This window comes from Streptomyces sp. NPDC004539, assembly GCF_040610055.1.
GTDB lineage: Bacteria > Actinomycetota > Actinomycetes > Streptomycetales > Streptomycetaceae > Streptomyces.
The window spans coordinates 283137-339265 of the sequence record NZ_JBEXLS010000008.1; the positions used below are offsets into that span (position 1 = coordinate 283137).

General features: G+C 72.9%; 49 protein-coding genes, 1 pseudogene and 1 riboswitch (2 of these 51 cut by a window edge). Of the genes and pseudogenes, 29 read left to right on the forward strand and 21 right to left on the reverse strand.

All coding sequences use genetic code 11. From position 1 onward, the window contains the following. Both ABZX85_RS19390 and ABZX85_RS19395 read right to left on the reverse strand, forming a co-directional pair. Positions 1-1444, reverse strand: partial view of a DUF5691 domain-containing protein gene (locus ABZX85_RS19390; RefSeq protein ID WP_355869623.1) — the 5' portion only. The gene continues 188 nt to the left of window position 1, outside the view; the window shows 1444 of its 1632 coding nt (coding positions 1-1444); the start codon lies at positions 1442-1444; its stop codon lies beyond the left edge, outside the window. Next, complete coding sequence (locus ABZX85_RS19395; RefSeq protein WP_355869626.1) at positions 1441-2814, reverse strand: SWIM zinc finger family protein; 1374 nt, start codon at positions 2812-2814, stop codon at positions 1441-1443. Before ABZX85_RS19395 ends, ABZX85_RS19390 begins: the two co-directional genes overlap by 4 nt. 132 nt (positions 2815-2946) lie before the next feature. Here ABZX85_RS19395 and ABZX85_RS19400 point away from each other — a divergent pair, with 132 nt between their 5' ends. The 5 genes from ABZX85_RS19400 to sucD all read left to right on the forward strand — a co-directional run bounded on the left by ABZX85_RS19400 (position 2947) and on the right by sucD (position 10079). Continuing rightward, entirely contained in the window at positions 2947-4080 is a 1134-nt protein-coding gene (locus ABZX85_RS19400) for an AAA family ATPase (RefSeq protein ID WP_355869629.1), read from the forward strand. Then, positions 4077-6335: a DUF5682 family protein gene (locus ABZX85_RS19405; RefSeq protein ID WP_355869632.1), complete on the forward strand. Its 2259-nt coding sequence runs from the start codon at positions 4077-4079 to the stop codon at positions 6333-6335. The genes ABZX85_RS19400 and ABZX85_RS19405 overlap by 4 nt, the downstream gene beginning before the upstream one ends. 217 nt (positions 6336-6552) lie before the next feature. Further along, entirely contained in the window at positions 6553-7683 is a 1131-nt protein-coding gene (locus ABZX85_RS19410; RefSeq protein WP_355869635.1) for a VWA domain-containing protein, read from the forward strand. A gap of 289 nt (positions 7684-7972) precedes the next feature. Further along, entirely contained in the window at positions 7973-9166 is a 1194-nt protein-coding gene (gene sucC / locus ABZX85_RS19415; RefSeq protein WP_355869638.1) for an ADP-forming succinate--CoA ligase subunit beta, read from the forward strand. Between the two features lie 28 nt (positions 9167-9194). Further along, positions 9195-10079, forward strand: a complete 885-nt coding sequence (gene sucD, locus ABZX85_RS19420; protein WP_355869641.1) for a succinate--CoA ligase subunit alpha — start codon at positions 9195-9197, stop codon at positions 10077-10079. A 92-nt stretch (positions 10080-10171) separates the two neighbouring features. Here the strand turns inward: sucD and ABZX85_RS19425 are convergent, their stop codons facing one another. Continuing rightward, positions 10172-11362 carry a helix-turn-helix domain-containing protein gene (locus ABZX85_RS19425; RefSeq protein ID WP_355869644.1) on the reverse strand — a complete coding sequence of 397 codons (1191 nt, stop codon included), beginning with the start codon at positions 11360-11362 and terminating at the stop codon, positions 10172-10174. 96 nt (positions 11363-11458) lie between these two features. Here ABZX85_RS19425 and ABZX85_RS19430 point away from each other — a divergent pair, with 96 nt between their 5' ends. Then, positions 11459-13414: a DUF6350 family protein gene (locus tag ABZX85_RS19430; RefSeq protein WP_355869647.1), complete on the forward strand. Its 1956-nt coding sequence runs from the start codon at positions 11459-11461 to the stop codon at positions 13412-13414. 145 nt (positions 13415-13559) lie between these two features. Here the strand turns inward: ABZX85_RS19430 and ABZX85_RS19435 are convergent, their stop codons facing one another. Beyond that, a complete protein-coding gene (locus ABZX85_RS19435; RefSeq protein WP_355869650.1) occupies positions 13560-14504 on the reverse strand; it encodes a hypothetical protein in 945 nt (314 codons plus the stop codon). Positions 14505-14819: 315 nt separating this feature from the next. Between ABZX85_RS19435 and purN the strand changes: the two genes are divergently transcribed. Then, positions 14820-15452: a phosphoribosylglycinamide formyltransferase gene (gene purN, locus ABZX85_RS19440; protein ID WP_355869653.1), complete on the forward strand. Its 633-nt coding sequence runs from the start codon at positions 14820-14822 to the stop codon at positions 15450-15452. Then, positions 15449-17026, forward strand: coding sequence for a bifunctional phosphoribosylaminoimidazolecarboxamide formyltransferase/IMP cyclohydrolase (gene purH / locus ABZX85_RS19445; RefSeq protein WP_355869656.1), 1578 nt, complete (start codon positions 15449-15451; stop codon positions 17024-17026). The genes purN and purH overlap by 4 nt, the downstream gene beginning before the upstream one ends. Positions 17027-17093: 67 nt before the next feature. Here purH and ABZX85_RS19450 read toward each other — a convergent pair whose 3' ends face one another. From ABZX85_RS19450 to ABZX85_RS19465, 4 genes are all read right to left on the reverse strand, one after another. Continuing rightward, the gene (locus ABZX85_RS19450) at positions 17094-17660 is read right to left on the reverse strand and encodes a peptidoglycan-binding domain-containing protein (RefSeq protein WP_355869659.1); all 567 of its coding nucleotides are present in this window, start codon (positions 17658-17660) and stop codon (positions 17094-17096) included. 109 nt (positions 17661-17769) lie between these two features. Next, positions 17770-19182, reverse strand: coding sequence for a protein kinase (locus tag ABZX85_RS19455; RefSeq protein ID WP_355869662.1), 1413 nt, complete (start codon positions 19180-19182; stop codon positions 17770-17772). Continuing rightward, a complete protein-coding gene (locus ABZX85_RS19460) occupies positions 19179-19910 on the reverse strand; it encodes an FHA domain-containing protein (protein ID WP_355869665.1) in 732 nt (243 codons plus the stop codon). Before ABZX85_RS19460 ends, ABZX85_RS19455 begins: the two co-directional genes overlap by 4 nt. Before the next feature lie 212 nt (positions 19911-20122). Further along, a complete protein-coding gene (locus ABZX85_RS19465) occupies positions 20123-20857 on the reverse strand; it encodes an RDD family protein (protein WP_355869668.1) in 735 nt (244 codons plus the stop codon). Between the two features lie 227 nt (positions 20858-21084). On the opposite strand from ABZX85_RS19465, the gene ABZX85_RS19470 reads away from it, so the two are divergent. The 5 genes from ABZX85_RS19470 to ABZX85_RS19490 all read left to right on the forward strand — a co-directional run bounded on the left by ABZX85_RS19470 (position 21085) and on the right by ABZX85_RS19490 (position 26918). Then, positions 21085-21939 (forward strand): bifunctional methylenetetrahydrofolate dehydrogenase/methenyltetrahydrofolate cyclohydrolase, encoded by an 855-nt coding sequence (locus ABZX85_RS19470; protein WP_355869670.1) that lies wholly within the window; start codon positions 21085-21087, stop codon positions 21937-21939. 94 nt (positions 21940-22033) lie between these two features. Further along, complete coding sequence (locus ABZX85_RS19475; RefSeq protein WP_355869672.1) at positions 22034-22444, forward strand: DUF3017 domain-containing protein; 411 nt, start codon at positions 22034-22036, stop codon at positions 22442-22444. A 197-nt stretch (positions 22445-22641) separates the two neighbouring features. Then, entirely contained in the window at positions 22642-23910 is a 1269-nt protein-coding gene (locus ABZX85_RS19480) for a DUF2690 domain-containing protein (protein WP_355869675.1), read from the forward strand. 737 nt (positions 23911-24647) lie between these two features. After that, positions 24648-25637: a malate dehydrogenase gene (locus ABZX85_RS19485; protein WP_355869678.1), complete on the forward strand. Its 990-nt coding sequence runs from the start codon at positions 24648-24650 to the stop codon at positions 25635-25637. Between the two features lie 135 nt (positions 25638-25772). After that, positions 25773-26918, forward strand: coding sequence for a DUF5954 family protein (locus tag ABZX85_RS19490; protein WP_355869681.1), 1146 nt, complete (start codon positions 25773-25775; stop codon positions 26916-26918). Positions 26919-27071: 153 nt separating this feature from the next. Here ABZX85_RS19490 and ABZX85_RS19495 read toward each other — a convergent pair whose 3' ends face one another. Further along, positions 27072-28511: an MFS transporter gene (locus ABZX85_RS19495; RefSeq protein ID WP_355869974.1), complete on the reverse strand. Its 1440-nt coding sequence runs from the start codon at positions 28509-28511 to the stop codon at positions 27072-27074. Between the two features lie 130 nt (positions 28512-28641). Here ABZX85_RS19495 and ABZX85_RS19500 point away from each other — a divergent pair, with 130 nt between their 5' ends. Next, positions 28642-29565 carry a LysR family transcriptional regulator gene (locus tag ABZX85_RS19500; protein ID WP_355869684.1) on the forward strand — a complete coding sequence of 308 codons (924 nt, stop codon included), beginning with the start codon at positions 28642-28644 and terminating at the stop codon, positions 29563-29565. Between the two features lie 274 nt (positions 29566-29839). Here the strand turns inward: ABZX85_RS19500 and ABZX85_RS19505 are convergent, their stop codons facing one another. Together ABZX85_RS19505 and ABZX85_RS19510 are read right to left on the reverse strand one after the other, a co-directional pair. Continuing rightward, the gene (locus ABZX85_RS19505) at positions 29840-30559 is read right to left on the reverse strand and encodes an isocitrate lyase/phosphoenolpyruvate mutase family protein (RefSeq protein WP_355869686.1); all 720 of its coding nucleotides are present in this window, start codon (positions 30557-30559) and stop codon (positions 29840-29842) included. Continuing rightward, positions 30559-31071, reverse strand: coding sequence for a carboxymuconolactone decarboxylase family protein (locus ABZX85_RS19510; RefSeq protein WP_355869688.1), 513 nt, complete (start codon positions 31069-31071; stop codon positions 30559-30561). The genes ABZX85_RS19505 and ABZX85_RS19510 overlap by 1 nt, the downstream gene beginning before the upstream one ends. Before the next feature lie 102 nt (positions 31072-31173). Between ABZX85_RS19510 and ABZX85_RS19515 the strand changes: the two genes are divergently transcribed. Then, on the forward strand, positions 31174-32748 hold the full coding sequence (locus ABZX85_RS19515; RefSeq protein ID WP_355869691.1) for a PLP-dependent aminotransferase family protein: 1575 nt from the start codon (positions 31174-31176) through the stop codon (positions 32746-32748). Positions 32749-32764: 16 nt separating this feature from the next. Here the strand turns inward: ABZX85_RS19515 and ABZX85_RS19520 are convergent, their stop codons facing one another. The 3 genes from ABZX85_RS19520 to ABZX85_RS19530 are packed head-to-tail and all read right to left on the reverse strand — an operon-like array spanning position 32765 to position 34898. Further along, positions 32765-33244 carry a dihydrofolate reductase gene (locus tag ABZX85_RS19520; protein ID WP_355869694.1) on the reverse strand — a complete coding sequence of 160 codons (480 nt, stop codon included), beginning with the start codon at positions 33242-33244 and terminating at the stop codon, positions 32765-32767. Further along, positions 33241-34038, reverse strand: coding sequence for a thymidylate synthase (locus ABZX85_RS19525; protein WP_355869697.1), 798 nt, complete (start codon positions 34036-34038; stop codon positions 33241-33243). The genes ABZX85_RS19520 and ABZX85_RS19525 overlap by 4 nt, the downstream gene beginning before the upstream one ends. An 11-nt stretch (positions 34039-34049) precedes the next feature. Further along, positions 34050-34898, reverse strand: a complete 849-nt coding sequence (locus ABZX85_RS19530) for a hypothetical protein (RefSeq protein ID WP_355869977.1) — start codon at positions 34896-34898, stop codon at positions 34050-34052. A 136-nt stretch (positions 34899-35034) separates the two neighbouring features. Between ABZX85_RS19530 and ABZX85_RS19535 the strand changes: the two genes are divergently transcribed. Together ABZX85_RS19535 and ABZX85_RS19540 are read left to right on the forward strand one after the other, a co-directional pair. Continuing rightward, positions 35035-35397: a hypothetical protein gene (locus ABZX85_RS19535; RefSeq protein ID WP_355869700.1), complete on the forward strand. Its 363-nt coding sequence runs from the start codon at positions 35035-35037 to the stop codon at positions 35395-35397. Positions 35398-35409: 12 nt separating this feature from the next. Continuing rightward, positions 35410-36594 (forward strand): glutathionylspermidine synthase family protein, encoded by a 1185-nt coding sequence (locus ABZX85_RS19540; RefSeq protein ID WP_355869702.1) that lies wholly within the window; start codon positions 35410-35412, stop codon positions 36592-36594. Here ABZX85_RS19540 and ABZX85_RS19545 read toward each other — a convergent pair. Further along, on the reverse strand, positions 36584-37303 hold the full coding sequence (locus tag ABZX85_RS19545; RefSeq protein ID WP_355869705.1) for a MerR family transcriptional regulator: 720 nt from the start codon (positions 37301-37303) through the stop codon (positions 36584-36586). The two genes, ABZX85_RS19540 and ABZX85_RS19545, sit on opposite strands and share 11 nt — an antisense overlap. Positions 37304-37407: 104 nt before the next feature. On the opposite strand from ABZX85_RS19545, the gene ABZX85_RS19550 reads away from it, so the two are divergent. Both ABZX85_RS19550 and ABZX85_RS19555 read left to right on the forward strand, forming a co-directional pair. Next, entirely contained in the window at positions 37408-37587 is a 180-nt protein-coding gene (locus ABZX85_RS19550) for a hypothetical protein (protein WP_355869708.1), read from the forward strand. Positions 37588-37591: 4 nt separating this feature from the next. Next, positions 37592-37681, forward strand: a riboswitch (ZMP/ZTP riboswitch). Between the two features lie 37 nt (positions 37682-37718). Next, entirely contained in the window at positions 37719-39164 is a 1446-nt protein-coding gene (locus ABZX85_RS19555; RefSeq protein WP_355869711.1) for a glycine hydroxymethyltransferase, read from the forward strand. A gap of 19 nt (positions 39165-39183) precedes the next feature. On the opposite strand, the gene ABZX85_RS19560 is transcribed toward ABZX85_RS19555, so the two are convergent. Beyond that, complete coding sequence (locus tag ABZX85_RS19560; protein WP_355869714.1) at positions 39184-39837, reverse strand: hypothetical protein; 654 nt, start codon at positions 39835-39837, stop codon at positions 39184-39186. Positions 39838-39936: 99 nt separating this feature from the next. Between ABZX85_RS19560 and trpS the strand changes: the two genes are divergently transcribed. Next, positions 39937-40950 carry a tryptophan--tRNA ligase gene (gene trpS, locus ABZX85_RS19565; protein WP_355869717.1) on the forward strand — a complete coding sequence of 338 codons (1014 nt, stop codon included), beginning with the start codon at positions 39937-39939 and terminating at the stop codon, positions 40948-40950. 139 nt (positions 40951-41089) lie between these two features. Next, entirely contained in the window at positions 41090-41665 is a 576-nt protein-coding gene (locus ABZX85_RS19570; protein WP_355869720.1) for a 2'-5' RNA ligase family protein, read from the forward strand. On the opposite strand, the gene ABZX85_RS19575 is transcribed toward ABZX85_RS19570, so the two are convergent. Beyond that, a complete protein-coding gene (locus ABZX85_RS19575; protein WP_355869723.1) occupies positions 41662-42417 on the reverse strand; it encodes a decaprenylphospho-beta-D-erythro-pentofuranosid-2-ulose 2-reductase in 756 nt (251 codons plus the stop codon). The two genes, ABZX85_RS19570 and ABZX85_RS19575, sit on opposite strands and share 4 nt — an antisense overlap. 38 nt (positions 42418-42455) lie before the next feature. Next, positions 42456-43805, reverse strand: a complete 1350-nt coding sequence (locus tag ABZX85_RS19580; protein ID WP_355869726.1) for an FAD-binding oxidoreductase — start codon at positions 43803-43805, stop codon at positions 42456-42458. Between the two features lie 143 nt (positions 43806-43948). On the opposite strand from ABZX85_RS19580, the gene ABZX85_RS19585 reads away from it, so the two are divergent. The 4 genes and pseudogenes from ABZX85_RS19585 to ABZX85_RS19600 all read left to right on the forward strand — a co-directional run bounded on the left by ABZX85_RS19585 (position 43949) and on the right by ABZX85_RS19600 (position 46719). Further along, on the forward strand, positions 43949-44473 hold the full coding sequence (locus ABZX85_RS19585) for a phosphatase PAP2 family protein (RefSeq protein ID WP_355869729.1): 525 nt from the start codon (positions 43949-43951) through the stop codon (positions 44471-44473). Beyond that, entirely contained in the window at positions 44470-45420 is a 951-nt protein-coding gene (locus tag ABZX85_RS19590) for a decaprenyl-phosphate phosphoribosyltransferase (RefSeq protein ID WP_355869732.1), read from the forward strand. The genes ABZX85_RS19585 and ABZX85_RS19590 overlap by 4 nt, the downstream gene beginning before the upstream one ends. Beyond that, positions 45381-45815: pseudogene (locus ABZX85_RS19595) on the forward strand (GtrA family protein); the annotation flags it as partial. The gene ABZX85_RS19590 and the pseudogene ABZX85_RS19595, both read left to right, overlap by 40 nt. Before the next feature lie 25 nt (positions 45816-45840). Further along, entirely contained in the window at positions 45841-46719 is an 879-nt protein-coding gene (locus ABZX85_RS19600; RefSeq protein ID WP_355869735.1) for a YihY/virulence factor BrkB family protein, read from the forward strand. Positions 46720-46724: 5 nt separating this feature from the next. Here the strand turns inward: ABZX85_RS19600 and ABZX85_RS19605 are convergent, their stop codons facing one another. Further along, complete coding sequence (locus ABZX85_RS19605) at positions 46725-48080, reverse strand: D-alanyl-D-alanine carboxypeptidase (RefSeq protein WP_355869738.1); 1356 nt, start codon at positions 48078-48080, stop codon at positions 46725-46727. 91 nt (positions 48081-48171) lie between these two features. On the opposite strand from ABZX85_RS19605, the gene ABZX85_RS19610 reads away from it, so the two are divergent. The 3 genes from ABZX85_RS19610 (at position 48172) to ABZX85_RS19620 (ending at position 51507) form a co-directional block, all read left to right on the forward strand. After that, positions 48172-48411: a hypothetical protein gene (locus tag ABZX85_RS19610; protein ID WP_355869741.1), complete on the forward strand. Its 240-nt coding sequence runs from the start codon at positions 48172-48174 to the stop codon at positions 48409-48411. A 49-nt stretch (positions 48412-48460) separates the two neighbouring features. After that, positions 48461-49759 carry a metallophosphoesterase gene (locus ABZX85_RS19615; RefSeq protein WP_355869744.1) on the forward strand — a complete coding sequence of 433 codons (1299 nt, stop codon included), beginning with the start codon at positions 48461-48463 and terminating at the stop codon, positions 49757-49759. A gap of 197 nt (positions 49760-49956) precedes the next feature. After that, positions 49957-51507: an ABC transporter substrate-binding protein gene (locus ABZX85_RS19620; protein ID WP_355869746.1), complete on the forward strand. Its 1551-nt coding sequence runs from the start codon at positions 49957-49959 to the stop codon at positions 51505-51507. Here ABZX85_RS19620 and ABZX85_RS19625 read toward each other — a convergent pair. Then, positions 51504-52949, reverse strand: a complete 1446-nt coding sequence (locus ABZX85_RS19625; protein WP_355869749.1) for a HAMP domain-containing sensor histidine kinase — start codon at positions 52947-52949, stop codon at positions 51504-51506. The two genes, ABZX85_RS19620 and ABZX85_RS19625, sit on opposite strands and share 4 nt — an antisense overlap. Further along, a complete protein-coding gene (locus ABZX85_RS19630) occupies positions 52949-53638 on the reverse strand; it encodes a response regulator transcription factor (protein WP_355869752.1) in 690 nt (229 codons plus the stop codon). Before ABZX85_RS19630 ends, ABZX85_RS19625 begins: the two co-directional genes overlap by 1 nt. A gap of 172 nt (positions 53639-53810) precedes the next feature. On the opposite strand from ABZX85_RS19630, the gene ABZX85_RS19635 reads away from it, so the two are divergent. Further along, positions 53811-56129: the 5' portion of an MMPL family transporter gene (locus ABZX85_RS19635; protein WP_355869980.1), read on the forward strand. Its footprint extends 84 nt past the window's final position; only the first 2319 of its 2403 coding nucleotides appear in the window; it begins with the start codon at positions 53811-53813; the stop codon falls past the right edge of the window.

Below are 56129 nucleotides of genomic sequence, written 5' to 3' on the forward strand. Positions count from 1 at the left end.
CGCCGCTGAAGCTCCACGGGTAGCTGCCCGCGTCACGGGCGATGTCGAGGGCGTCGACGACGGCTCGCCCCAGCGAGGGCGCCCAGGGGACCGCGCAGACGCCGAGCAGCTGGAACGCCTCCGACAGCCCGTGCGTCGCGATGAACCCGGCGACCCAGTCGGCCCGCCGAGACGCGGGCAGCGTCCCGAGGAGCCGTGCGCGCTCGGCCAGCGACACCGCGCCGGGCCCGCCCGCCCCCGGCGCGGACGGGGCGCCGAGCAGCGCACGGGACCACTCCGCGTCCCCCTGCCGGACAGCCGCCCGGCACCACGCGGCGTGCAGCTCGCCCAGCCAGCCGTCCGTCACCGGCAGGGCGACGATCTCCTGCGGCGTCCGGCCGCCCAGCCGCGCCGGCCAGGCACCGAGCGGTGCCGCCTCCACCAACTGGCCCAGCCACCAGGACCGTTCGCCCCGGCCCGTCGGAGCCGTCCTGATCACGCCGTCGCGCTCCATGCCCGCGTCGCATTCGTGCGGTGCCTCCACGACGATCGACGGGACCTCGGCCAGGCGGTCGAGGGCGACGCACGTACTCGCGCGGGCCGCCATCCGCCCGGCCAGCGCCGAACCGGGGAGCGCGGAGAGCAGCTCGGCCGCCGTCGACCGGACGTTGCGGCTGCGGTCCGAGAGCGCCTGTTCGAGGAACGGCTCGTCGCCGGGGTACAGCCCCGCGCGCAGGGAGTCCAGGAACATCAGGCGGTCCTCGGCGCGTTCGGTCGGCCAGGTCGCCGCGAGCATCTCGCGCGCCGCGTCGGCGTCGCGCGAGCGCAGGGCGATGAGGAGCGTCACCCGCTCGGCGAACAGCCCCTCCTCCCACAGTTGCCGGACCCGCTCGGTCTCCTCGGGGCCCGGCAGCGCCACCCCGTCCCCGGCCGTCGCCCGCAGCGCGAACCGCCAGTCGGGGTTGAGGCGCGCCAGCCACAGCGCCCTCGGGCCCGCGAACTCCAGTGCCGCCGGCCGCAGATCGGTCCGGCCCCGGGCCGCGTCCAGGAGCGGGGGGAGGGACTGCGGGGGCGGGGCGTACCCGTGGGCGTTCGCCGCCGCCAGCCACTGGGGGAGCAGCTCCATGAGGTCCGGGGCGGCTCCCCTGCGACCGCCCGGCTGGGTGCGGTCGGAGAGGAGGAGGGTGAGGCGGCGGGCCGCCGGGGCGGGGAGGGGCGGGCGGGGGTCCTGCGGGGAGAGGGGGAGCGCGGGCGCGGCGGGGGCGGGGAGGAGGCCGGCCCGCAGCCGGAGGGTTTCGGTGGCGGCGGCGTCCAGCAGGGTCGTCGGGGCGTCCTTCGGCGGGGGTGGTGAACCCCTGGTTCCCTCGCGGGCTGCCGTACGCGAGTCTGCGGGGGCGCGGCGGTTGGTGCCCAGGAGCGCCGTGGAGACCAGGTCGTCCCAGAGGGGTGGTGGGGTGCTGTTCATGGTCCGTCCTTTCCGTTCCGTTGCTGAGTGATCGCTTCGTACAGGCCGATCGGTTCACCCCGAACGGGTGACCATGCCGTCAGCGGGGTGAAGCCTCGGTGCCCGCACTCCCCGAAGACCTGGACGGGGGCGCCGCCCGAGAGGGCGATCAGGCGCCAGAGGCCGGAGCGGGACAGGACGGCCGGGGTGAGAGGGAGGGCCGTCTTCCCTTCCAGGTCGGTGAGTTGCCAGCCGTCCCCGACCGGGGTCGGTACGACGTCCGCCAGCGTCACCGGGACGGACTCCAGCCAGGGGTCGGCCCGGAGCGCGGTGCCGTAGAGGGCGGTGGCCTCGGCCGGGGTGACGCCCGGCGGGCGTACGGAGGTCGGGGCCGGGGTGGTGCGGCGGTCGCCCAGGGCCACTCGGGGGCCGGACGGGTACGGGGTGACCTCCGCGCGTACGCAGAGGCCGACGGGCAGGGTGAGTTCGGGGGCGCGGCCGGCGGGGCCGTAGGAGAGCACCAGGGCCGTACGGGCGGTCGTCGTGCCGTGGAGCCAGATGCGGCGGGTCGTCAGTCTGCCGTCGGAGGTGTCGTACCGGGCCAGGACCAGCCAGTCGTCCAGGACCGGCGGGCCGGTCGGGGCGGCGGGCAGGCCGACACGGGTGCGGACCACCGCGGCCAGCTCCTCGGGGAGGGCGGCGCGATGCAGCCAGGCCCGGGTCAGCAGATGCAGGAGGGCGCACTCCTCCAGCAGCCGGGACGGCCAGCCGGGGCCGGACGCCGGTATCGCGCCCAGCTCGCGCACGCGCGCGGCGAGACCGGGAGCCTGCGCGTCGACCATGCGGGCCGCCGTCTCCTCCCACAGCCCGTACCCCTCGCGCTCCGCCGACGCCAGCCCCGACCGCACCAGATCGCCCAGCCGCTGCTCCAGCTCGACCACCCCCGCCGTGATCCGCGCGGCCCGCCGCTCCGCCCGCCGCCGGGCCGCCTCGGGATCGGCCGGCGCCCCCTTCTCCCGCCCGGTCCCGCCCCCCTCGCGCGCCCCCGCCTCCTCCGTCAGCTCCCGGACCCACTCCGGCGCCGCCCCCTCCCGCACCACCGCGTTCCCCTCCGCCCACAGCAGCAGCAACCCCACCCCGTGCTCGCACGGCGGCCTCCCGTTCGGGCACGCGCACGCGTACGCCGGACCCTCCGCCCCCGAGAGGTCCGCGACCGTCCGCAACGGCGCCCCGCCGCCCTCGTACACCCCCCACACCACCCCCTCCTCGGAGCAGCCCGCGCCCGACCACCGCCCCGCCTCCGCGAGTTCGCTTCCCGCTTCGCGCGACGCGTCGTCAGGCGCCAGTGACAGCACCTGGTCCGCGCTGCGGCGCACCCCCTGCTGAGTCATGACAACGACGGTAGAACCCACCACTGACAATCGCCCTCGAATGCGCGTTTGTGCAGGTCAGAGCGATTGTCAGTGGGGTGGTGCATGGTGGGGACAGCTTCAGGAACGGCCGAGCTGGAGGGGGCCTCAGCCATGTCTTTCACCGCTGGACCGACGTCCGCAGAACCGAGCCGGGACGACACCGGAACACCCGTGCTGCGACCGCACGCGGAGGTCGCCTTCGCGTCCGAACTCACCGCGCTGGCCGCGCAGGACGACCGCCCGCGCCCCGCGAACTGGAAGCTGTCGCCGTGGGCCGTGGCGACGTACCTGCTGGGCGGCACCCTGCCCGACGGCTCGGTGATCTCCCCGAAGTACGTCGGCCCGCGCCGCATCGTCGAGGTCGCCGTCTCCACGCTCGCGACGGACCGCGCCCTGCTCCTGCTCGGCGTCCCCGGCACCGCCAAGACCTGGGTGTCGGAGCATCTCGCGGCGGCCGTCAGCGGCGACTCGACACTCCTCGTGCAGGGCACGGCGGGCACCCCGGAGGAGGCGATCCGCTACGGCTGGAACTACGCGCGGCTCCTCGCGCAGGGCCCGAGCCGCGCCGCCCTCGTCCCGAGCCCGGTGCTGCGGGCGATGACCGAAGGGATGACGGCCCGCGTCGAGGAGCTGACGCGCATCCCGGCGGACGTCCAGGACTCGCTGATCACGATCCTGTCGGAGAAGACCCTCCCCGTCCCGGAACTCGGCCAGGAAGTACAGGCCGTCCGGGGGTTCAACGTCATCGCGACGGCCAACGACCGCGACCGCGGGGTCAACGAACTGTCCAGCGCGCTGCGCCGCCGCTTCAACACGGTCGTACTGCCCCTCCCGGAGAGCGCCGAGGCGGAGGTCGACATCGTCTCCCGGCGCGTCGAACAGATCGGCCGCTCCCTGGACCTGCCGTCGGTGCCGGACGGCATCACCGAGATACGGCGGATCGTCACGGTCTTCCGGGAACTGCGCGACGGGATCACGGCGGACGGCCGGACGAAACTCAAGTCCCCCAGCGGCACGCTCTCCACGGCGGAGGCCATCTCGGTCGTCACGAACGGGCTCGCCCTCGCCGCCCACTTCGGCGACGGAGTGCTGCGCCCGGCCGACGTCGCCGCCGGCATCCTCGGCGCGGTGGTCCGCGACCCGGCGTCCGACCGGGGCGTGTGGCAGGAGTACCTGGAAGCGGTCGTCCGCGAACGCGAGGGGTGGACGGACTTCTACCGCGCCTGCCGGGAGGTGAGCGCGTGACCGGCACCACCGCGCGCCTGCTGGGCGTCCGGCATCACGGACCGGGTTCGGCCCGCGCCGTCCTCAGGGCGCTCGACGAGACGCGGCCCCGGGCCGTGCTGATCGAGGGCCCCGCCGACGCGGACGCGCTGGTGCCCCTCGTCGCCGACGCGCGCATGCGTGCGCCGGTCGCCCTGCTGGCCCACGTCGTGGACGAACCCGGGAGGTCCGCGTTCTGGCCCTTCGCCGAGTTCTCCCCCGAATGGGTGGCGATGAGGTGGGCGCTGACGCACGGCGCCCAGGTCCGCTTCATCGACCTCCCGGCCGCGCACACCCTCGCCCTGCCCCCCGACACCGGCCCCGCCGCCGTCCACGTCGACCCCCTGCGCGCCCTCGCCGAGGCCGCCGGGTACGACGACCCGGAGCGCTGGTGGGAGGACGTGATCGAACACCGGGGCACCGGCGACCCGTTCGCCGCCGTCGAGGAGGCCATGGGCGCGGTCCGCGAGGCGTACGACGGACAGGAGAGCCCGCGCGAAGCCGTCCGCGAAGCCCATATGCGGCTGCGGCTGCGGGCGGCCGTCAAGGAGACCGGGACGGACGGCGTGGCCGTCGTCTGCGGCGCGTGGCACGTCCCGGCGCTGCGCCGCCGCACGACCGCCACCGCCGACCGGGCGCTCCTGAAAGGGCTCCCGAAGGCCAGGGCCGAGCTGACCTGGGTGCCGTGGACGCACCGCAGGCTCGCGCGCGCCGGAGGCTACGGCGCGGGGATCGAGTCGCCCGGCTGGTACGGGCACCTGTACGGCGCGGCGGACCGGCCGGTCGAGCGGTGGATGACGAAGGTCGCGCGGCTGCTCAGGGAGGAGGATCGGATCGTCTCCCCGGCGCACGTCATCGAGGCCGTACGCCTCGCCGAGACGCTCGCGGCGGTCCGGGGGCGACCGCTGGCGGGGCTCGGGGAGGCGACCGACGCGGTGCGGGCCGTGCTGTGCGACGGGTCGGACGTACCGCTGGCGCTCGTGTGGGACCGGCTCGTCGTCGGGGACGTCCTGGGGGAGGTCCCCGAGGGGGCGCCCGCCGTGCCGCTGCGCCGGGACCTGGAGCGCGAGCAGCGCCGGCTGCGGCTTCGCCCCGAGGCGGCCGAGCGGGAGATCGGCCTGGACCTGCGGGGCGACACCGACGCCGCGCGCAGCCGCCTCCTGCACCGGCTGCGCCTGCTCGGCGTCGACTGGGGCACCGCCGCGCGCACGTACGGCGGCACCGGCACCTTCCGGGAGACCTGGCGGCTGCGCTGGGAACCCGAACTGGCCGTCAGGGTCGCCGAGGCGGGCGGCTGGGGGACGACGGTGCCGGCCGCCGCGACCGCGAAGGCCGAGGCCGACGCCGGTGCCGCGCGGACCCTCGCCGAGGTCACCGCCCTCGCCGAGCACTGCCTCCTGGCCGGCCTGACCGACGCCCTCCCGGCGGTGATGCGGGCCCTCGCCGACCGCGCGGCCCTCGACAGGGACGTCGGCCACCTCGCCCAGGCACTCCCCGCCCTCGTCCGCTCCCTGCGCTACGGCGACGTCCGGGGCACCGACACCGGAGCCCTCGCCGAGGTCGCCGCCGGCCTCGCCCTGCGGATCTGCGTCGGCCTGCCCACCGCCTGCACCGGCCTCGACACCGACGCGGCGGCCGGGATGCGCGCGCATGTGGACGCCGTCCACACGGCGGTGGCGCTGCTGACGGAGAACGAGCGGGAGAGCGAGCGGGAGGGCGCGGGCGAGACCGGTGACCTGGACGCCCGCTGGCGTGCCGTCCTGCGCGCCCTCGCCGCCCGGGACACCGTCGCCGCCGTGATCCGGGGCCGCGCCGCGCGCCTCCTGCTGGACGGCGGGGACGCCGGCCCCGAGCAGGCCGCCCGGTGGATGGGGCTCGCCCTGTCCCCGGGGACCGCGCCGAAGGAGGCCGCCGACTGGGTCGAGGGGTTCGTCGGCGGGGGCGCGGGCGGCGGACTGCTCCTCGTCCACGACGAACGGCTCCTCACGATCGTCGACAGCTGGCTCACCGGGGTCTCCGAGGAGGCGTTCGTCGACGTCCTGCCGCTGCTGAGACGGACGTTCTCCGGCTTCGAACCGGCCGTGCGGCGGACGCTCGGCGAGGTGGCGCGGCGGGGGAGCGCGGCCGGGTCCGGGACGCGCGTCACCGGGTTCGCCGAGGAACTCGACGCGGGCCGGGCCGAGGCCGTCGTACCGGTGGCACGGCTCCTGCTCGGGATGTGTGCGGGCGCAGGCTAGCGGGGTTTGGCTCTGTTTCGCGGAGATTTTCAAGGGTTGAGAAATTGATGCGCGGATGTGTGAACCGATGAGGGAGGCTGAGGCGATCGATGAGTGAGGGGCCGGAAAACCAGGCAACTACCCGACTCATAAAACGATTTGACGATTCATCAGACAACTTCCGGCAGGCAACGGCCGCATGGCCGGGCGACGGCGACCGAGGGGGAGGTGAAGGACGGTGACGGAACGGCTGCGGAGATGGCGGCTCGTGCTCGGGGGAGCGGAGTCGGAGGGGACCGGATGCGTGCTGGACGGCCGGGACGCGGGCATGGACGGCGCGCTGGGGGCCCTGTACGGAAAGGAGGGGGAGCGGCAGGAAAGGGGAGCGGGGCTGGGGGCGTCCGCACCGTCGGTGGCCCGCTGGCTGGGGGACGTCCGGACGTACTTTCCCGCGCCGGTCGTCCAGGTCATGCAGCGGGACGCCGTCGACCGGCTCGGTCTCGCGTCCCTGCTGCTGGAGCCCGAGATGCTGGAGGCCGTCGAGGCCGACGTGCATCTCGTCGGCACCCTGCTCTCGCTCGCCGGCGCCCTGCCGGAGACCACCAGGGAGACGGCCAGAGCGGTCGTCCGCAAGGTCGTCCGCGACCTGGAGAAGCGGCTCGCCGGGCGGACCCGGGCCGCACTGAGCGGAGCACTGGACCGCAGCGCGCGGACGGGGCGGCCACGCCCGCGCGACATCGACTGGAACCGCACCATCGCCGCCAACCTCAGGCACTACCTCCCGGACCACGGGACGGTCGTACCGGAGCGGCTCGTCGGATACGGGCGGGCGGCGCAGTCACTGAACAAGGGGGTAATGCTATGCGTGGATCAATCGGGTTCGATGGCGCCGTCGCTGGTGTACGCGTCGGTGTTCGGAGCGGTGCTGTCCTCCGTGAGGACGATCAGCACGCGACTCGTCGTGTTCGACACCTCGGTCGTTGACCTCACCGACCAGCTCGACGACCCGGTGGACGTCCTGTTCGGGACGCGCCTCGGCGGCGGGACCGACATCAACCGCGCGCTCGCGTACTGCCAGGCGCGCGTCGAGCGGCCCGCCGACACCGTCGTCGTCCTGATCAGCGACCTCTACGAGGGAGGGATCAAGGGGGAGATGCTGAAGCGCGTCGCCGCGATGAAGGCGTCCGGCGTCGAGTTCGTGGCTCTCCTCTCCCTCTCCGACGAAGGGGCCCCGGCCTACGACCGGGAACAGGCCGCCGCGCTCGCGGCGCTGGGGGTGCCCGCCTTCGCCTGTACGCCGGAGCTGTTTCCCGAGGTGATGGCGGCGGCGCTGGAGAGGCGACCGCTGCCGGTGCCGGAGGCGGGCTGAGTACCCGGGGGGGTCCGGGCGGGAGCGGTACCGCCCGCCCGGACCCCCTCGGCGGCACGCGGTGCCAGGAAAGGCGCCGTCGGACGGCATCATGTGACAGGTATCACCGCTCAGGTGTGACCCGCGATTTAGAGGGGGTCGGGTGGCAGGGATAACCTGCGAGACGGACATGCCGCGCGCTCGGACACCGTGTGCGCCCTGCTTGTGACACACGCGGTCGTCACGTTGCCCTTCGCGGCACGCCCACGCATCCAACGAACCGCGAGATCACTGATAGGGACGGAAGCGCGTGGACCTGTTCGAGTACCAGGCGAGGGACCTCTTCGCCAAGCACGATGTACCGGTGCTGGCCGGTGAAGTCATCGACACGCCTGAGGCGGCCCGCGCAGCCACCGAGCGCCTCGGTGGCAAGTCCGTCGTCAAGGCCCAGGTGAAGGTCGGCGGCCGTGGCAAGGCCGGCGGCGTGAAGCTCGCCGCCACCGCCGACGAGGCGGTCGAGCACGCGACCAACATCCTCGGCATGGACATCAAGGGCCACACGGTCCACAAGGTGATGATCGCCGAGACCGCGCCGGAGATCGTGGAGGAGTACTACGTCTCCTTCCTCCTGGACCGCGCCAACCGCACCTTCCTCTCCATCGCGTCCGTCGAGGGCGGCATGGAGATCGAGGAGGTCGCCGAGACGCGTCCCGAGGCCGTCGCCAAGACGCCGATCGACGCCATCGAGGGCGTGACCCCCGAGAAGGCCCGCGAGATCGTCGAGGCCGCGAAGTTCCCGGCCGAGGTCGCGGACAAGGTCGCCGACGTCCTCGTCACCCTGTGGGACACCTTCATCAAGGAGGACGCCCTCCTCGTCGAGGTGAACCCGCTGGCGAAGGTCGCCTCCGGTGACGTCATCGCGCTGGACGGCAAGGTCTCGCTGGACGACAACGCCGAGTTCCGCCACCCCGACTTCGAGGAGCTCCACGACAAGGCCGCGGCGAACCCGCTCGAGGCCGCGGCGAAGGAGAAGGGCCTCAACTACGTCAAGCTGGAGGGCGAGGTCGGCATCATCGGCAACGGCGCGGGTCTCGTCATGAGCACCCTCGACGTCGTCGCCTACGCCGGCGAGGCGTATACATCGGAGAATGGCGGCGGCGTCAAGCCCGCCAACTTCCTGGACATCGGCGGTGGCGCCTCCGCCCAGGTCATGGCGAACGGCCTGGAGATCATCCTCGGCGACCCGGACGTCAAGTCCGTCTTCGTCAACGTCTTCGGCGGCATCACCGCCTGCGACGAGGTCGCCAACGGCATCGTCCAGGCGCTGAAGCTCCTTGAGGACCGCGGCGAGAACGTCTCCAAGCCGCTCGTCGTCCGCCTCGACGGCAACAACGCCGAGCTGGGCCGCAAGATCCTCACCGACGCCGCGCACCCGCTGGTGCAGCGCGTCGACACCATGGACGGCGCGGCCGACAAGGCCGCCGAGCTGGCCGCCGCCAAGTAAGCACTCAGGACGAGGACACCGACACACCATGGCTATCTGGCTCAACAAGGACAGCAAGGTCATCGTCCAGGGCATGACCGGCGCCACCGGGCAGAAGCACACCAAGCTGATGCTGGCGGACGGCACCAACGTCGTGGGCGGCGTGAACCCGCGCAAGGCCGGCACGTCCGTCGACTTCGACGGCACCGAGGTACCCGTGTTCGGCACGGTCGCCGAGGCGATCAAGGCGACGGGCGCCAACGTCACCGTCATCTTCGTGCCGGAGAAGTTCACGAAGGACGCCGTCATCGAGGCGATCGACGCCGAGATCGAGCTGGCCGTCGTGATCACCGAGGGCATCGCCGTGCACGACTCGGCGAACTTCTGGGCGTACGCCGGCCAGAAGGGCAACAAGACCCGGATCATCGGCCCGAACTGCCCCGGCATCATCACGCCCGGTCAGTCGAACGTCGGCATCATCCCCGGCGACATCACGAAGCCGGGCCGCATCGGTCTGGTCTCGAAGTCCGGCACGCTGACGTACCAGATGATGTACGAGCTGCGTGACATCGGCTTCTCGACCGCCGTCGGCATCGGTGGCGACCCGATCATCGGCACCACGCACATCGACGCGCTCGCCGCGTTCGAGGCCGACGCCGACACCGACCTGATCGTGATGATCGGTGAGATCGGTGGCGACGCCGAGGAGCGTGCCGCCGACTTCATCGCGAAGAACGTGACGAAGCCGGTCGTCGGCTACGTCGCGGGCTTCACCGCGCCCGAGGGCAAGACGATGGGCCACGCCGGCGCGATCGTCTCCGGTTCGTCCGGCACCGCCCAGGCGAAGAAGGAGGCCCTTGAGGCCGCGGGCGTCAAGGTCGGCAAGACGCCGACCGAGACGGCCAAGCTGGCGCGAGAGATCCTCTCCGCCTGAGTCCGGCTGTCCGATGGGCCCGCTCCCCGCACGGGGGGCGGGCCCATCGGCGTGTCCGGGCCGTCCCGGGGCCGGCCGCCCGGGGACCGGTCTCACCTGACGTCCGGTACGAGCCTCTCCGGACCGTGGCTCGTCTCCTGGCGCAGCTTCGCCCGCAGCGTCAGCTCCGCGTCCGAGAGGGCGCCCGGGGCCTGGCGAGGGGGGACTCCGCCGACCGTCGCCCCCGGGGGGACCGGGGGTTCGTAGTGCGTCGGGGCCGTGCCCAGGGTGAGGGCCGTCGCCCCGATGATCGCGACCGTGAACGCGATGGCCGCACGCGTCCAGAAACTCGCCCGGCGTTCGCCCGACAGCCGTACCGCCGGGGCCCTGGTGGCGCGCAGGCGTTGCGCCGAGGCGACCTCCGCGAGGCGGCGGTGGAGCGTCGCCGGGTCGGCCAGCTCGGGGAGGCGGGCGGTGAGGGCCTCGCGCGCGTGCAGGACGCGATGGGCCGCCGCCGGGGTGCTCGCCTCCGTCTCCGCCGCCGTCTCCGGCAGGTCCAGGCCGACGCCGTCGTACAGGACGAGCGTGCGCCGGTAGGAAGGGGGGAGGCGCAGCAGGACGTCGAGGAGGGCGCGGTCGGGGGCGGCGGCGGGCGGGGGCTCGGGGTGGCGGTATCGGGGGCGCAGGCGGTGCCAGGGGGAGAGCGCGTACTCGTACGCCGTGGCGCGCACCCAGCCTGCCGGGTCGCGGTCCGTCGCGACCTCGGGCCAGCGCTGCCACGCCGACTGGAAGGCGCGCTCCACGGACTCGCGGGCCAGTTCGCGGCGGCCGGTCAGGAGGTAGGTCTGGCGGACGAGGGCGGGGGCGCAGAAGGCGTACAGGGCGTCGAACGCCTGGGCCGGGGTGAGGGGCGGGCGCTCGGGGGCGTCCTGCGAGGGCGGGTCGGCCTGCGCGGCGGGGGCACCCGCGGCGGCCGGGGTGCCGGGATCGGCCGGGGTGCCCTGCTCCTCGGAGCCGGCGGTCTCCTCGCAGGGCGGCTCTGCCTGGAGAGACGCCACCGCCGCCCCCTGAGGTTGCGTCATCTCCTGAAATCGCGTCACTTCGTCCTCCAGGGAAGCCAGAAGCTTCGCGTAGGCCACCCGTTTGGTGCCGCGCGGTGTCGTACGGCCGGCCTCCCAGGCGCGCACCGTCTCTCGGGTGACGCCGACCGTCGAGGCGATCTGATCCTGGGTCAGGGCGTGGGCCTCGCGCAGGCGTCGGCGTTCCTTCGGAGGGGGGAGGGGGGCGGCTGGGCTCTGGGTCACCGGGCACCCTTCCGTACGAAAAAGTACATAAAAGTATTTTGGGTGACACGGCGAACGTTCGCCTGTTACGACGGGAAAGCGCGTGTCGTTGGGAGCATGACGGGCGTGAACCCGATGACCGCCCGCCGCCCGCCGCTGTCGTCCCTCCCCGCCCGTCTGCGCGACCGCTCGCCCGGACTCGCCGCCGGCCTCCTCGGCGGCGCGCTCGCCGCCGGACTCGGGCTCGGGTCGGTCGCGGTGCTCGTCATGGTCCTGTGGATCAGCTCGCCCTACCCGGACAGCGGTCCCGGCGGCGCGCTCCACGTCGCCGCCTCCCTGTGGCTCCTCGCGCACGGCGCGGAACTCGTCCGCGTCGACACTCTTTCGGGTGTCCCCGCGCCCATGGGGGTGACGCCGCTGCTGCTCGTCCTGCTCCCCGTGTGGCTCGTCCGGCGTGCCGCGCGGGACGCCGACGGGGGCGGCGCCGGGTGGGCCGGCGTCGTCTGCGGGTACCTCCTCGTCGCCGCCGGGGCCGCCTGGTACGCCGCCGGGGGCGCCCTGCGGCCCTCCTGGGTGTGGACCGGCGCGTGCCTGCCGGTCCTCGTCGCGGTCGCCGCCGCGCTGGGGACGCGGCAGGGGGCAGGCGGTTTCGAGGGGCTCGCGCGCGGGAAGAGTGCCGCCTTCGTCGCCGGGCTCGTCCGCGGGCTCGTCCGCTGGTTCGGCGGTGGGGCGCGCACCAGGGCGGACACCGGGGAGGCGGGTGCCGGGAAACAGCGCACCGGGGAGTCCGACAGCGGAGTCGTCCTGCGGGCCGGGCTCGCCGGGACCGGGGTGCTCCTCGGGGGCGGTGCCCTCCTGGTCGCCGTCTCCACCGTCCTGCACGGCGGTGCCGCGCGCGCGTCGTTCCTCCACCTCACGGAGGGCTGGTCCGGCCGGTTCGCCGTCCTGCTGCTCTGCGTGGTCCTCGTCCCCAACGCGGCCGTCTGGGGCGCCTCCTACGCCCTCGGCCCCGGTTTCGCCCTCGGCGCCGGCCACGCCGTCACCCCCCTCACCTCCGACCCCGCCGCCCTCCTGCCGCCCTTCCCGCTCCTCGCCGCCGTCCCCGACGCGGGCGGCGGCGGGCCGCTGACCTGGTCCGTCGCCGTCGTCGCCGGGGGCGGCGCGCTCGTGGCGGGGTGGTTCGTCGCGCGCGCCGCGTGCGCGGGCGACTCCGCCTGGTCCTGGAGCCGGACCGCCACGCGCGCGTGCGCGGCTGCCGGCGTCCTCGCTGTGATCATGTCCGTCGCGGCGGCCGTCGCCGGCGGACCGCTCGGCACCGGAACCCTCGCCCGCTTCGGCCCCCTCTGGTGGCAGACCGGTTCCGCCGCCCTCGTCTGGGGCCTCGCGATCGGCGTCCCCGCGGCCCTCACGGTCCGGGCCTGGTCCTGCCGCGAGTGGAACGCACCCTCCCTCCGCCGGCGGGACCGCCGCAGGGCCACGCTCACGGAGACCGGCACCCCGGAGAACGGCGGCCTCGAACGCGAGCTGCTCGTCGACTGGTCCACGTGGGAGCCGGGGGCCACGGGAGAGCCGGGGGACCGGCCGGAGCGGGAGACGGAGGAGGCCGCGCAGAAGGCTGCGGGCAGGAAGAGGTGGTGGCCGGGGCGCGACCGGAAACCGAGGACGGGGGAGGCCGAGCCCGCGAAGGCAGACGTGTACGAGGGGGAGGGAACGTCCGACGGGACGGCCGCGCACGACGAAGACGCCGCGTACGACGAAGTAGGCCCGCGGAAACGCCGCAGCCGACTCCTCTCACCCGGCTCCCTGTTCCGTACGAAGCAGAAGGCGCCCGACCTCCCCGCCTCCGCTGTCCCCCGTACGGACGACCCCGTCTACGCCTCCCTCCTCAAGGACTCCGCCCCCGAGACCCCCGACACCCTCTTCGAGCCCTACGACTTCCTCACCACGCCGCCCGACCGGACCTGGCACGACGACACGGCCCGCGAGGCGCGCTGGGCCGCGTTGTGGGAGGCGTCGCGGCCGTGGGAGGAGGCGGAGAAGGGGCCGGAACAAGGGGGCGAGGGGGAGAGGTGAGAGGGGGGGGCGGCGGGGCGGGAAGAGGGCAGCGCGAAGTCGCGAAAACTTTTTCGCGGGGACGTGAACCGGGCGGTGGGGCCGGAACGATGAAGGGGCAGAGGGAGGCAGGGCGGAGAGGCCGACTCCGACCCCGGCCCTCCCCTCAGTCCGCGGTCCCCAGCAGATTCCGCAGCTGCTTGGGAAGCAGGTCGTCGCAGGACTGCTGAGCCTCGTTCGTGAGGGCGTCGGCTCGGCAGGTGTAGTAGTCGCGGTAGACGAGCTGGAGGGTGAAGTTGGCGCCGACGAGGGCGAGAGCGAGAGAGGCGGTGACGAGACCGCTGATGGCGGCGGTGGTCTGAGGGCGGCCCCCGCCGGAGGAACGGCCGCTGGAGGAACGGCCGCCGGAGGAGCCGGCGGGGTTGACGGAGCCCGAGGAGCCGGTGGCGGCGGGGCTCTCGGAGCCGGCCTGGCGGGGTCGGGCTCTGAGAGCGCTGATCGCCCAGTAGACGGAGAGCGCACCGAGGAGGAGAGCGACGTAGGCCCACCCGAAGAGGACGAAGAAGAAGGACCACATGCCGCCGAGCAAGGCGTACCGCGCGCGGCGCTGAGCGGGATCGGTCGGGTCCCAGCGGGGGCCCGAGGACTGGTTGTTCCCCTGGCCCTCGGGACCGGCGCCGGGCCGGTCACCGAAACCGTCCTGGGAACGGCCGGGCTGCCGGTCGCTCCAGCGCCCCCAGGGAGAGCCGCCCTCCCTGTCCGACCCCTCGTCCTGAGCCGGCTGCCGAGGCCGCCACGGCTGATCCGCAGCCCCCTCGGGCGGCGGGGCGAACGGATTCCCGCCCTGGGCGTCCCGGCCGCCTTGGGTATCCCGGCCACCCTGGGAGTCCTGGCCCTCTTGAGACCCCTGAACACCTTGGCCCCCCTGACCCCCGGAGGAATCCTGAGCACCAGAACCAGAACCAGCACCGGTACCCGACCCCGTCGAGCCCTGGTCGGCAGCCCCCTGGCCCTCCGCGCCGTCGGCGTCGGCGCCTGGGGAGGAGAGGCGGCCCTCCCTCAGGAGGAGGTGCGAGGTGGGCGTCGCGAGTCGCAGACTGCGGTCCGGCATCAAGTGAGCGTCTTCCCTAGGTGAGTCGGAGGTCAGTCGGACAAGTCGGGTGGTCCGGCGGATGTCGTCAAAAGAGCTGTCACCCCGGCAACGTGCCACACCACCGCCGCGTTCCCGAGCCCGCTCCAGGCAGACGCTACCTCCCGGCCCCGCCCCCGTCCCGTGGGGGCCGCCGGGTGTGCCGGTATCGTTGCTGACGGTCGGCCGCTTCGTAGACTTCCCCGTATCCCGGGGCGCGAAGCATTCGTACGACCGCACAAAAGCTGACCCGAGAGGCGCCTCACCGGCCGCCCGCTTGCAGAAAGGGCCCCGAACGTGGCCGACCCGGCCCCCGCCCCCAAACGCCTGGTCGTCCTGGTCTCCGGCTCCGGTACGAACCTCCAGGCCCTGCTCGACCACATCGCCGGGACCGGGGCGCGGGAGTACGGCGCCGAGATCGTGGCGGTCGGCGCGGACCGCGCCGGCATCGAGGGCCTCGCGAGGGCCGAGCGCGCCGGCATCCCGACGTTCACGGTCCGGGTCAAGGACCACGGGACGCGGGAGGAGTGGGACGCGGCGCTCGCCGGGGCCGTCGCGTCGTACGCGCCCGACCTCGTCGTCTCGGCCGGGTTCATGAAGATCGTCGGCAAGGAGTTCCTGGCCCTGTTCGGCGGGCGGTTCGTGAACACGCACCCCGCCCTGCTGCCGAGCTTCCCGGGGGCGCACGGCGTCCGTGACGCGCTGGCGTACGGGGCCAAGGTCACCGGCTGCACCGTCCACTTCGTCGACGACGGCGTCGACACCGGCCCGATCATCGCCCAGGGCGTGGTCGAGGTCCGGGACGAGGACGACGAGAGCGCGCTGCACGAGCGCATCAAGGAAGTCGAGCGAAGGCTGCTCGTCGAGGTCGTGGGGCGTATCGCCCGCAGCGGCCATCGCATTGAGGGACGAAAGGTAGTTATCCCGTGACCGCCGAGACCGCATCTTCGGAAAACCTGCGGCCGATCCGCCGCGCGCTCGTCAGCGTGTACGACAAGACCGGCCTGGAGGAGCTGGCCCAGGGCCTGCACGCGGCCGGGGTGCAGCTCGTCTCCACCGGTTCCACCGCCGCGCGGATCGCCGGCGCCGGTGTCCCCGTCACGAAGGTCGAGGAGCTGACCGGGTTCCCCGAGTGCCTCGACGGCCGGGTCAAGACCCTGCACCCGAAGGTGCACGCCGGGATTCTGGCCGACCTGCGGCTCGACAGCCACCGTGAGCAGCTCGCCGAGCTGGGGGTCGAGCCGTTCGACCTGGTCGTCGTCAACCTCTACCCGTTCCGCGAGACGGTCGCGTCCGGGGCGAGCGCCGACGAGTGCGTGGAGCAGATCGACATCGGCGGCCCGTCCATGGTGCGCGCCGCCGCGAAGAACCACCCGTCGGTGGCGATCGTCACGGACCCCGCGCGGTACGCGGACGTCCTGAAGGCCGTGGCGGACGGCGGCTTCGACCTCACCGCGCGCAAGCGGCTCGCCGCCGAGGCGTTCCAGCACACCGCCGCGTACGACGTCGCCGTCGCCTCCTGGTTCGCGAGCGAGTACGCCCCGGCCGACGAGTCGCGGTTCCCCGACTTCCTCGGCGCGACCTGGGCCCGCGAGAACACCCTGCGCTACGGCGAGAACCCGCACCAGCCGGCCGCGCTGTACGTCGACGGCAGCGGCACCGGACTCGCGGTCGCCGAGCAGCTGCACGGCAAGGAGATGTCGTACAACAACTACACGGACACGGACGCCGCGCACCGTGCCGCGTACGACCACGACGAGCCGGCCGTCGCGATCATCAAGCACGCCAACCCCTGCGGGATCGCGGTGGGTTCGGACGTCGCGGAGGCGCACCGCAAGGCGCACGCGTGTGACCCCCTGTCGGCGTTCGGCGGGGTCATCGCCGTGAACCGGCCGGTGTCCAAGGAGCTGGCGGAGCAGGTCGCGGAGATCTTCACCGAGGTCATCGTCGCGCCGGACTACGAGGAGGGCGCGCTCGAAGCGCTCGCCAAGAAGAAGAACATCCGGGTGCTGAGGGCGCCCCAGGGCCCGTCCGCGCCGGTCGAGTTGAAGCCGATCGGGGGCGGTGCGCTGCTCCAGGTCACCGACCGGCTCCAGGCCGACGGCGACGACCCGGCGAACTGGACGCTCGCGACCGGTGAGGCGCTGGACGCCGAGGAGCTGGCGGAGCTGGCGTTCGCGTGGAAGGCGTGCCGGGCCGTCAAGTCCAACGCGATCCTGCTGGCCAAGGACGGTGCCTCCGTCGGGGTCGGCATGGGCCAGGTCAACCGCGTCGACTCCGCGAAGCTCGCCGTCGAGCGGGCCGGCGCCGAGCGCGCGCAGGGTTCGTACGCCGCCTCCGACGCGTTCTTCCCCTTCCCCGACGGCCTGGAGATCCTCACCGAGGCCGGCGTCAAGGCCGTCGTCCAGCCCGGCGGCTCGGTCCGCGACGAACTGGTCGTCGAGGCCGCGAAGAAGGCGGGCGTGACGATGTACTTCACGGGGACGCGGCACTTCTTCCACTGACGCGCACACCTGACGCACACCTCTGACGGGCCCGCCGGCCATCCTGACCGGCGGGCCCGTCCGGGGTTCAGTCGCAGGTGAGGTAGTCGTAGCCGGCCTGGCGCCAGGTGAGGTCCTTGTCCGGGAACAGGTACTTGCCCTCGGTGTTGCGGCGCAGGGAGAGGTTGTGGTCCCGGCCCTCGTAGCGCAGGTGGAGCGTCTCGCCACGCGCGGTGCTGCCGCCCGTCTTCGCGAGTTCGTCGTCGGCCCGGCCGAAGGTGTTCTTCCCGGCCCAGCCGTCCGGTGTCAGGCCCCACCGCTTCTGGAGGTCGACGGTCGCCCAGTACGTGTCCATGTCGAACGTGCCGGTGACGTCCGTGGCGGCGAACTTCGGGGTCTGCGCCAGGTGGGTCTTGCGTGCCCCCTCCGCCCACAGGACGCGCTGCCACAGGCAGACGGCGTTGGAGGCGGAGTAGCTGCCGCCGGTCTCCAGTTCCCGGCCCAGGTCGCCCTCGTCACCCCAGTCGCCGACGTAGGTGTCGTAGCCGCGCACCCAGCCGTCCGACTTCGCCGCCGAGGCGGGTGTGGTGCTCAGCATCAGGACTCCGGTCGTCGCCGCGGCGATCAGGGTGACTCCCAGGCGTATGCGGTTCATGGCGGTTCCTTCCCCGTTGTGGTGATCGGTGCCATGACCATGCTCGGAGAGCGGCCGAGGCATCGGTACCTGGAACCTTCCAGGGCATCAGGCGCGGGGTTCGGGGCTCTCAGCACTTTGTGATCAGTTGGTGGGAGAGCGGGGAGTAGGTGCCCGCGAGGTTGCCCTGGGCGCGTTGGGCCGTGCAGCCGGTGCGGCGGCTGTTGCCGGGGCGGGTGACGTCGGGGCCGAGGGGGACGTAGTCGCGGCCCCGGAAGTAGGCGACGCCGCCGAAGCCCGCCGAATCGTCGGCGTTGAAGTAGATGGAACGGACGGGGCGGTCGGCGCTCCACGCACAAGTCTCCTTCCCCGAGAGCCAGTCGGGGTCGCTGTTCTTCCAGGAGCACATCTCGCCGGTGCCGTTGGAGTCGCTGAAGAAGCAGACGCTGGGGTAGGGGCAGCGGTGATAGCCGTAAGGAGGGCCGGCCTCGCGGGATTCGGTGTAGAGGTACGCGCCGGTCAGGGCGCCCACGACGAGGAGCGCCGTCACCGCGCGTCGAGGCGGCCGACGGATTCCGCGTCGGCGCAGACGCGGTGAGCGGGGTGCCTTCGCCGCCGACTCGACCCGTCTCAGCAGCGGCTCCGCCGTGAGGCGGGCGGCGTGGGTGCGGGCCAGGCAGTCCTCGATGATCTCCCGCCATTCCAGGGGGAGTTCGGGGGAGAGGCGGAGCGCTTCCGTGCCGCGGGCGTAACGCAGGGACGCGTCCGTACGGGCCTCGGCGGTGGCGCCCGGGAGGGGGTGCGTGCCGGTCAGGAGGAGGTGGGCGAGGACGCCGAACGCCCAGATGTCCGCGCTCGGCCGGACCCGGGCGCCGCGTTCGCTGATCTCCGGCCACAGCAGCTCCGGCGGCGTGAAGTCGGGGGTCGTGAACAGCGGGGCGTACGCGTGGGTGCCCTCCAGTTCCGCCGCCGTGCTGAAGTCGGCCAGCCGGACCGAACCGTCCTTCATCAGCAGGACGTTGGCCGGTTTGAGGTCGCCGTGCACCCAGCCCGCGTGATGCAACTGGTGCAGCCCCTCGCAGACTTGGGCGAGAACGGCGGGGTACGCGCCCGTGTCCGGTCGGCCCCGCGCCTCCGCCAGCCGGCCCCGCATCTCCGCGAGCCGCCCCCGGCCCTCCGTCAGATGCCCCTCCGCCTCCTCCAGCACGAGGACCGTGGCGCCGTCGAGTTCGGGGCTCTCGGGGTCGTCGACCGTCAGCGTCTCGTACAGCCGGATCAACCGGGGCGAGGTCAGCCGGCTCAGCAACTCGACCTCGCGGTCGACGAGTTCCCGCAGATGCCGGAGCTGACGCGGGGTACGGGTGCCGGTGGGCAGGAACTTGAGGGCGGCCGTCTCCCAAGGACCGTCCCCGGGACGGGTGTTGCGCGCCCGGTAGACGCTGGCGAACGCCCCCGACGCGATCAGCGCCCCCACCTCCCAGCGGCCGACCCGGTACCCCTTCGGCACCGGAAGCGCGCCGGCGTCGTACGGATGTCTCGTCATCGGGCGGCCCCGGCCCCGGTCGGGGTGAGGAGGAGCAGGTCGTCCTCCTGGACGAGGTCGAAGCGCAGGGCCAGGGAGACGAGGGTCTCCTTCTTGCCGTTGAGGCGGCGGGCGCCGGGTTCGGCGGGGTCCTGGCGGAGGCGGAGTTTGACCGCGAGGTAGTCGATGTTCCAGTAGACGGCGGAGCGGGTGGCGCCCGGCCAGACCTCCCGCAGCCGCTCGACCAGCTCCTCGACGGCGGGCAGCGGCGCGTGGGGCGCGCCGCGCAGCCGGGGTTCGCACAGGGCGGTGAGGACGGCGAAGTAGCGCTTCGTGCGGTCCAGGGAGAACGCCGGGGTCGTCAGGGAGCCGCTCAGGCCCCGCCGGGACACGCTGCGGAAGGCGTGGCGCGGCGCCCAGACGTCGAAGGCGAGGAGGTCCCCGGCGGCCGGCAGCACCACCCGCGAGAACTCGAAGGGAACCGGGGCCTCCAGCCTGCCCGGCGCCACCTTGACGTGCTCGCCCGCGCCCTCCGGGTTCTCGACCACGTACGTCTGGTCCTCGCTGTGGTTGCTCAGCAGCCAGAACGTGCGGTCCGGGACGATCTCCCCGGCGACCCGGGGGACCCCCTCGTGCGCGATGACCAGCCCGCCGTCCGCTCTGCCGAACGCCAGCCGGTCCCCTGCCCCGAGCCTGATCTGCCCGTTCGCGTCCGCACACGACGGCGGTACGACGATGAGGCTGTGCATGGAGTCGTCCCCCTTCTCCAGACAGGCCGGGGGCTCGGTCCCCCCGGTCCGATGGGGTGAGAGTAAGGGGGAGTCGGCGGTGTCCGCCACGCTTTGCCCGATACCGCGAGATCCGCAGGCGCGAACAGCACTCAGGCGTGCACGACCGGAGCGGGTCCGGTTGTGCACGCCTGAGTCGTACGGCGGTGCGCCTGCTGGGCGCGGCGGTGCGGCTACTGGTTGTGGATGACCATCGTCTTGGCCGCCTTGTCGTGCCAGCCCTGCTGGCGGCCCGACTTGTCCCAGAACGGGGACAGGTAGACGAGGAGCTGGCCGATACCGCAGGCGAAGCTGCCGACGATCGGGATGATCCAGCGGATGAACGACGAGCCCATGCCCGGCTTCTGGCCGGTCTCGACGTTCACGACCCGCAGGCCGACGGCCAGTTTGCCGAGCGTGGCGCCCTTGAGGCCGACCATCAGCCACTCGTAGACGAAGCTCACGAGGAAGAGGACGCCGATGACGGCCCCGAGCTTCGACGTCATGTCCTGGGCGGCGTTGTTCACGCACGCCTCGTAGACGGCCGAAGAGGCGTTCGCGTCGCACTCGTTGAGGGAGTTGACGCCGCCCGCGATGCCGGCGATCGAGAAGGCCAGGTAGACGACGCCGATGATGACGCCGTCGATGAGGCGCGCGCCGAGGCGGCGGCCCATGGAGGCGACCTGCGGGGCGCCGGCGTAACCGGGCGGGTAGCCGCCGCCGGGTGCCTGCGGGTAGCTCGGGTAGCCCTGCGGCTGCTGGCCGTAGGGGTCCTGCGGGTAGCCGTAGCCCTGCTGCGGGTAGCCCGGTTGCTGCGGCTGGCCGTACCCGGGCTGCTGCGGCTGGCCGTAGCCGCCGGGCTGGGGCTGCTGCGGCTCCTGGGGCTGCTGGCCGTACGGGTTGCCGGGCGGCGGCGCGCCGAAACTCATGGCTGGTTTCCTCCGTTGGACTACGCGGGGACGAAGCGGACAGAGCGGAGGAATGTCAATTCTTGAGCGGTTTGCCCCCCGACCGGACCGCAAATCTGCGGTTTTCATCGTTGTTTGTTCGATCAGTTCTTGTCCAGCCCGATTCGCCGGGTGTTGTGCAAGTGCAACATCCGTCAACGGCGTGACCGGATTGGAAGCCGGGGCCCGTCATCCGCGAGGATGGCCGCATGACCGCCCAGATTCTCGATGGCAAGGCCGTCGCGGCCGAGATCAAGTCGGAGCTGGCCACGCGTGTGGCGGCGCTGAGGGAGCGGGGTGTCGTACCCGGTCTCGGCACCGTCCTCGTCGGGGACGACCCCGGGAGCCGCAAGTACGTCGCCGGCAAGCACCGGGACTGCGCGGAGGTCGGGATCGCCTCCATCGAACGGGAGTTGCCGGGGACGGCGTCGGCGGACGACGTCGAGAAGGTCGTCCAGGAACTCAACGAGGACCCCTCCTGCACCGGGTACATCGTCCAGCTCCCGCTGCCCCGGGGGATCGACGAGAACCGGGTCCTCGGGCTGATGGACCCCGCCAAGGACGCGGACGGGCTGCACCCCGTGAACCTCGGGCGGCTCGTCCTCGGCGAGCCGGGGCCGCTGCCGTGCACGCCGAACGGCATCCTCACGCTCCTGCGCCGCTACGGCGTCGAGATCGCGGGCGCGGAGGTCGTGGTCGTCGGACGGGGCGTCACCATCGGGCGCCCCATGCCGCTCCTGCTCACCCGGCGCACCGAGAACGCGACGGTCACGCAGTGCCATACGGGTACGCGCGACCTCGCGGCGCACCTCCGCCGCGCGGACATCGTCATCGCGGCGGCCGGCTCGCCCCATCTGGTCCGGCCGCAGGACGTGAAGCCCGGGGCGGCCGTGCTGGACGTCGGGGTCTCCCGCACCGCCGAGGGCAAGATCCTCGGTGACGTCCACCCCGGTGTCCGCGAGGTCGCCGGGTGGCTCTCCCCGAATCCCGGCGGGGTCGGTCCCATGACCCGGGCGCAGCTGCTGGTGAACGTGGTGGAGGCGGCCGAGCGTGGGGTCGGCTGAGGGGGGTCCGTCCGGGCGGGGGGAGGGGGAGCCGGTGCGGGACACTGGAGCGCGGGGGCAAGGGCAACGCGAGAGTGAGCGAGGCGAGGAGACCGTGGTCGAAGAGGCAGTTACCCGGCGGAGCCGGCGGTTTCCGCGTGTGACGCGTGACACCGCGCGGCCGGAGGGGAGCGGGCGGGCGGTCCCGGGGGCGTCGTCGGTGCCGGCCCGGCAGTGGCCGATGCTGGCGGTGTCCGGGCTGGTGGCGCTGGGCCTGCTGATCACCGCGCTCGACCAGTTCCGGGTGGGGACCATCCTGATCGGCGTGGGGCTGCTGACCGGCGCGGCGCTGCGGTGGCTGCTGCCCGGGGTCGGGATGCTCGCGGTGCGGTCGCGGTTCACCGACATCGTGACGTACGGGGTGCTGGGGCTGGCGATCGTGCTGCTGGCGCTGATGGCCCAGCCGAATCCGTGGCTCCAGATCCCGTTCCTCAAGGACACGCTGCACTTCACCGTGCAGAGCTGAGGTACGGCGGCGGCTCGCTTGCTCCTGAGGCTGGGGTGGGCGAGCCGTCGGTGTACGTGGGGGCGTCGCCGTGCGTCGAGCTGTCGGTGTGCGTCGATCTGTGTCGATACGTCGACAACTTTCCCCGGCCCTGTCGATTCCGGCGCGGAACCGGACTAACGTCTCTGAACGGGACGGACTGTCACTGGGGGGACGCGATGTCTGGTTGGAGCGCTCTGCCGGACGAACTCGATCCGAGGGCCGCGGAGCTGGTCGTCCACATGCGGCGTTCCGTCGACCGCAGCGGGCTGAGTCTGACGGCCCTCGCCGAGCGCACCGGCTACAGCCGCACCTCCTGGGAACGCTTCCTGGACGCCCGGCTCCTCGCGCCCCGCCGCGCCATCGACGCCCTCGCGGAGGCGACCGACACCTCGCCGGTCCACCTCACGACCCTCTGGGAGCTCGCCGAACAGGCGTGGAACCGGCCGCGGCCGACGCCGAACGATCGGGCGACCACCCAACTCCGGGTGCCGCCGGCCGCGTTGCCGGTGAGGGAGGTGGGCGGGCCGACGGAGGGGAACTCGTGGGGGCTGGCGGGGTACAAGGGGCCGTCGAGGGCGGGGGGTTCGGCGGCGGCTGCTGCGGCTGGGGCGGCGTGGGTGGTTTCGGCGGGGGGTGGCTCGGGGGGAGATGCTGGGGGTGCCGGTGCAGGGGGTGGTCCGGCGGCTGTGGGGGCCGCCTCGAAGGATGCGGCTGCGGACGGGAGTTCGGCACCGGGCGCTGTCAACTCGACGTCGGCCGCCCTCAACTCCACGCCGGGCGCTCTCAACTCGACGCCGGGCGCATTCGACTCCGCACCGGCCGCTCCCAACTCCGTATCGTCCGCCGTCAACTCCGCGCGGGACGACGTCAACTCACCTCCAGCAACCCTTGACTCACCCCCGGCCACCCCCACCCCTCCCCCCACCGAGACGCATACGCCCCCCAACACCCCCCGCACCGCCCGCCGTTGGCTCACCTTCGCCCTCGCCGCCCTGACCGCCCTCACCCTCGCCGGCACCGCGTTCCTCCTCACCGACAGCGGCCCCGCCCGTACCCCGGTCGCCGCCAATTCCCCCTCCCCGTCCGCCAGTCCCCGTATCGCCCTGCCTCCCGGCGTGAAGTGCAGCGGTGCCGCCTGCGGCGGCAAGGACGCGGAGGCGATGGGCTGCGGCGGCGACCTCGTGACGACCGCGGAGAGCGCGACCGTCGCCGGGCGGCGGGTCGAGGTGCGGTACAGCAGGACGTGCGCGGCGGCCTGGGGCCGCGTCCTCCAGGCCGGGCCCGGGGACGTCGTCCAGGTCCTCGCCGGGAAGGCCCGGCAGCGCGGGGACGTCACCGTCGCGGGGGACACGAGCGCGTACACCCCGATGGTGGCGGTCCGAACGGCTGCTGAGGCCCAGGCGTGCGTGGTGCTGGCGTCGGGGGAACGGGGCTGCACGGGCTGACTCACCGAGCCCGACGTCCGCCTTGCCGCAACTTGGCGGCTGTCTCGCCGAGCCCGGCGTCTGCTTTGCCGGAACCTGGCGGCTGTCTCGCGGAGCCCGGTGTCCGCCTCGCCGCAATCTGGCGTCTGTCTCGCCGCACTCGGCGTCTGGTTCGCCGCGTCCTGGCGTCAGCCCTACCGCACCCGGTACCTGCTTCGCCGCACCCGGTACCTGCTTCGCCGCACCCGACGTCTGCCTTGCCGGGCCCGGCGTCCGCCTCGTCGCAACCTGCCGCCTGCCTCGCTGCACCCGGTGTCTGCCTCGCCGCGTCCCTGCGTCCGCTCCACCGCACCCGGTGTCCGCCTCGCCACAACCTGGCACCTGCCTCGCCGCCCCCAACGTCCACCTCACCGCCCCCGGCATCCACCTCACCGCCCCCGATACCCGCCCCGCCCCCCCCCCATGTTTGCCCCGCCACCCCCGGGGCACCCGGACACCAACCCCTAGGGAGCCGGCCACCCAGTCGGCGTTCCCGCTCTGGCGACCGCCGGTCACACCTCTCCCGGACCGGCGGTCGCCGTTTGTGGCGGCGCGCCCCGGAGCCCTCGCCCCACCCCTGTGTGCTGATCCACACACCCCCCCGACCCCCGCCCCCCGGATGCGCGATAGCCTGGCCCGCGGATTCTCTTGATGCCGAGAGATCGATCAAACGCCCGGGGCAGGGACGCCCCACCGCCAGCTGTCATACGGAGAACGCCATGACCCGCACTCCCGTGAACGTCACCGTCACCGGCGCGGCCGGCCAGATCGGTTACGCCCTGCTCTTCCGCATCGCCTCCGGCCAGCTGCTCGGCGCGGACGTGCCGGTCAAGCTCCGCCTCCTGGAGATCACCCCGGCGCTGAAGGCCGCCGAGGGCACCGCCATGGAGCTGGACGACTGCGCGTTCCCCCTGCTCCAGGGCATCGACATCTCGGACGACCCGAACGTCGCCTTCGACGGCACGAACGTCGCCCTCCTCGTCGGCGCCCGCCCCCGCACCGCCGGCATGGAGCGCGGCGACCTGCTCTCCGCGAACGGCGGCATCTTCAAGCCGCAGGGCAAGGCCATCAACGACCACGCGGCGGACGACGTCAAGGTCCTGGTCGTCGGTAACCCCGCGAACACGAACGCGCTCATCGCCCAGGCCGCCGCCCCGGACGTACCGGCCGAGCGCTTCACCGCGATGACCCGCCTCGACCACAACCGCGCGCTGACGCAGCTCGCGAAGAAGACCGGCACCACGGTCGCCGACATCAAGCGCCTCACCATCTGGGGCAACCACTCGGCGACCCAGTACCCGGACATCTTCCACGCGACCGTCGCCGGCAAGAACGCGGCCGAGGTCGTCAATGACGAGCAGTGGCTCGCCGACGACTTCATCCCGACCGTCGCCAAGCGCGGCGCGGCCATCATCGAGGCCCGTGGCGCCTCCTCCGCCGCGTCCGCCGCGAACGCCGCGATCGACCACATCCACACCTGGGTCAACGGCACCGCCGAAGGCGACTGGGTCTCCATGGGCATCCCGTCCGACGGTTCGTACGGCGTCCCGGAGGGCCTCATCTCCTCCTTCCCGGTCACCGCGAAGGACGGCGTGTACGAGATCGTCCAGGGCCTGGAGATCAACGACTTCTCGCGTGCCCGCATCGACGCCTCCGTGAAGGAGCTGGAGGAGGAGCGCGAGGCGGTCCGCGCCCTCGGCCTCATCTGATCCCCGGTCCGTGATTGACCGTTTCTGATCGAACCTCAGCCCCTGAGTGACCGAAACGTCGCTCAGGGGCTGTCGTTTTCGGGCCTCCTGAGAGATCGGGGTCTGCACCCCGTCCCACTCGGGCACGGTACGTTCATGACCGATTACCAGGACAACCATCCGGCGTACCTCACGTTCCGGATGACCGTCCCGGACAGCCCGATCGCCCGGTTCGCGGACCAGGAGGCGTGGCAGGCGCGGGACCGGTACCCGAAGGTGATGGGGCTGGGGCTGCCGGAGTTCCTGCACATGGCGGAGTGCGAGACGGGCGGCTGGGAGGCCCTCGGGTACGGCAGCGTCACCCCACAGGGCTCACGGGACTCCCTCGGCTCCTACTTCCGGATGCAGGCGAAGGCCGCCGACGACGCGGGCGACGAGAAGGCGCGCCGCAAGTGGATGGTCGCGGCGAAGCGGATGGACCGCGAGGTGGTCGACGACCTCACCGTGCAGGGCCGGCGCTACCGCATCGTCCGGGTCTGCCGCTTCCTGCGGATGGGCCAGGGCGGCCCCGAACCGCCCCGCCCCTCCGACCGGGACAGCCCCGAGGTCGGCGGCCACGACGTCCCGACCCCGAAGGACAAGGGGCACGTCGTCGACGTGTTCTCCTGGACGGGCCTGTCCGAGGGCATCCTCAAGATGGAGCTGGTCGACTTCGTCAACGCGCGCGAGGCCGACACCCCGGAGGGGTACGAGGACTCCCGCCGGGCCCGGCGCGAGTACCCCGGCGGGGTGCTGATGCCGCCCGTCTTCACCGTCTCCGAACGCCGCGACGGCACCTGGGGCGCCTTCAACATCGCCAGCTCCTACCCCACCGCGCAGGGCGCCCGCGACGCCCTCTCCACCTGGCTGCGCCTGCACGGGCCCTGGGAACTCGGGCTGGACGCCGCGAAGAAGGCCGAGTGGGCCGCGCTCGCCGACCGCCTCGACGAGACCCGGGGCAACGCGCTCGTCGTGGACGGCGTCCGCTACCGCGTCACCCGCGTCGAACGCCTCGTCCGCATGGGCCCCGACGGCCCCGAACCGCCCCGCCCCTCCGACTACGACCCCGAGGAACCCACCGACGTCCAGGCCCAGCGCCTCAAGGACGAGGGCCTCTGGAGCGACGAGGACGACGAGGGCGACGACACCCCTCTCGACCCCGAGGCCGGCGCCCGCATCGACGCCTACCGCAAGCTCTGGGAGGAGGAACGCGCCCGCAAACGCGCCTGGCGCAAGGCCCGGGGGATGCGCGACCTGGACTGAGGAGGGGGAGGGGGAGGGGGACGGCGCGGGGGTGGACCGGTCCGAGAATGCTCCGGGAATGCTCCGGACGACGATGTCGACCCGGTTCCTCGGAGCCGCTCGGGCCGCCGGAGCCGCTCGGGCCGCCCCCTCAACCCAGTTCGGGCCGCCCCCTCACCCCTGCTCCGGCCGCCCCCTCAACCCCGCCACGACCACCCCCGTCAGCACCAGCACCGCGACCCCCACGACCCGCAGTGCCGAGCCCATCCCGGACGCCAGGTCGGGCCGGCCCGCCAGTACCGTCCCCGAGACGGCGACCCCGAGGGCCGCCCCGATCTCCCGGGCGGACGTCCCGAGCCCGGAACCGAGCCCCGCCTGACGCGCGGGCAACGACGTCGCCACCCCCAGCGTCAGCGCCGGCATCGCCAGCCCCGTACCCGCCGAGATCGTCAGCAGCCAGCCCGCGTACAGCGGATACGGCGTCCCCGCGTCCGCCGTCGACGTCCCGAGCAGCCCGAGCCCGATCAGCGCGAGCCCCGCGCCGACCACCGGCCTCGGGTGCGCCGTCCAGCGCGCGGCGAACTTCGGCACGAGCGCCATTCCGACGATCACGGGGAGGATCGCGACGCCGGTGACGCCGGGGCCGTACCCCTTGACCTCTTGCAGGTACTGCGAGTTGACGAAGAACAGCGCGAACAGGCCGAAGAAGCCGGTGGCGAGCCCGAGGACGGTGGCGCGCAGGCGGGGGGAGCGGAAGACGCGGGGGTCGAAGAGGGGCGCGCGGGGGGCCGGGGTGGCGGACGGGGCGGCCGTCCGGTCCCTGCCCGAGACCGCCCGAGCCGCCCGCAGCGACCGCCACCCGAACGCCCACACCAGCCCCGCCCCCACCCCGAACGCCGCCAGGATCACCGGGGACGTCCAGCCGTGTCCGGGGCTCTCGATGATGCCGAAGAGGACGGCGACGAGGCCGGCGGTGAGCAGGAGGGTGCCGAGGGGGTCGAGGGAGTTGCCGGGGGAGCGGGGGGTGCGCGGGGTCGAGAGGGCGACCGCGAGGGCGAGGAGCCCGGCCAGCGGGACCATCGCCGCGAACAGCGCCCGCCAGCTGAGGAACTGGCCCACCAGTCCGCCCCCGAGGTTCCCCGCCATCCCGCCCAGCCCGATCGCCAGCGTCCACGACGCCATCGCCTGCGCCCGCCGCGCGGGACCCGCGAGGTGGACGACGAGGGACATGGTCGCCGGGGTGATCAGCGCCGCCCCGGCGCCGGAGATCCCGCGCCCGGCGATCAGCAGAGCCGGCACCGGCGCGCAGGCGCTCACCCCGGCCCCGACGGCGAACAGCCCGAGCCCGGCGAGCAGGGCGCCCTTGCGGCCGTACCGGTCGCCGAGGGCCCCGGCGGGGATCAGCAGTCCGGCGAAGGCGATGACGTACGCGTCGACGGTCCAGAGGATCTCCGTGCGGGAGGGTCCCAGGTCCGAGGCCGCGAGCTGCGGGATGAGGAGGTTGATCGCGGCGACCATGCTCTGCGCGACGAGGACGCAGGCGCACAGCGCGAGGAGGGTGGAGCGCTTCAGGGCGGGCTCTGCGGGCTCTGCGGTGGCCGTCGTCTTCGGCAGCGGACGGTTTCGGGTGGGCGAGGGCACGGCTCCTCCAGGGAGCTGGGCGGTGTGGGATTCCCGGTCGGCGGGCCCTTTCACCGTAGGCTCGGAGTGACCTGCTTTCCAGTGCAACCTTTGCAAGGGATGAGTGCGTGTGACGCAATCCGCGGCTGTCGACCTGAACCTGCTGCTCGCGCTGGACGTCCTGCTGGAGGAGCAGAGCGTCCAGGGGGCCGCCCGGCGCCTGCACCTCTCCGAGCCCGCGATGAGCCGCACCCTCGGCCGTATCCGTACGGCCCTCGGTGACCCGGTGCTGGTCAGGGCGGGCCGCCGGATGGTGCCGACACCCCGCGCGCTCGCCGTCCGCGCGGAGGTGAGCGCCGTCGTGGAGCGGGCGCGCGCCCTGTTCACCCCGGCGGAGTCGGACCTCGGCACCGTCACCCGTACGTTCTCGATCCTCGGCCACGACGCCATAGCGGCCACCCACGGCCCCGCCCTCCTCGCCCGCGCCGCCACCGAGGCGCCCGGCATCCGGCTGCGCTTCCTCAGCGAGAGCCACCTCGACGCGCCCTTCCTCCGCGAGGGCACCGCCGACCTCGAAGTGGGCGTCATCGACGGCACATCACCGGAGGTCCGCAGCGAACTCCTCGTCGAGGACCGCATGGTGGGCGTGGCCCGCGCCGGACACCCCCTGTTGGAAGGCGAGCTGACCCCCGAACGCTTCGCCCTCGACGCCGACCACCTCATCGTCTCCCGGCGCGGCAGACTCCACGGCCCCGTCGACACCGCCCTCGCCGAATTCGGCCTCCAACGCCGCGTCGTATCCACCGTCGGCTCCCTCCCCTCCTCCCTCTTCATCCTCCGCGACACGAACCTGATCGGCCTGAACACGGCCTGGGGCCTACCCCTGGCCCGAACCCTGGGCCTGGCCCACTTCGAAGTCCCTTTGCCGCTCCCCCCGTTGAGACTGGGCATGGCCTGGCACCCAAGACACGACGCGGACCCGGCACATGCGTGGCTGCGGGGGTTGGTGAGGGAGGCGATCACAGGGGGTACGACCACGATGGCTTAGGGCGCGGGGCTGTGTCGATGTGCGGCTACCGCCGCGTGGGCGCGACAAGCCACGACGGTGCCGCACTAACCGTCCGGCGGCCACCAAGTCCTTTAGGGGCGCGGGGAACTGCGCGACAAGCCACGACGCACCCGCACCCGTTGACGCACCATCCGCCCCCAAACAAAGAGGGCGCCCCCGGACAAGTACAGGTCCGTCCAGGGGCGCCCTCACGGAGAGCCGGAACAGCGGGCGGGCCGAAATCGAGAGCGGCTTGCCCGGTCCACCGTCCCGGCTAGGGCACGAGGCGCACGGCGATCTCCCGCAGCGCAGCGACCCCGCACCGTTGCAGCCCGGGACCGAAGGTCACGCGGGTGGCTCCCAGCGCGCCCAGGTCGGCGGGCGTGGGACCGTCCACCGGGTCTCCCAGCACATTGACCGGCCCCTGGATACCCGCACGCAGCAACGGCAGCGTGACGGGCGGCGCGAGGATCGGGTACACGCAGTCCGCACCGGCCGCCACATACCGCGCGGCCCGCGCGATCGCCGCCTCCGGAGAGACGACCCCGCGTACGAAGGTGTCGATGCGCGCGTTGACGAACAGGCTCCCGTCCGCCTCCGCCACCACCTCCGCGAGCCAGTCGGCGTGTGCGTGCGGGTCCTTGAGGACTTCCCCACGTGAGTCCTCAAGGTTGCACCCCACGACACCCGCCTCCAGAAGCCGTTCCACCAGCTCCTTCGGCGCCAGCCCGTACCCGTCCTCGACATCCGCCGACACAGGGACGTCCACGGCACGCGCGATCCGCGTCACCGCCGCGAACATCTCCTGGGCCGGGGTCTTTCCGTCCGCGTACCCGAGCGAGGCCGCCACCCCGGCGCTCGGCGTCGCCAGCGCCGGGAAACCCGCGTCCGCGAACACACCCGCGCTCACCGCGTCCCAGGCACCGGCGAGGACGAGCGGATCGTCCAGCCGGCGCCGGTGATGCAGCGCGCGGAACTCTTCGGCCTTGCCCATCACGCGTCACCGGGCTGGTAGTGGCCCGCGACCATCCGCGTGGTGATCCCGATCCGGTTCCACGCGTTGATGACCGTGACGACCGAGATCAGCTGCGCCAGCTCGTCCTCCCCGAACAGCAGCGCCGCCCTCCCGTACACCTCGTCCGACACCCCGCCGTCCGGCAGCCGGGTCATCGCCTCCGCCAGCGCGAACGCGGCGATCTCGCGCTCCGTGTAGAAGTGCCGGGACTCCTCCCACACGGTCAGCTGCATGAGCCGTTCGAAGCTCTCGCCGTCGGCCAGCGCGTCCTTGCTGTGCATGTCGACGCAGAACGCGCACCCGTTGATCTGCGAGACCCGCACCTTCACGAGATGCCGCAGCCCCGGCTCCACGCCCCGCTGAGCCGCCGCGTCGAGCCGCACCAGCGCCCGGTAGACCTCCGGCACCCGCTCCGCGAGCACCATCCGGGGGCAGTGCGCCGACATCGCGTCCTCGCCCGCCTTCGCCCGCTCCCGCTCCGCTGTGCTCATGCCACGACCCTAAAATCCAGGCAGCCCACGGATCTGGTCCATTCCCGGACCGAAAACGTGGGCCAATCGAGCGGCATTCGAGTGCGGAGGGGGAGACCGGGGATGCGCGAGCCGGACAGAACCGGGCGGACGGACGGCACCGGGCGGGCGGTCGGCGCCGGAGCGGGGGAGCCGGACCCCGTCGTCACCACCGGCCTCGCCGGCATCCCCACGTCGGAAGCGGTCCCCGTGTACGACGGCCCTGGCGCCGAGGAGCCGGACGAACCGCAGGACACGCCCGCCACCCGCCCCGCCGGCCCCGCCGGGACGACCCTCGGCGTGGACCTGCACCTCGTGCCCACCGGCCCGCATCTGCGCCGGGGACTCACCGACGCCCTCCGGGAGGCCGTCCGAGGGGGCCGGCTCGGCCCCGGCACCCGGCTGCCGTCGTCCCGCAGCCTCGCCGCCGACCTCGGGATCGCCCGCAACACCGTCGCCGACGCGTACGCCGACCTCGTCGCCGAGGGCTGGCTCACCGCCCGGCAGGGCTCGGGGACCCGGGTCGCGGAACGGGCCGTGCCGCCGCGCGAGGTGCGGGGCGGGGGGCGGCGCCGGGAGCCCGGCCGGCCCCGGTACAGCCTGCTGCCGGGCAGCCCCGACCTGTCCGCGTTCCCCCGCGCCGAGTGGCTGAAGGCGGCCCGCCGCGCGTTCACCGCGGCGCCGAACGACGTCCTCGGGTACGGCGACGCGCGCGGCCTGCCCCGGCTGCGGGCCGTCCTCGCCGACTACCTCGCCCGCGTCCGGGGGGTGCGCACCGACCCCGAGCACATCGTCATCTCCACCGGGTTCGCGCACAGCCTGCGCGTCCTCGGGGAGCTCCTGCACGGGCGGGGTGTGCGCACGCTCGCCGTCGAGTCGTACGGCCTCCCGCCGCACTGGGCGATCCTCGAACACGCCGGCCTCACCACCGCGCCCCTCCCGTACGACGCCGACGGCACCCGCGCCGACCGGTTGCCGCCCGACGCCGGCGCCGTCCTCCTCACCCCCTCCCACCAGTTCCCGCTGGGCGTCGCCCTGCACCCCGAACGCCGCGCCCAGGCCGTCGACTGGGCGCGGCGCACGGGCGGGCTGATCCTGGAGGACGACTACGACGGCGAGTTCCGGTACGACCGTCAGCCGGTCGGCGCGCTCCAGGACCTCGCCCCCGACCACGTCGTCTACCTCGGCACCGCCAGCAAGTCCCTCGCGCCCGGGCTCCGCCTGGCCTGGCTGGTCCTGCCCCCTGCCCTCACGGCGGAGGCGACCCGCCTGGGCGGCGCGCAATCGGCGAGCGTCCTGGAACAGCTGACCCTCGCCGAGTTCATCGAATCAGGCGCCTACGACCGCCACGTCCGCGCCTCCCGCCTGCGCTACCGGCGCCGCCGGGACGACCTGGTGGCCGCCGTCACCGCCCATGCCCCCGACGTCCGCGTCACCGGCATCGCCGCCGGCCTCCACGCCGTCCTCAGCCTCCCCGCCGGCACCGAGGACTCCGTCATCCACGCCGCCGCCTGGCAGGGCCTCGCCCTCTACGGCCTCTCCCGCTTCCGCCACCCCACCGTCCCCACCACCCAGGACGCCCTGGTCGTGGGCTACGGCACCCCGTCGGACCACACGTGGCCCACGGCACTGGCGGCACTGTGCAGGGTGCTGCCCTAGCGGGGGCCGGACGGGTCTAGCGGGTGAACTCCCTGATCCGGTAGCGCAGGTTCGATGTGGAGGTCAGCCAGTCGCCGTCCCGGGTGACCTGCCACGACTCGTCCAGTTCGGGGGCGTACGTGTCGCCGGGGATCTCCGCGTCGATCTCTGTCACGGACAGGCGGGTCGCGTGGTGCAGGGCCGCTCGGTAGATCTCGCCGCCTCCGATGACCCAGGGGTCGTCCCCGGCGAGGCTGAGGGCCTCGGGGAGCGAACCCGCGCGGGTGGCGCCCTCGGACGTCCAGTCAGGGGTGCGGGTGATCACGATGTTGCGGCGGCCGGGGAGGGGGCGGAAACGCGGGGGGAGGGAGTCCCAGGTGCGGCGGCCCATGATGACCGGGTGGCCCAGGGTGGTGGCCTTGAAGTGGGCCATGTCCTCGGGCAGCCGCCAGGGGATGGTGTCGGCGGCGCCGATGACGCCGCTGAGCGTCTGCGCCCAGATCAGGCCGACGTTCACACCGCCACCGGGGCCTTGATGGCGGGGTGGTGCTTGTAGTCGACGACCTCGACGTCGTCGTACGTGTAAGCGAAGAGGGAGGCGGCCTCGTGCAGCTTCAGCCGAGGGAAGTCGAGGGGGGTGCGGGAGAGCTGCTGCGTGACCTGGGTGACGTGGTTGTCGTAGATGTGGCAGTCCCCGCCGGTCCAGATGAAGTCACCCGGTTCCAGGCCCACTTGCTGCGCGACCATGTGCGTCAGCAGCGCGTAGCTCGCGATGTTGAAGGGGACGCCGAGGAACAGGTCGGCGCTGCGCTGGTACAGCTGGCAGGAGAGCCTGCCGTCCGCGACGTAGAACTGGAAGAACGCGTGGCAGGGGGCGAGCGCCATCTCGGAGAGCTGGGCGACGTTCCACGCGGAGACGATCATCCGGCGGGAGTCGGGGTCCTTGCGCAGCGTCTCCAGGACCTCGCTGAGCTGGTCGATGTGGTGCCCGTCCGGCGTCGGCCAGGAGCGCCACTGGACGCCGTACACCGGGCCCAGCTCGCCGTCCGCGTCCGCCCACTCGTCCCAGATCGTGACGCCGTTCTCCTGGAGCCACTTCACGTTCGAGTCGCCCCGCAGGAACCACAGCAGCTCGTACACGATCGACTTGAGGTGCACCTTCTTGGTGGTGATCAGGGGGAACCCCTGCGCGAGGTCGTAGCGCAGTTGGTGCCCGAAGACACTCCGGGTACCGGTGCCCGTCCGGTCGGCCTTGGCCGTCCCGGAGTCGAGCACGCGTCGCAACAGGTCTTCGTACTGGGTGTCCGCCACGTCGGCCGAGTTTACTGGGGCGACGGCGACGCGGACGTGTCCCCCTCCGGCGCCTCCCCGAACCGCGCCAGCGCCAGCGCCCCCACCACCGCCACCGCGAACCCCAGCACCGCGAGCCACCCGAGCCCCTCCCGGGTCCGGTCCCCGAGCCAGACCACCCCCACGGCGGCGGGCCCGACGGTCTCCCCGATCACCATCCCGGCGGTCGCGGCGGTCACCGACCCCCGCTGGATCGCCGAGGTGAGCAACAGGAACGCCGCACCCCCGCCCAGCAGCAGCCCGTACGACGCCGGATTCCCGAACAGCGACGCGGGCCGCAGCGAGTCGATCAGCCGCACCCCCACCTCGACCACCCCGAACCCGAACCCCGCCCCGAGCCCCAGCGTCAGCGCCCGCCCCCGCTCCGGCAGCCGCCCCCCGCAGAGCCCGAGCAGCAGAATCGCGACGGCGGCCCCCAGCACCGCCCACCGCAGCGCGTCCGACCCGGTCCGCGACCCCTCCGCCCCGGAGGCCAGCCCCAGCATCGCGAGCCCCGCGCACACCACCGCGACCGCCGCCCACTCCGTCCGGCTCAGCCGCACCCGCAGCATCCGCGCCGCCACCACCGCCGTCACCGCGAGGCTCGCCGCGAGCGCCGCGCCGACCGCGTAGATCGGCACCGACCTGAGCGCGAGCACCTGGAACACGAACCCCAGCCCGTCGAGCCCGAGCCCCGCGACGTACCGCCACCGCCGCACGGCCCGCAGCAGCAGCGCCGCCTCCCCGCCACCCGGCTCGGCCGCCGCCGCTTCCCTGGTGGCCACCGCCTGCCACACCGTCGCCGTACCGAAACAGACCGCAGCGGCCAGCGCGCACACCATCCCAAACATCACAAACGGACTGTAGGGGGGTGCTCTCCACAGGGGGCAGCCGCACACCGACTCTCACCGATCTCTAGGCTGACACCCGAACGCATGGCCTAATACGACAACAGTACGACAACGGGGAGAGCAGGACATGGCGGACACACCCAGAAGACTTCGCTCGGGCACGGTCGTCCTCGGCGGCGTCGGCATCCTCGCGGTGGCCCTCACCGCGTGCTCGTCCGACGCGGACAAACGCTGCGTCGACCGCAACAGCTACAACGCGGCGAAGGGCTACAAGGTCGTCGCCGACCGGAACTGCAAGTCGACCAAGAGCGTCTCGTCGTCGGCCTGGTACTACGGCGGCAAGAAGAGCGGCTCGTGGGTGGAGGACGGCTCCTTCCGGCAGTCCCGCTCGGGCTCCGGCGGTTCGTCGAGCACTTCCGGCGGCAGCGGCGGCGTCGACCGGGGCGGTATCGGCGGCAGCGACGGCGGCCACGGCAGCTCCGGCGGCTGAGCCGGAGACGCCGTGATACGCCACACCATCACGCCCCGCCCGGACTGGCAGCGGACCGTCGAGGAACAGGGCCTCGTCTACCCGCTCGCCCGGCACGCGGACGGCGAGCTGCGCCCGTACTGGGACGAGAGCGCCTACTACTCCTTCACCCTCGACGAGGTCGAGACCCTGGAGGAGACCGTCGAGGAGCTGCACCGCATGTGCCTCGCGGCGGCGGACCACATCGTCTCCGCGAACCGCTTCCCCGACCTCGGCATCACCGACCCCCGGGTCGTCGCCGCCGTCGCCGAGTCCTGGCACCGCCGCGCCGAACTCCCGTCCGTCTACGGCCGGTTCGACCTGCGCTACGACGGCACCGGCCCGGCGAAGATGCTGGAGTACAACGCCGACACCCCGACCTCCCTGGTCGAGGCGGCGTCCCCCCAGTGGTTCTGGATGGAGGACCGCTTCCCCGGCGCCGACCAGTGGAACTCCCTCCATGAACGCCTCGTCGCCGCCTGGAAGAAACAGGGCGACCTGCTGCCGCCCGGCAGCCCCCTGTACTTCGCGCACTCCACGGCCGACGAACTCGGCGAGGACCTGATGACCGTCGCCTACCTCAAGGAGACGGCCGAACAGGCGGGCCTCGCCACCGACTGGCTCCCCGTCGAGGACATCGGCTTCGACCGGCTCTCCGGCCGCTTCGTCGACAACAAGCTCCGGTTCATCAGGAGTTGCTTCAAGCTCTACCCCTGGGAGTGGTTGACGACGGACCGCTTCGGCTCCCACGTCCTCGACACCCTCGACAACGGCGGCGGCACCGGCAGCACCCTGTGGATCGAGCCCGCCTGGAAGATGCTCCTCAGCAACAAGGCGCTGCTGGCGGTCCTCTGGGAGCTGTACCCCGGCCACCCCAACCTCCTCCCCGCCTACCTCGACGGCCCCCGCGAGCTGGCCGGGACGGCGGGGTACGTCTCCAAGCCGCTCCTGGGCCGCGAGGGCGCCGGAGTCGCCGTCCACCGGCCTGGCGCCGACCCCGTCGTGCGCGAAGAGCCCTGCTGCTACCAGGAGTTGGCGCCCCTGCCCGCGTTCGACGGGAACCACGTCGTGCTGGGGGCGTGGACCGTCGAGGGGGAGTCGGCGGGGCTCGGGATACGGGAGTCGGCGGGGCTGGTGACGGACGAGTACGCGCGGTTCGTCCCGCACCTCATCCGCTGAGACCGGGGTCGAGGCCGGTGCCGGGGACGGTGCCGGCGTCGAGGTAGGCGTGCAGCGCCGCCGAAGCCCTGAGGCGTTCGAGGCTCCGGCGGTGCACGTCGGCCTCCCGCAGGGCGAGTTCCGCGCGGAGGCCGTCGGTGTCGCCGTGCTCGCGGAGGGCCGTCAGCAGCGGGGCGACGGCGTCGAGGCGGTGGTGGGTGCGGCGCAGGAGGGCCACGAGCTGGGCGGCGCGGACCTCCGCGCGCGGGTAGCGGCGGTAGCCGGTGCCGGGCTCCCGCACCGGCCGCAGCAGCCCCCGCTCCTCCCACAGCCGCAGCACCGGGGGCCGGACGCCGACGACCAGGGCCGCCTCGCCGATCCGCAGGGCGCGCTGTCCCTCGTACGCGTCGAGAGCGCCGTCGGACAGGGCCGCCCGGACGGCCGACAGCTCCGCGCGTTCGCGGTCCAGGGCCGCGTGGCTCGCGTCCAGGGCGGCGAGGGCGGTGGGGAGGTCGCCGGTGTGGAGCGCGCGGAGGGTGGTGCGGGCGGTGGGCCAGCCGTGGCCCGCGGCCATCGCGCGCAGGGTGCGGAGGGCGTGGAGGTGGGTCTCGGTGAAGGCGCGGTGGCCGGAAGGGGTGCGGGGGACCGGCGGGAGGACGCCCGCGGCGACGTAGTTGCGGACCTGCTGGGTCGAGATCCCCGCCGCGCGGGCCAGAGCGGCCGTACGCAATCGACCCTCACCCCCGTTTGAGACTTTTCGGGCACCCTGTCATGGTGACCGGTCGTATTTGTTGCCCAAGTCTCACATAGCACTTCAGTGAAAAAATTGACCCCATGAGATTCGTTCTGGAAGTCACCGTCGACCCCGAACGCCCCGTCGAGGAACTCGGCCGGGCCCTGCGCTACTGGGGCGGGAACCTGCACCACTACGACCTGAAACCGGGCGACGGATCGCCCGTGTACGACTCCGCGTACCGCGAGGTGGGCCACTGGCGGATCGAGGCCACCGGGTAGGCTGACCGAGGGCCGTGACTGGCGCGCTGGGATGGGACGGACCATCGGGGAGCGGCCCGGGAAAGACCAAGAGCCGTGCGCCTGGGCCGAACCTGAACACCGAACGCCGTAGCCCTACGTCCGGAGGTCTCATGTCCGAGCCCCTCTCCACCCAGTCCACCGCCTTCCGCGCCGCCCTCGACGTCATCCGCGCGGTCGAGCCGCGCGTCGCCGACGCCATCGGCCAGGAGGTCCACGACCAGCGCGAGATGCTCAAGCTGATCGCGTCCGAGAACTACGCCTCCCCGGCGACCCTCCTGGCCATGGGGAACTGGTTCAGCGACAAGTACGCCGAGGGCACGGTCGGCCGCCGCTTCTACGCCGGGTGCCGCAACGTCGACACCGTCGAGTCGCTCGCCGCCGAGCACGCCCGCGAGCTGTTCGGCGCCCGGCACGCGTACGTCCAGCCGCACTCCGGGATCGACGCCAACCTCGTCGCCTTCTGGGCCGTCCTCGCGGACCGGGTCGAGGTGCCGTTCCTCGCGAAGACCGGCGTCCGCCAGATCAACGACCTCTCCGAGGCGGACTGGGCCGAGCTGCGCAACGCCTTCGGCAACCAGCGGATGCTCGGCATGTCCCTCGACGCGGGCGGCCACCTCACCCACGGCTTCCGGCCCAACATCTCCGGCAAGATGTTCGACCAGCGCTCCTACGGCACCGACCCGGCGACCGGGCTCATCGACTACGACGCCCTGCGCGCCCAGGCCCGCGAGTTCAAGCCGCTCATCCTCGTCGCCGGGTACTCCGCGTACCCCCGGCTGGTGAACTTCCGCGTCATGCGGGAGATCGCGGACGAGGTCGGCGCGACGCTGATGGTCGACATGGCGCACTTCGCGGGCCTCGTCGCGGGCAAGGTCCTCACCGGCGACTTCGACCCGGTCCCGCACGCCCAGATCGTCACGACCACCACCCACAAGTCCCTGCGCGGCCCCCGGGGCGGCATGGTCCTGTGCGACGACTCCCTCAAGGACCAGGTCGACCGGGGCTGCCCGATGGTCCTCGGCGGCCCCCTCCCGCACGTCATGGCCGCCAAGGCGGTCGCCCTGGCGGAGGCCCGCCAGCCCTCCTTCCAGGACTACGCCCAGCGCATCGTCGACAACTCGCGCGCGCTCGCCGAGGGCCTGACGCGGCGCGGGGCGACCCTGGTCACCGGCGGCACCGACAACCACCTCAACCTCATCGACGTCTCCACGTCCTACGGCCTGACGGGCCGCCAGGCGGAGGCGGCCCTCCTCGACTCCGGCATCGTCACGAACCGCAACGCGATCCCGGCCGACCCCAACGGCGCCTGGTACACCTCCGGCATCCGCATCGGCACCCCCGCCCTCACGACCCGCGGCCTCGGCACCGCCGAGATGGACGAGGTGGCCGCCCTGATCGACCGCGTCCTGACGGCCACGGAGGCGGGCACCACCAAGTCCGGCGCGCCCTCGAAGGCGGCCCACGTCCTCGACGAGAAGGTCTCCCAGGAGATCGCCCAGCGCGCGACGGACCTGGTCCAGGGCTTCCCGCTGTACCCGGAGATCGACCTGGGCTGAGCGGCCCCTCACCACTCGACTACAGCTCGATCAGCTCCTGACGAGGCTCCTCGCGCGGCGGTCCGGCACCACGCCGGCCCGCCGCGCGGCGTATCAGCAGCGTCCCGCAGACCCCCAGCACCACCCCCACACCCCCCGGAACCGCCCACCGGGCCACGCCTTCGTGCGAGTCACCCGGGCTGTCGGCCTGCTCCGGCCCCCCGGCCCACCGCTCGTACGCCCCCCGGTCCACCCGATGCCACCGCACGTCGTCGTCCTCGACGACCGGCGACACGTCCCGCCGCACCCACGGCGTCCCGTCCGCCGCCACGACCAGCTGGTCCACGACCTCCATCGCGACGTCCCCGCCGGGCGCCCGCGAGGTCTGCGGCCACCCCCCGACCCCGGTCAGCCCCCACACGACGGTGAGCCGCACGGCGGGATACCGCCCCTCGCCCCAGGCGGAGGGCACCGGCACGGTCCCCGTGTACGTCGGCTCGAACAGTTCCCAGAGCCGGTCGAACCGCTCCTCGCCGGACCGCACGGCCGAGGCCCGCCCGGACGTCCCGTCGATCACCACGGCCGTGTCCGGCACCTCGGCGGCGGCGGATGCGGAGGCGGACGGCCCCGCCCACAGCGCCGGCAGCACCGCGCACACCCCCAGCACCCGAACCCTGGTCCCCCGCTCCGGCATCGTCGCCGCCCCCTCTCCCCACCCCCTTCGTACACCCCCGCCCGCGTTTCGTCCCCCGCCCGTTCCGAACCGCCCCCCGGAACCTGAGACAATGGACCCATGGCCTCTGCTCGACCCCGTGTGCTCTCCGGCATCCAGCCCACCGCCGGCTCGTTCCACCTCGGCAACTACCTCGGCGCGGTGCGCCAGTGGGTGGCGCTCCAGGAGTCGCACGACGCGTTCTACATGGTCGTCGACCTGCACGCGATCACGATCCCGCAGGACCCGGCGGAGCTGCGGGCCAACACCCGCCTCGCGACGGCACAGCTGCTCGCGGCCGGGCTCGACCCGGAGCGCTGCACGCTGTTCGTGCAGAGCCACGTCCCGGAGCACGCGCAGCTCGGGTGGGTGATGAACTGCCTGACCGGCTTCGGCGAGGCGTCGCGGATGACGCAGTTCAAGGACAAGTCGGCGCGCCAGGGCGCGGAGAGCGCGACGGTCGGCCTGTTCACGTACCCGATCCTCCAGGTCGCGGACATCCTGCTGTACCAGGCGAACGAGGTCCCGGTCGGCGAGGACCAGCGCCAGCACATCGAGCTGACGCGCGACCTGGCCGAGCGGTTCAACGGCCGCTTCGGCGAGACGTTCACGATCCCGAAGCCGTACATCCTCAAGGAGACGGCGAAGATCTACGACCTCCAGGACCCGACGGTCAAGATGAGCAAGTCGGCGTCCACGCCGAAGGGCCTCATCAACCTCCTGGACGACCCGAAGGCGACCGCGAAGAAGGTCAAGAGCGCCGTCACCGACACCGACACGGTCGTCCGCTACGACCCGGCGGAGAAGCCCGGCGTCAGCAACCTCCTGACGGTCTACTCGACGCTGACCGGCAAGAGCGTCGCCGACCTGGAGGCGGAGTACGAGGGCAAGATGTACGGCGCCCTCAAGACGGACCTCGCGGACGTCGTCGTAGATTTCGTGACCCCCTTCAGGGAGCGCACCCAGCAGTACCTGGACGACCCGGAGACGCTGGACTCGATCCTCGCGAAGGGCGCGGAGAAGGCGCGCTCCGTGGCCGCCGAGACCCTCGCGAGCACGTACGACCGGGTCGGCTTCCTCCCCGCGAAGCACTGAGCGCGCACCACCGCAGGAACGACACCGGCGTCCGCCGGAGAAGAGCGCTGCACATCACTACGGCTGCGCCTGCCCACACGCGGGCGGTGGCCGTACAGTCGATAGCCGAACGCACAGACACCAGATGACAGGAGACGACGTGGGGACCGTAACGATCGGCGTGTCGATCGCGGTCCCGGAGCCTCACGGCAGCCTGCTCCAGGAGCTGCGCGCGGGCTTCGGCGACGCCGCCGCGCACGGCATCCCCACGCACGTCACGCTGCTCCCGCCGACGGAGGTGGACGGCGAGGCGCTGCCCGCCGTCCGGACGCATCTGACGGACGTCGCCCGCGCGGGCCGCCCGTTCCCGATGCGCCTGTCGGGGACCGGCACCTTCCGGCCGCTGTCCCCGGTCGTGTTCGTCCGGGTCGTCGAGGGCGTCGAGGAGTGCGCCCGGCTCCAGCAGCAGGTCCGCGACGCCTCCGGCCCGGTCGCCCGGGAGCTGCACTTCCCCTACCACCCGCACGTCACGGTCGCCCACGGCATCGACGAGTCCGCGATGGACCGTGCGTACGAGGAACTCTCCGGGTACGAGGCGGAGTGGTCCTGCACCGGCTTCGCGCTCTACGCGCAGGGACCGGACGGGGTGTGGCGGCAACTCCGCGAGTACCCCTTCGGCAGCCCGGTCGTCCCGCCCCAGGCGTCGGCGCCGGTCGACTCGGTGCCCAGCCTCTAGAGAGGCAGCCGGCGGAACACCCCGCGCGGGACGTGCCGCAGCGCCGACATCACGACCCGCAGCACCCCCGGCACCCACACCGTCTCCGCCCGCCGCCGCAGCCCCGCCTCGATCGCCGTGGCGACCGCCTCGGGGGTGGTGGCGAGGGGCGCCTCCGGGAGGCCCGCCGTCATCCGGGTACGGACGAAGCCGGGGCGGACGACCATGACGTGCACCCCTGTCCCGTGCAGCGCGTCCCCGAGGCCCTGGGCGAAGGCGTCGAGGCCCGCCTTGCTGGAGCCGTAGATGAAGTTCGCGCGGCGGGCGCGTTCCCCGGCGACGGAGGAGAGGACGACGAGGGAGCCGTGGCCCTGCGTCTGGAGCGCGCGGGCGGCGACGAGGCCCGAGGAGACGGCCCCGGTGTAGTTCGTCTGCGCGACCCGGGCGGCGGCGAGGGGCTCGCGCTCGTCGTGCGCCTGGTCCCCGAGCACGCCGAACGCGAGGAGGACGACGTCGATGTCCCCCTCCGCGAAGACCTTCCCGAGGGCGGTCTCGTGGGACTCGGTGTCGAGGGCGTCGAAGGCGACCGTGCGGACGTCCGCGCCGAGCACCCGCAGGTCCGAAGCGGCCTCCTCCAGCGCGGGGGAGGGACGGCCCGCGAGCCACACCGTGCGGGCGCGGCGGGCGATCAGGCGGCGGGCGGTGGCGAGGGCGATCTCGGAGGTGCCGCCGAGGATCAGGAGGGACTGGGGGAGGCCGAAGGCGTCTTTCACCGTGACTCCGTTTCAGATTTCACCGTGACTCATGATTTTCAGAGGGACAGCCGGCGCGCGAGGTCGGACACGAACACCCCGCGCGGGTCGAGCTGGGCGCGCAGTTCACGGAAGTCGTCCACGCGCGCGTACATCGCGCCGAGCAGCTCCGGCCGCAGCCGGGAGTCCTTGGCGAGGTACACGCGCCCGCCCGCGCCGGCGACCTCCTCGTCCAGCTCGTCCAGGAAGCCCGCGAGGCCGGGCAGGGCGGCCGGGACGTCGAGCGCGAGGGTCCAGCCGGGGCGCGGGAAGGAGAGCCACCCGGGGTCGCCCTCCCCGAACCGCTTGAGGACCGCGAGGAACGACGGGCAGCGCCGCTCCGAGATCCGCCGGACGATCCGCCGCAGCGCCTCCTCCTGCCCGTGCCCGACGACGAACTGGTACTGCACGAAACCGGCCCGCCCGTAGATCCGGTTCCAGTGCGGGACGCCGTCCAGGGGGTGGAAGAACGTGGAGATCCGCTGGAGTTCACCGGCACGCGCGCGGGGGGCCCGCCGGAACCAGAGTTCGTTGAAGGCGCCGACGGTCGTCCGGGTCAGCAGGCCGCCGGGGAGGAAGGCGGGGGCGGCGGGGAGCGTCGGGGGGCGGAACGCGAGGGGCTGCCGACGCGCGCGGGCGGGGAGCGCGTCCAGGTGCGCGTGGTCGCCGCGTGTGAGGACGGCGCGGCCGGTGGACGCCCCGCGCGCGAGGAGGTCGATCCAGGCGACGGAGTACCGGTGGTGGCGGTCGCTCTCGGTCAGCCGGGCCATCAGGTCGTCGAGGTCGGCGGCGCGTTCGGTGTCGACGCTCATCAGGGACGTCTCGACGGGCAGCAGGCGCACGCGCGCGGTGAGGATCACCCCGGTCAGGCCCATGCCCCCGGCGGTCGCGTCGAACAGGGGGGTGCCCTGGCGGACGGTGCGGACCGTGCCGTCGGCGGTGAGCAGCTCGAACGAGGGGACGTGCCGGGCGAAGGAGCCGGACGCGTGGTGGTTCTTGCCGTGGATGTCGGCGCCGATCGCGCCGCCGACGGTGACGTACCGGGTCCCCGGGGTGACCGGCACGAACCAGCCCAGCGGGAGGAGAACCTCCATCAGGCGGTGCAGGGAGACGCCCGCGTCGCACAGGACGACGCCCTCGGAGGCGTCGATCGCGTGGACCTTGTCCAGCCCGGTCATGTCGAGGACGGCACCGCCCGCGTTCTGCGCCGCGTCGCCGTACGCCCGTCCCAGGCCCCTCGGGATGCCTCCCCGGGCCCCGCAGCCCCGGACGGCCGCCACGGCCTCCTCGTACGTCCCTGGGCGGATCAGGCGGGCCGTGGAGGGGGCGGTGCGGCCCCATCCGGTGACGGAAGCGGTCTCGGCAGGCATGTCGGTGACCGTAGCGTCCCGTTGGTGGCGTTTAGTCCTGAAACCTCGTCAACATCAAATCCCCTCCCCGAAATGGGTGATAAATGGGATTTCGCCCAATATTGCCGGTTGTGCGGCCGTCTGGGCGTGAACAGTGGGCGGATATGGACGAGAACTACGACCGGCGCCTCCTGGACGCGCTCCACGCGCGCGGCGCCGATCCCCGGGTCGCGGCGGCCACGCGCGCCCTGTCGTGGGCCGGGGAGCACGGCGCGGTGTGGATCGCTGCGGGACTCGCCGGAGCGGCCGTCGACGGGGCCCGGCGGGAGCGCTGGCTGCGCGCCACGGCGCTCACGGCGGGCGCGCACGCGCTCAGCATCGGCGTGAAACGCGTCGTACGACGCCCCCGCCCCGGCCATGTCACCCCCCTCGTGCGGACCGCCGGGCGGCACTCCTTCCCCAGCTCCCACGCGGCGTCAGCGGCGGCGGCTGCCGTCGCCTACTGGGCGCTCGGTTCCCGCAACGCGTGCGCCGTGGTGCCGCTGGCCGCCGCGATGTGCGTCTCCCGGCTCGTCGCCGGCGTCCACTGGCCGTCGGACGTCGTGGCGGGCGCGGCGCTCGGCGCGGTCACCGCGCGCGTGGGCGCGCACATGGGCGCGCGCCGGACACGGGCGGGCGTGCCGGTATGACGCAGACCGCGCCCGAACTCCACTCGCAGCGCACCCGGTCCGGGCCGCAGCCCCCGCCCGCCGGACCGCCGCGCGGGCTCCTTCGCGGCCTGCTGCGGACCGCCCGGCCCAAGCAGTGGGTCAAGAACGTCCTAGTGGTCGCCGCGCCCGCCGCCGCCGGACGCCTGCCGTCCTGGCACACGGTGAGTCGACTCGCCCTCGTCTTCGTCCTGTTCACCGCCTGCGCGGCGGCCGTCTACCTGGTCAACGACGCGCGCGACGCCGACGCGGACCGCGCGCACCCCACGAAACGCCACCGCCCGGTCGCCGCCGGACAGGTCCCCGTGCCCGTCGCGTACGCCGTGGGCGGCCTGCTCGCGGTCTCGGGACCGGTGCTGGCCCTCCGGCTCTCCACGCCCGGGGTCGCGGCGCTCCTGGCGGCGTACGTGGCGCTGCAACTGGCGTACTGCGTGCGCCTCAAGCACGTCCTCGTCGTCGATCTCGCCGTCGTCTCCACCGGGTTCCTCATGCGGGCCACCGCCGGGGGGCTCGCGCTGGGCATCCCGCTGTCGCGGTGGTTCCTCATCACCACCGGGTTCGGGGCGCTGTTCATGGTCGCCGCGAAGCGGTACTCCGAGGCCGTCCAGATGGCCGGGAAGGCGGGCGCCACGCGCGCGTTGCTCACCGAGTACACGACCGGGTACCTGCGGTTCGTGTGGCAGCTCGCCGCCGGGGTCGCCGTCCTCGGGTACTGCCTGTGGGCGCTGGAGGGCGAGAGCGGGGCGAGCGTGCTGCCGTGGCGTCAGCTGTCGATGGCCGCGTTCATCCTCGCGGTGCTCCGGTACGCCGTGTTCGCGGACCGGGGGACCGCCGGGGAGCCCGAGGAGGTCGTCCTCGGGGACCGGGCCCTCGCGGTGATCGGGGTGGTGTGGATGGCGATGTACGGGCTGGCGGTGGCGGGTTGGTGAGGCCGGGAGGTCTCCGGGGGGAGGTCGTGTCCTTCGCGGCCGTCGGGGCGCTCGCCTACGCCACCGACCTCGCGCTCTTCACGTACCTGAGGGGGCCCGCCGGACTCGGCCCCCTCACCGCGAAGTCGCTGTCCTTCCTGGCGGGCTGCGCGGTCGCCTACTGGGGCAACGCGCGCACCACGTACCGGCACGCGCGCGTGCGGGGAGCGCGGCCCCGCGCCGTGTTCCTCGCCGTCAACCTCGCGGGCGCCCTCGTCCAGCTCCTCTGTCTCGCCGTCAGTCACTACGGCCTCGGCCTCACCTCCCGGCTCGCCGACACGGTCTCCGGGGCGGGCGTCGGGATGGCGCTGGCTACGGTCCTGCGGTTCTGGGGAACCCGTACCTGGGTCTTCCGGCACGACGTGAGGCAGAGTTCGGATCATGGACTGGCTGAAAGGGCTCCCCGTGGTGGGGCCGCTGACCGTACGGCTGACGGCCACGCACGCGTGGCGGTCGTACGAGCGGCTCGACAAGGTGAAGTGGACGCGGCTCGCCGCCGCGATGACGTTCATCAGCTTCGTCTCGCTGTTCCCGCTGCTGACGCTGGCCGCCGCCGTCACGGCCGCCGCGCTCAGCGGTGACCAGCAGCGGCGCCTGGAGGAGCGGATCGCGGACCAGGTGCCGGGGATCTCCGGGCAGCTGGACGTCGCCTCGCTCGTCCAGAACGCCGGGACCGTCGGACTCATCGCCGGCGCCGTCCTGCTGTTCACGGGGCTCGGCTGGGTCGGCCAGATGCGGGACTGCCTGCGCGCGGTCTGGGAGCTGCCGGACGACGCCGGCAACCCCGTCCTCGTCAAGGCGAAGGACGCGGGCGTCCTGCTCGGGTTCGGCGGCGCGGTCCTGCTGACCTTCGCCGCGTCCACGGTCGCCACCTGGACGGTCGGCAACGTCGCCGACGCGCTCGGCCTCGACGAGCACGGCTGGGGGGCGCTGCTGCTGCGCGTGGCCGCCTTCGCGGTCGCCGTCCTCGCCGACTTCCTGCTCCTCCTCTACGTCCTCACCCTGCTCCCCGGCGTCGACCCTCCCCGCCGCCGCCTCCTCGAAGCCGCCCTCCTCGGCGCCGTCGGCTTCGAACTCCTCAAACTCGTCCTCAGTAGTTACCTGCAAAGCGTCGCCACCAAGTCCATGTACGGCGCCTTCGGCGTCCCCGTCGCCCTCCTCCTGTGGATCAACCTGACGGCCAAGCTGGTGCTGTACTGCGCGGCTTGGACGGCTACGCGGGCGGGGGAGGAGAGCGAGGCGGAGGAGGGCGGGGACTGAAGGGCTCAGGCCCCCGGCTTCTCCGGTTTCTCCTCGGGCCCCGGCTTCTCCTCCGGTTCGCCGGGCGCCGTCTCTCCCGCCTGTGCCGTCTTCCCGGAGGGCCACTTGCGGTTGACGAGGAACACGCCCCCGGCGAGCAGCACGAGCATTCCGCCGGTGATGGCCATCGCCGTGCCCATCCCGCCCGAACCGTGCGTGGCGGTCTTCGCGGCGACCGGGGTGCCCGAGGCGTTGTCGGTGCCGCCCGCCTGGCCGGTGGGGGTGGTGGTGCTGGCGGAGCCGGGCTGGGCGGTCGCGGGGGCGGCGTTCTTCGGGGGGACCAGCTCGCCGATGGGGCGGGTCTTGCCGGCGGCCTGGAAGCCCCAGTCGAAGAGGGCGGCGGTCTCCTTGTAGACCTCGTTGTGGTCCTCCTTGGCCGGGTTCATGACCGTCACCAGGAGGACCCGGCCCGCGCGTTCGGCGACGCCCGTGAACGTCGCGCCCGCGTTGGTGGTGTTGCCGTTCTTGACGCCCGCGATGCCCTGGTACTGGGCGATGTCGTAGTCGCCGCTGAGGAGACGGTTGGTGTTCTGGATCTCGAAGGGGGTCCGGGTGGTCTTCCCGGTCTTCGCGTCCTTCTTCGTCTCCCCGGGGAACTTCGCGCGCACGGTCGACGCGTACTCCCGGAAGTCCTTCTTCTGGAGCCCCGAACGGGCGATCAGCGTCAGGTCGTACGCGGACGACACCTGCCCGGGGGCGTCGTACCCGTCGGGCGAGATCACGTGCGTGTCGAGGGCCTGCAACTCCTCCGCGTGGGCGTTCATCTCGGTCACCGTCGCCGGCACGCCCCCGTTCATCGCCGACAGCACCCGCACCGCGTCGTTCCCGGACCGCAGGAACACCCCGAGCCACAGGTCGTGCACGGAGTAGGTCTCGCCCTCCTTTATGCCGACGAGGCTGGAACCCGACCCCATGCCGTCCAGTTCGGCCCGCTCCACCTTGTGCTGCGTGGTCTTCGGGAAACGCGGCAGCACGGTGTCCGCGAACAGCATCTTCATCGTGCTCGCCGGCGGCAGCCGCCAGTGCGCGTTGTGCGCCGCGAGCACCTCCCCCGACTCCGCGTCCGCGACGATCCACGACCGCGCGGTGATGTCCTTCGGCAGCACGGGCGCCCCGTTCGCCAGATCCGCCTGCGTCCCCGGCAGCGCCAGCCGGGCGCCCCCGACGGACGACATCTTCGCGGGCGGCGTCACCGAGGGGCTCGGCGACGGGCTCGGCGAGGGGGCGGCGACGGCGAAGGGCGCGGTGAGCGCGGCGGTCGTGAGCGTGGCGGCGGTGACCGTCAGGGATCGCCTGACGGCCCGGTTCATGGGTGCGGGCACGACGCCGAACGTACCCGCCGCCCGGGGGGAAGTCCCACCGCCCACCCCACCCGGCCGCCGGAACCGGACACCCGGCGGCGATACTGGCCGCATGAAGCTCAACCGCCCCCTCTCCTGGTTCCTGCTCGCCTTCGGGGTGTGGAGCTGGGTCATCTGGATCACTTTCGTGAAAAATCTGATCAAGGACGGGAGCGGTCTCGCGTTCGACGACGGACATCCCACGGCGTACTTCTGGGTGCACCTGACGCTCGCGGTCGTGTCCTTCGTATTGGGGACGGCCATCGGGCTCATCGGGTTGCGTTCACTGCGCGCCCTGCGCTTCACGCAGTAGCGGATCGAGCCACCGCAATGACCGACGGGACAAGGGGTTTACGACAGTCATGGTGATCGTCTTCGGCGCGCTCGTCCTGGGCGTCCTGGTGACCGGCAACTGGTACCTGTGGCGCCGGCTGTTCCGCGACACGACCCGGGGCCCGGGGTGGCCCCGCCGGGCCGGTGCCGCCCTGATCGCGGGCGGCTGGGTCCTCGCGATCACCGGCCTGGTGGCCGAGCGCACCGGCGCCCCCTTCTGGCTCCAGCGCACCCTGGCCTGGCCGGGCTTCCTGTGGCTGGCCCTCGCGATGTACCTGCTGCTGGCGGTCCTGGCGGGGGAGGCCGTACGGCCCCTGCTGCGGCTGTACCTGGAGCGTCGGGCGGCACGCGGGCGCGCCGAGGAGACCTCCTCCGAGCCCGTGAAGGCCCCTCAGGAGCCCGCGCGCACCCTCTCCGAGGTCCCGGCGGCGCCGGACGCCTCCCAGGCCCCTGAGCCCCCGCGGGCGGCCCCCGTCCCCGAGGCGCCCAGCCCTCTCGCCGTCCCCTCCCGCCGCCTCTTCGTCTCCCGTGTCGTCGCCGGAGCCGCCGCCACCGCCGCCGTCGGGACCGTCGGGTACGGCACGTACGGCGTCCTGCGCGGCCCGAAGGTGAAACGCGTCACGGTCCCGCTGGCCAAGCTCCCGCGCGGGGCGCACGGTTACCGGATCGCCGTCGTCAGTGACATTCACCTCAGTCCGATCCTGGGCCGGGGGTTCGCGCAGAAGGTCGTCGACACCATCAACGGCACGCAGCCCGACCTGATCGCGATCGTCGGCGACCTGGTCGACGGCAGCGTCAAGGACCTCGGCCCGGCCGCCGCCCCCCTCGCCCAACTCCGGGCCCGGCACGGCGGGTTCTTCGTCACCGGGAACCACGAGTACTTCTCCGGCGCCGAGCAGTGGGTCGACGAGGTCCGCCGCCTCGGCCTGCGCCCGCTGGAGAACGAGCGCACCGAACTCCCCTGGTTCGACCTCGCCGGGGTCAACGACATCGCGGGCGAGAGCGAGGGCCAGGGCCCCGACTTCACCAAGGCGCTCGGCGACCGCGACACCGCGCGCGCGTGCGTGCTCCTCGCCCACCAGCCCGTGCAGATCCACGACGCCGTCGACCACGGCGTCGACCTCCAGCTCTCCGGCCACACCCACGGCGGCCAGCTCTGGCCCGGCAAGTACTTCGCGGAGGCCGCCAACCCCACGGTCTCCGGCCTGGAGCGCTACGACGACACGCAGTTGTACGTCTCCAACGGCGCCGGCGCCTGGGGGCCGCCCACGCGCGTGGGCGCGCCGTCCGACGTCACCGTCATCGAGCTGGCGTCCCGTCAGGCGTGAGCGCGGCGCCCTACCGGCTGTGGAGACCCTGTGAAACCGGACCGAAACCTGTGTTCGGGTAAGTTCTCTCTCATCTCATCCGATTAGCCTTCCCTGGGGGAAAGCGTGTGTGATTAGGTGAGCCGGCCATTCAGGGGAGTGGCCCTTTTTTTCGTAAGGCTGGGCCCGTGAAGGGCCTGGGGAGGCAGGGCACCACCATGCGATCTGTTCGCATGCGGATCATCGCGGCGCTCGCCGTACTGGCCGCTGTCGGCGTGGGCGGGTGGCAGTTGCTGCCGTCCTCTTCCGGCGACGACAAGACCATCGTGGTCGGTACGACGGACACCATCACGTCCCTAGACCCGGCGGGCTCGTACGACGCCGGCTCCTGGGCGCTGTACAGCAACGTCTTCCAGTCGCTGCTGACGTACGCGCCGGGCGGCGTCTCGCCCGTCCCGGACGCGGCCAAGAGCTGCGGCTTCGCGAGCGGCGGGCTGACGACGTACCAGTGCGAGCTGCGCACCGACCTCAAGTTCCCCAGCGGGCGCAAGGTCACGCCGAAGGACGTCAAGTACTCCATCGACCGGATCAAGAAGATCAACTCCCCGGTCGGGCCGTCCTCCCTGCTGTCCACCCTCAAGTCCGTCGACGCGGACGGCGACAACGTCGTCTTCCACCTGACCTCCGCCGACGCGACGTTCCCGTTCAAGCTCGCGACCGGCGTCGGCTCGATCGTCGACAGCACGAAGTACCCCGAGAACAAGCTCCGTACGGGCGACGGCGTCGACGGCACCGGTCCCTACACGCTCTCCGGGTACTCCAAGGGCAAGAAGGTCGACCTGGAGCCGAACGGGAACTACAAGGGCGCGTTCAAGGCGGGCAAGCCGATCGAGCTGCGCTACTACGAGGACTCCACGAAGCTGGAGGCCGCCTGGAAGGCGCGCGACGTCTCCGTCGCCGCCCGGCAGCTGCCGCCCGAGATGCTCGCCTCCCTCAACGCCAGCGACCCCGACCAGCGGGTCAACGAGGCCGAGAGCTCCGAGACGCGCAACCTGTACTTCAACACCCGCGCGGACTCCCCCCTGCACGACGCGCGCGTGCGCCGCGCCGCCGCCTGGCTCATCGACCGCCAGCAGCTCGCGACGTCCGTGTACGACGGCACCGTCGACCCCCTGTACTCGCTGATCCCCGCCGGGATCACCGGGCACACCACGTCGTTCTTCGACGCCTACCCGAAGACGAGCGTCGCCAAGGCCAAGGCGCTCCTCCAGGCCGCCGGCGTCAGCACGCCCGTCACCATCACCTACGGCTACGGCAAGACCGGCGTCGCCGCGCAGGAGACCGCCGAGCTGAAGCGCCAGCTCGAAACGGGCGGGCTGTTCAAGGTGAACGTCAAGCCGTACGAGTGGACCGACTTCCAGAAGCAGTGGGCCACCGGCAAGCTCGACGCGTACGCCGTCGGCTGGGTCGCCGACTACCCCGACGCCGACACCTTCGCCGCCCCCCTCGTCGGCACCGACTCCACGATGAACACCGGCTACAGCAACAAGGCCGTCGACAAGCTCATCCAGGACAGCCAGCAGTACGCCGACCGCAGCCGCGTCTCCGACGACTTCCGCCGCCTCCAGGACGACGTCGCCGAGGACGCCCCCGTCATCCCCCTGTGGCAGCGCAAGGAGTACGTCGTCGCCACCGAGGACATCAGCGGCAGCCAGTACCTCGCCGACGGCAACGGCGTCTTCCGCCTGTGGAGCCTCGGCTGGATCTAGGGACACCCTGACGGCCGTTGCGGCAGCACCACCGTCACCGCGAGGCCCTTGCCCGGGGCCGTCTTCACGGTGACGGTTCCGTTGTGGGCGTCGATGACGCCCTGGACGATCGCGAGGCCCAGGCCGCTGCCGGCGGCGTTGCCGGTGCGGAAGAAGCGGTCGAAGACGCGGGAGGCGTTCTCGGGGGTGAGGCCGGGGCCCTCGTCGGCGATCCGGACGAGCACGCCGGTGTCCTCGCGGTGCACCGAGAGGTGGACCGGGACGTCCGGCGGGGTGTGGGTGCGGACGTTGGAGACGAGGTTGCCCAGCACCTGCCGCAGCCCCGACTCGTCGGCCTGGAGGAGCAGCGTCCCCGACGCCTCCACGGTCAGCGGACGCGCCGGCTGCTGGGCCCGCAGATCCTGCGCCGCGTCCCGCACGAGCCGCGTGATGTCGACGGGGCGCAGCCGCAGTTCGGGATGCTGGTCGAGGCGGGCCAGCGTGAGGAGTTCGTCCACCAGCCGGCCCATCCGGTCGACCTCGGCGTTCATCCGGTCCCAGGCCCGCAGCCGCTCTTCCTCCTCGCGCAGCATCCCCTTGTCGTACAGCTGGAGATAGCCCCGGATCGCGGCCAGCGGGGTGCGCAGCTCGTGCGAGGCGTCCGCGACGAAACTGCGCAGCTGGGCGCCGCTGCGCTCGCGGGTGCGGTACGCCGTCTCGACCTGGTGCAGCATCGAGTTGAGGGCCAGCCGCAGCTGCTCGACCTCCTGCGTGGCCTCCCGGCTGGACGGCACCCGCCGGGTCAGGTCCCCCTCGGCGATCGCGGACGACGTCTCGACCATGTCCTCAAGCGGCTGCATCCGGCGCCGCACGCTGAACAGCGTCAGGCACGCGAGGAGCGCCAGCAGCAGCCCCCCGACGGCGAGATCGGCCCGCAGCGCCTTCGCCATGCCCTTGTGGAGGCCGTCGGCGGAGGTCGCCATCAGGATGTTCGTGCCGTCCTTGAGGCGCGTCGCGGTCGCCCGGTAGGGGGCGCCGTGCAGCTCGACGTCCTGGGGGGTGCTGCGCCGCATGAGCCGCGCGGGCGGCCCGACGGCCTCGGCGATCCCCCTCTGCGCCTCCGTCGGCCCGATCCCGAACAGCGGCAGCGCGTTCCCCCGGTCGTCGACGGCGGCGAACACCGAGTCCGGCGTCGACGGCTCCCCCGACCGCTCCGGCGCCACCTGGTCGCGGATGAACGCGAGGACGGTCAGCGAGTCGATGTCCCGGAGGGTGAGCTGCGAACTCTCCAGCGAGGCCCGCGTCTTGGTCAGCCCGGAGTCGATCTGCCCGACCAGGTAGTGCCGCATCGCCATCAGACTCACGGCCGTCGCCGCCGTGATCCCGAGGGCGAGCAGCGCGACGTTCGCCAGCGTCAGCTTCACCCGCAGCGAACGCATCGCCCACGCGCGCGGGATGCCCATCACGCCAGCCCGTACCCCACCCCGCGCCGCGTCGTGATCACCGGCGGCCCCAGGGCGGACAGCTTGCGCCGCAGATAGCTGATGTACGTCTCGACGACGGTCGACTCGGGCGGCGTGTGCTCGTACTGCCAGACGTGGCGCAGGAGTTGCTCCTTGGGGACGATCCGGCCGCCGTTGCGCACCAGGAACCGCAGCAGCGCGTACTCGGTCGGCGTCAGCTCCACCGTGCGCCCCGCGCGGTGCACGCTGTACGTCGTCTCGTCGAGTTCGAGGTCGCCGTAGCGCAGCGGCGGGCGCTGCGGCAGGACGTCCGCCGCGCGCGTGCGCCGCAGCACCGCGCCGATCCGGGCGACGACGACGTCGATGTCGAACGGCTTGGTGATGTAGTCGTCGCCGAAGCCGAGCGCGCCGACGATCTCGGCGGGCGAGTCCCGCGCGGTGAGGAACACGATCGCCAGGTCGGCCCGGCGGGAGCGCAGTTCACGGCCCAGCGCCCGCCCGTCGCCGTCCGGGAGGATCACGTCGAGGAGCGCCACGTCGGGCCGGGTGCGGCCGGCGAGCGCGAGGGCCTCGCGGACCGTGCCCGCGACCATCACCCCGAAGCCGTGGAAGCGCAGGGCGATGGCGAGGACGTCGGCGATGCTCGGCTCGTCCTCCACGACCAGCACGGTGCCCGGAGCCGTTGTCATGCCCTCAGTATCGGGGCCCCGGAGGCGGCCGTGGGGGGTTTCTCTTTGGAGTTCCTTGAGAGTCGCGCCCAGTGGATGTCCAGCCGCGCGTGCTCCTGTCGATGCTGTCACTCAGGACCTGGGGGACCGACCGAACCGACCGGAGAAGAAAAGGAGTTGAAGCGTGGCGGCATTGGCACGCTGGTGCTACCGGCACCGGCTGGTGGTCCTGTTGCTGTGGGTGGGGGCACTGTTCGGGATGGGGTTCGCGGCATCGGCCGCCGGCACCAATTACGCGAACGTCTTCTCGCTCCCGGACACGGACTCCAAGAAGGCGTACGACCTGATGGAGAAGGCGTTCCCGGCGCGCGCGGGCGACACCGACACGGTCGTGTGGAAGACGGACGGCGGAACGGTCCGCGACGACGCCGTACGGCGCCGGATCGAACCCGCGCTGAAGGAGATCGCGGGAATGGCCGGCGTCGGTGACGTCGCCGGGCCGTACGCGGGGGACGCCGGGGCGGCGCAGATCAGCCGGGACGGGACGATCGCCTACGCGCAGGTGACGTTCACCAAGCAGGCCAACGAGGTGCCCAAGGAGCTGATCGAGAAGGTCGTGGACGCCGCTCAGGGCGCCGAACAGTCCGGTCTGCGGGTCGAGCTGGGGGGACAGGCCATCCAGCGCGTCCAGGAGCCGCCCACGGGCCTCGCGGAGATGGTCGGGCTCGCGGCGGCGGCGATCGTCCTGTTCCTCGCGTTCGGCTCGCTGTTCGCGATGCTCCTGCCGATCGCCATCGCCGTCTTCGGCGTCGGCATGGGCCTGTTCGGCACGCAGCTCCTCAGCCACACCACCGACATCCCCGACCTCGCCCCGCTGCTGGCCTCCCTGATCGGCCTCGGCGTCGGCATCGACTACGCCCTGTTCATCGTCACCCGGCACCGCAAGGGCGTGCTGCGCGGCCTCGACCCCGAGGACTCCGCCGTCACCGCGCTCAACACCTCCGGGCGCGCGGTGCTGTTCGCGGGCGGCACGGTCTGCATCGCGCTCGCCGGGATGCTCGTCACGAACCTGCGCTTCCTCGACGGCGTCGTCATCGGGACGTCCCTGACGGTCGTCCTCAGCGTCCTCGCCGCGACGACCCTGCTGCCCGCGCTGCTCGGCTTCCTCGGGCCGCGCGTGCTGAGCCGCAAGCAGCGGCGACGGCTGGCCGCCGAGGGGCCCGAGGCGGAGAAGGCGAGCGGGCCCGCCGCCCGCTGGTCCGGGACCGTCCAGCGGCGGCCCCGGTCGATCGCCGCGCTCGCGTTCGCCGTCATGGTCGTCCTCGCGCTGCCCGTGCTGTCCCTGCGGCTCGGCGCGACCGACCAGGGCAACGACGACTCCACCACGACGACCCGGCAGGCGTACGACCTCCTCGCGGAGGGCTTCGGGCCCGGCTTCAACGGGCCCCTCCAGGTCGTCGCGAGCGGCGGGGACACGGCCGCGCTGGTCCGGGGGATCGAGGCGACCGAGGGGGTCGCGCGGGTGGCCGCGCTGCCGCCGGCCCAGGGCGTCACCGTCGTCCAGGTCGTCCCCACGACCTCGCCGCAGTCCCGGGAGACCGACGATCTGATCGACACCCTGCGCGACCGGGTCATCCCGCAGGCGGGGGTCAGCGCGCACGTCGGGGGTGTCACGGCCGTCTCCAAGGACTTCGCGACCGTCACCGGCGACCGGCTCCCGCTCTTCGTCGCGACGATCATCGGGCTCGGCTTCCTGCTGCTCCTCGTCGCCTTCCGGTCGCTGGTCGTGCCGTTGACGGCGGCCGTGATGAACCTCGTCGCCGCCGCCGCCTCGTTCGGGGTCCTCGTCGCGATCTTCCAGTGGGGCTGGGGGCTCGAACTGCTGGGCCTCGGCAAGGAGGGGCCCATCAACGCCTTCCTGCCCGTCATCATGCTGTCCCTGCTCTTCGGGCTCTCCATGGACTACCAGGTGTTCCTGGTGAGCCGCATGCACGAGGAGTGGGTCCACACCCGCGACAACGCCCGCGCGGTACGGGTCGGGCTCGCCGAGACCAGCCGCGTCATCAACTCCGCCGCGCTCATCATGGTGTGCGTGTTCCTCGCGTTCGTCCTCAGCGGGGACGCCGGGGCGGCGATGGCCGGCGTCGGCTTGGCGGTCGCCGTCGCCCTGGACGCGTTCATCCTCCGCACGGCCCTGGTCCCCGCCGCCATGCACCTCCTCGGCGACTCCAACTGGTGGCTCCCGCCCTGGCTGGAGAAACGCCTCCCGCACCTGGCGGTGGAACCGGCGGAGGAGCGGTCGGATGCCTCTGCGGCCCACGGCCCCGCATCCGTCGTCCACGGCTTCGTCCGCGACACGGAGGGCGACCCCGTCCCCGACGCGGCGGTGACCCTCCTCTCCCAAGGCGGAGGCCGCCAACTCGACCACGTCACCACCCTGGCCGACGGCTCCTACATCCTCGCGGTCCCGACGCCGGGGATGTACCTCCTCGCGGTCACAGCCCCGTCGTAC

Excerpts from the sequence above, each read along its gene's own strand:
- ABZX85_RS19395 (WP_355869626.1), bottom strand. The coding sequence starts at position 2,814 with ATGACTCAGCAGGGGGTGCGCCGCAGCGCGGACCAGGTGCTGTCACTG.
- ABZX85_RS19400 (WP_355869629.1), top strand. The coding sequence starts at position 2,947 with ATGTCTTTCACCGCTGGACCGACGTCCGCAGAACCGAGCCGGGACGAC.
- sucD (WP_355869641.1), top strand. The coding sequence starts at position 9,195 with ATGGCTATCTGGCTCAACAAGGACAGCAAGGTCATCGTCCAGGGCATG.
- ABZX85_RS19430 (WP_355869647.1), top strand. The coding sequence starts at position 11,459 with ATGACGGGCGTGAACCCGATGACCGCCCGCCGCCCGCCGCTGTCGTCC.
- ABZX85_RS19435 (WP_355869650.1), bottom strand. The coding sequence starts at position 14,504 with ATGCCGGACCGCAGTCTGCGACTCGCGACGCCCACCTCGCACCTCCTC.
- ABZX85_RS19450 (WP_355869659.1), bottom strand. The coding sequence starts at position 17,660 with ATGAACCGCATACGCCTGGGAGTCACCCTGATCGCCGCGGCGACGACC.
- ABZX85_RS19455 (WP_355869662.1), bottom strand. The coding sequence starts at position 19,182 with ATGACGAGACATCCGTACGACGCCGGCGCGCTTCCGGTGCCGAAGGGG.
- ABZX85_RS19460 (WP_355869665.1), bottom strand. The coding sequence starts at position 19,910 with ATGCACAGCCTCATCGTCGTACCGCCGTCGTGTGCGGACGCGAACGGG.
- ABZX85_RS19465 (WP_355869668.1), bottom strand. The coding sequence starts at position 20,857 with ATGAGTTTCGGCGCGCCGCCGCCCGGCAACCCGTACGGCCAGCAGCCC.
- ABZX85_RS19470 (WP_355869670.1), top strand. The coding sequence starts at position 21,085 with ATGACCGCCCAGATTCTCGATGGCAAGGCCGTCGCGGCCGAGATCAAG.
- ABZX85_RS19480 (WP_355869675.1), top strand. The coding sequence starts at position 22,642 with ATGTCTGGTTGGAGCGCTCTGCCGGACGAACTCGATCCGAGGGCCGCG.
- ABZX85_RS19485 (WP_355869678.1), top strand. The coding sequence starts at position 24,648 with ATGACCCGCACTCCCGTGAACGTCACCGTCACCGGCGCGGCCGGCCAG.
- ABZX85_RS19490 (WP_355869681.1), top strand. The coding sequence starts at position 25,773 with ATGACCGATTACCAGGACAACCATCCGGCGTACCTCACGTTCCGGATG.
- ABZX85_RS19505 (WP_355869686.1), bottom strand. The coding sequence starts at position 30,559 with ATGGGCAAGGCCGAAGAGTTCCGCGCGCTGCATCACCGGCGCCGGCTG.
- ABZX85_RS19510 (WP_355869688.1), bottom strand. The coding sequence starts at position 31,071 with ATGAGCACAGCGGAGCGGGAGCGGGCGAAGGCGGGCGAGGACGCGATG.
- ABZX85_RS19515 (WP_355869691.1), top strand. The coding sequence starts at position 31,174 with ATGCGCGAGCCGGACAGAACCGGGCGGACGGACGGCACCGGGCGGGCG.
- ABZX85_RS19530 (WP_355869977.1), bottom strand. The coding sequence starts at position 34,898 with ATGGTGTGCGCGCTGGCCGCTGCGGTCTGTTTCGGTACGGCGACGGTG.
- ABZX85_RS19535 (WP_355869700.1), top strand. The coding sequence starts at position 35,035 with ATGGCGGACACACCCAGAAGACTTCGCTCGGGCACGGTCGTCCTCGGC.
- ABZX85_RS19550 (WP_355869708.1), top strand. The coding sequence starts at position 37,408 with ATGAGATTCGTTCTGGAAGTCACCGTCGACCCCGAACGCCCCGTCGAG.
- ABZX85_RS19555 (WP_355869711.1), top strand. The coding sequence starts at position 37,719 with ATGTCCGAGCCCCTCTCCACCCAGTCCACCGCCTTCCGCGCCGCCCTC.
- ABZX85_RS19560 (WP_355869714.1), bottom strand. The coding sequence starts at position 39,837 with ATGCCGGAGCGGGGGACCAGGGTTCGGGTGCTGGGGGTGTGCGCGGTG.
- trpS (WP_355869717.1), top strand. The coding sequence starts at position 39,937 with ATGGCCTCTGCTCGACCCCGTGTGCTCTCCGGCATCCAGCCCACCGCC.
- ABZX85_RS19580 (WP_355869726.1), bottom strand. The coding sequence starts at position 43,805 with ATGCCTGCCGAGACCGCTTCCGTCACCGGATGGGGCCGCACCGCCCCC.
- ABZX85_RS19585 (WP_355869729.1), top strand. The coding sequence starts at position 43,949 with ATGGACGAGAACTACGACCGGCGCCTCCTGGACGCGCTCCACGCGCGC.
- ABZX85_RS19590 (WP_355869732.1), top strand. The coding sequence starts at position 44,470 with ATGACGCAGACCGCGCCCGAACTCCACTCGCAGCGCACCCGGTCCGGG.
- ABZX85_RS19600 (WP_355869735.1), top strand. The coding sequence starts at position 45,841 with ATGGACTGGCTGAAAGGGCTCCCCGTGGTGGGGCCGCTGACCGTACGG.
- ABZX85_RS19610 (WP_355869741.1), top strand. The coding sequence starts at position 48,172 with ATGAAGCTCAACCGCCCCCTCTCCTGGTTCCTGCTCGCCTTCGGGGTG.
- ABZX85_RS19615 (WP_355869744.1), top strand. The coding sequence starts at position 48,461 with ATGGTGATCGTCTTCGGCGCGCTCGTCCTGGGCGTCCTGGTGACCGGC.
- ABZX85_RS19620 (WP_355869746.1), top strand. The coding sequence starts at position 49,957 with ATGCGATCTGTTCGCATGCGGATCATCGCGGCGCTCGCCGTACTGGCC.
- ABZX85_RS19625 (WP_355869749.1), bottom strand. The coding sequence starts at position 52,949 with ATGGGCATCCCGCGCGCGTGGGCGATGCGTTCGCTGCGGGTGAAGCTG.
- ABZX85_RS19630 (WP_355869752.1), bottom strand. The coding sequence starts at position 53,638 with ATGACAACGGCTCCGGGCACCGTGCTGGTCGTGGAGGACGAGCCGAGC.